Below are 57,671 nucleotides of genomic sequence, written 5' to 3' on the forward strand. Positions count from 1 at the left end.
GAGGTAGCGCGCGGCAAGAATCGCAACAAATCGAAGATCCGTGCTCGGGTTGAGCACGTGTTTGCTGTGGTCAAGCGCCTGTGGGGCTTCACGAAGGTGCGCTATCGCGGTCTGGCGAAGAACGCCAATCGCGCCTTCGTCGCGCTGGCGTTGACCAACGTCTATCTCTCGCGCAGACGATTGATGGCACAGGTCCGCCCGTAATGGGCGAAATGCGGGCCGAAGGCCCGTACGCAACGCCCTGGTGGGCAGGAAAAAACAAGCGGAAAGCTTCTCTCACGATCAATCTGCCTCTGTTTGCGCCCGAATGGATGAAAACAACGGCTTGTTCAGCGTTGCCTTAGCGGGCGTTCGCATGAAAGTGGACAACCAGCGTGATGTAGGCGAGCGCAACGAACACGCCCGCCGTCGTTCCGAGCACATCCCGGTATCCAGCCCCTCGCGTGAAGTGGACGGGTAGTCCCACGACGAAGTACGTCACTGCGAACACGATCACCACCATCAACGGCGGCGGTGTCGTGATCAGGAGGTCTGTCACTGCGCGCATCATTTCCCGATCCAACAGTTGATGAGCAGCCGTCCGTGTCGACGTGCGGCTGCTGTCGTGGACACAACCTTGCAACGCGAACCCCTTGCTTCGCCGCATGTCGGCCGTTGGGCTCGCCGTCTCTTATTGCAGTTGGGCGACGAGGGCTTCGGCACCTTTGTCGAGGCCGGTTCTGGCCGCCCCGAGCGATCCGAATGCAGCAGGCAGATTCATCGCGTTCGGATATTGCTTCGACACATACGCCCGCAAAAGGCGGTTGTTGGAACTGTCATACACCTCGACGGCGTATGTGACCGAGCCGCTGAACGCGCCTTTGCCTCCGCGGATTGCCTGGACGCTGTTGTAGAGGTTCCCCGCGATGTCGAAGTGCATCACCTGTCCGACGAGCGCAGTGGTCTTTTCCGCGCCTGTCAGCGTGAGCTTGACGCGCAAGGTCGCAGGCGAAGGCTGGCTGGCGATTTCGAAACGCTTCGAGAGCTTCGTCGCAAACGTCTTGCCCATGTAATCCGCGAGCGCGGCCTTGTCGTCCTCCGGCATATCCGCGAACTGGTTGTCATTGCCCCGATACACGACGACCGGGTCGATCATGACCTGCGTGTAACGCGACCAGACGACGGGAGCGGCATACCGGTAAGGCACCTTTGCCGCGTCATCCTCCCGGTTCTGCTTCAGTTGCGGCGATGACGAAATGCCCGAGTAGGCAACGGGCTGCACACTCGAACATGCCGTCAGGGCAAGCGTTAGCGCGCCGACGAAAAGCAGCAGGGCGGGTCTCATGTTGGGCATTTATCGTTCCTTGCGAGTGGATGTCAGATGTCGGCGGCGTTTCGATTCGTGTCAAAGCCGACGTAGCCGAAGCGTAGCATCGTCGGTTTCGAATGTAAACCGTCTATCCGGTTTGTTTCTGCATTCGAGACGCCGAGCGTACAATCTGGGTTTCCCGGTTCGGGCGATATGCTGCTTACAGCTTTTCAGTAGCTGGCGTGTCGGGCTTGCGCGGCCACGACTTCGGCAAACAGGTAGCTAACCGGCTCGAATGACGTCACTTTCAAGATCAATGGATAACCAGACACGTTCGGAAAATACTCGCAAGAAGGCCATTGAGGCCGCACTGACGATTCTCACGCGTGAAGGTGTGGGCGGCCTCACGTTCGATTCACTGTCGCGCGAGAGCGGAATCAGCAAAGGCGGGTTGCTGCATCAGTTTCGTACCAAGAATGGCGTGCTCAAGGCATTGCTCGAACATCAGCGGCAGCAGTTCGAGCAAATCGCGCATGCGCATATGGCGAAGGTGGGCACAACAAAGACGGAACCGTGTCTGTCATCGCAGATCGCCATCTATCGGGAATCCGTCAAGCAGCCGCATTCTGTCGCGCGCGCAGTACTTGCTGCACTGGTCGAGAGTCCGGAGCTTCTCGCTGAGTTCAAGGTAACCGATGCCGAAAGAATGAAAAAACTGCGGGAAGAGTCGAGCGACCTCGAACTTTCCTTGTTGCGCTACTTCGCCGCCAGCGGCCTCGCGTTCAATTCTCTGCTAGGGCTTTCGCCGTTGCCGGATGCGATGATGAACCGGCTCTTTGAACGCTTGCTTGACGAGTCGGCGTGGATAGATCAAATGCAGCCGGCAAAAGTGCGCAAGAAAGTCGCACGTTGACGTTTGGCACGACAACCATGGACGCAAAGAAGATTAAGTATTCCGGCACTAGAAGAGGTGCTCCGATTCGAGCCGCCGTCGATGTCCGCTTCGCCCGTCAGTTCGACCTGGCCGGTTTCGCCCGTGAACATGCCGCCCGTATCGGCGGCATAGATGGCTGCCCACGTGTTGCCGAACCACGCCTTCAGGTCGTTGCGCCGGTTGATGACCGTGTAGCCGGGCACGCCTTGCGCGAGCGTCTTCGGTGCATCGAGTTTCAGGTTGCCAATGGCGACAACGGTGCCGCCGGTATTGGTGATCTGCGTGCCCGCCTTCAGCGTGGTGTCCTTGCCTGCTTCAATCACGCCACCAAACGCCTGCACGGTGCTGGACGCACTGGCGCGGCAGAAGATGAAGCACGACTGGTGATACGACGCCTGTCCCGTGAACACGCCCTGCGTGAGCAGATTCTGCGCGGCGGCGATTGAGATGCTGCCGTTGTCCGACAGGATTGAGCCGCCGACGTTATTGACGTTGCGCGCGTTGATCGTGACGTTGCCACTGTCGGCCGTGATGTACGAGAGCTTGTCAGGATCGGCGAGCGCGCCGTAATCGACCGTGAATCCGTTCTCGTGGTGCTGCACGAAAATCAGCCGCCAGCTCTTGTTCGAATAGCCGACGGCATTGCCGCCATTCACGCCGCTCGAATGATCGATGATGTTGTCGACGTCACCAACTGCCGTGAGCGTGACATTGCCGTTCGACAGAATGCGCGCGTCTTCGTTGGTGATGTTGCCGCCCGCGCTGACGACAACGTCGCCGTTCACACCAAACAGCACGCCGAGCTTCGAGCTGGTGGTCGACTGATTCAGCACGTTGCCCGACGCGTTGAGCGTGACTGCGCCTTTCGAATCGGCATCGCCTGAGGTTTGCGTTTGTCCTTGAACCAGCGAGCCGACATTCACGATGTCCTGGCTGCTCTTGACAGTTCCTCAGCGATCTGAACGGAACGCGAACAGACTTCGATCACGCGACGGCCGTCGGCTACAACGTCACGGGCGGTCATATCCAGATCGAAGGCAATGCGGGTGCGAACGGTCCGGGCGCGGGTATCGAAGGCACGGTCGACACCATCGACCTGATTGCTGAAACCATCGGCGTCAATGCCCCGCTGTACGCGGGCACACGCATCAACGCCATTGCAAGGCGGCAGTTCGTGTTGCCCTCTGCCGTGTCGGATACGGGTACGACGTATGGCACGTCGTCGAATGGCAGCGTCAATACGGCGTCGGCAATCAATGCCGCAAACGGCAACGCGAACAACGGTCTTGCGATCGATGCGACCGCATTCGGCGCGATGGCGGCGGGACAGATTCAGGTCATCAGCACGGCAGCGGGCATGGGTGTGCGCACCGACGGGCAACTGGCCGCGAACGCGGGTGATCTGCTGCTGTCCGCGAATGGCGACGTATCGGTGGCCGGTACGGCCGCGCAGCAACAGGCAACGGTTCAATCGGCTGGCAACGTGTCGATGACGGGTGCGCATATCGGCGTTGGTGGTTACACGATCAGCGCGACGGTACTAGGTAGCAACTTGCGGGAGTTCTATTTGCCTGGAGTAACTGGTACGGGCTCCAAAATCCAGTTCGTTGAACTGAACGGAAAGGTACTTACCATTATCGCCAAATGACCATGACTAAATTCGACATGTTAACGTGGGTAACCTGCGATTCTCGCAGTGACATGGAAGCCCGTGCTTCCGGGCAAAAGATATTGGGAACGCTGCTGACGTCTGACCCAAATACATGGGGACACTTTCAAACGCCGGAAGGCTGGTGCCTGAACATTGGCTACGCGGATGTAGGTCTGGTGCCGCAGGCATTGCTTGTTGCGACGTCTGATTGTCGGCATCAACGAATGCTTGGTCGGCTATGATTTGCTCGCCGGTGCGGCATTCTTTTCCTACCGCATGCCCTTAGTGTTTCAAGAATTTGTTGAGGTTGGTAATCCACTTATCGTCCGAGACGTGGTCGAGCGCTTTTACGACAAGCTCGCTGACAGCTACCTCGTTTTCGCGTCACTTGCCTATGCGTTCGGGAACACAGCCTATTGCCTTGTCATGGGCAGATCAAACGCGAAGCGTAACCCTCGGTAGTTTTCCCGCTGATGTTGGACGAGGTAACCGTATAGCTTTCAACGCTTCCTTCGGTACAAAACTTCCAGAGCTCGATTCCATCCTGCGCAATTCCGACAAATCCCATCTCGCACACGAGATGTCGTGCGGCCTTCTCGCAATGGGCGTATTCGAGCGGATCAACATATCCAACTCATGTCCAAAAGTTGGTAGTGTGTACGCGCGCGTATCCCTATCTGTTTGCAGATAAGTTGGCATACAAACGAAAGGTGCGGGGCGAGAGGGAGGAAATGACGAGAACTGCGGCGTGACGCCGTGAAACCTCAGCCGCCATTGCGGCCTGGCTCGACTTCTACACTCTCCGCCGCCGTGGCCCGCGAAAAACGCATCTGATATTCACTCGGCGACAATCCGGTTTTGCGCTTGAACAATTGCCGAAACGTGCTGATATCGCCATAGCCGACACGCTGGCTAACCGATTCGAGCGCAATCGGACGCGTTTCCAGTAACCGTTTCGCAACCTCGATGCGCAGATTCTGCAGATACGTCAATGGTGCGAGCCCGACGGCTTCCTTGAAACGGCGATTGAGCGTGCGCTCGCTGACAGCAAGCGACGCCGCCAGATCGCTCAACCGGAATCCCTGCTGCAACGTAGCCTCCATCTGCTGCTGGGCGCGTGCGACAAGCGTGTCGGTGTGCCCATGTTCATCGAGAAGCGTTGCATAGGAAGCCTGCGAAGTCCGGTTCATGTCTATCAACAGCGCCTTCGCGGTCATCGTGGCGAGCGCGTCGCCGGCGAACGTTTCGACGAGCCGTATTGCGAGATTCAGATACGACGTCACGGAACCGCCCGAGATGATGCCGTCTTGCGCGATCAGCAGTTCCTGTGCGCGAACTTCGACACGCGGATAGCGGCGCGCGAAGTCCGCGGCTCTTGCCCAGTGCGTCGTCGCGGCGCGGCCATCCAGCAGGCCGGCTTCCGCGAGCAGGTAATTGGCCGTGCAATAAGCCGCCAGCACGGTGCCTGCCTTGCGTTGGCGCCTCAGCGCGGAAGACAGTTCGTTCAACTGCTCGCGTCGTCCGATGAACTCGTCGATGGTCGAGAAGAACGGTGCCGTCAGCAGAACGGCGTCGGCCCGTTTGCGCGGGTCGATCTTGCCGTCGACGTGAATGATCTGGCCTGACGCAGCCGTGACGGGCCGCCCGTCGAGCGATTCCACGCGCCACGCGAACACGGGCGCGGAGGCCGAGCGTGGCGCAGCAATGCGCGCATGGAACTGATTGGCCGCGCTGAATACGTCGACGGGACCCGCGACGCCGGACGCGAGAATTCCGTCATAGACCCAGATGCGGACGATGGCCATTGCGTGTCTGAATTTCCTTGAATAATGGCGATACTGCCACTTCCAGCCGCGCGAGTAAACCCCGATCATGGCCGCATCCGATGAACCGAAAGCAGGAGCAGCACCATGCCAATGATCGATGCACTGTGGCCCGAAGACGCCTTGACGCCCGAGGCCGAAGCGCGCCTCGTCAAGGAACTGACCGATACTCTCATCGAGGCGGAAGGCTACGATCCCGCCAATCCGATCGTACAACGCGTCACCGTATTCCATCTTCATCGGCCCGCTGCAATCTACATCGGCGGTGAGCGCACGAATACGATCCGTTACCGGATCATTCCGTCTGCCCCCGAAGGGCAATACACCGACGAATCGCGTCGCGCGCTTGTCAGAAACGTCACGGAAGCGGTGGCGCGCGCGGAGAACCGGCCGTTCGACGAAGTCGCGCCGCGCGTCTGGGTCTTCCCGACCGAGATTCCGGATGGCACCTGGGGGACGCGCGGCGCGATCTGGACGCTGCCCGATATTCATGCGCTGCTGGCGGGCGAGTCCGATCGCGGCGCGGGCGTTGAACGCCTCGCGCGACGCCGCCGCGAGAAGGCGCGCATCGCGCTCGAAGCAGCGCTCGATGCCGCTAGCGCAGACATCACGAGCAAAGCGTAACGGGAGCGCCCAGCATGAAATTCAACGATACAGCCCCCGTGATGACACCCGCTGGCGGTGTGCCGCTCTGGCTGGCGAGCCTCGCTGAAAACGCGACGCTCGAAGCCACGGTCCTGAAGCGGCCGATCGAAGGACGAGCCGATATTCTCGCCGTGATCAAACACGCTGTCTCGCTCTACGAATTCCAGCATCACAGTTACAAGGGCACGATTGGCGACGGTTTGTATATGGAATCCTATCGCTCGCAGATACAGGGCGTGCCGATCGAGACGGTGGTCGTCGCGCATCTGAACGAACAGGGCGAGACGGATTCCGTGGTCATCAATCACCGCCCGCTCGACGCAGCGCTGCTGTTCTCGAAACTGATGTGGGAACGCGTCGATGAGCGCTTCCGCGATTGCTATCTGACGGGACCCGAAGCCGCGGCCCTATGAAACGCCTTCTTCTTAATTTGACAACAGCGTCCGCGATGGTCGCTTCGACTGGAGTCTCCATGGCACACACTACTCCGATGCCAACCACGCCAACTACGAAAATACTGGCGATTGGCACCTTTCCCCAAGGCACGGACATGCAACTTGTCCAACGCATCCTTCCGACCGAAGTTCGCGAGACGGCGCAGCTCTACCTCGAGGGCAAGATTGATCAGTGGTATTCACTGCAAGACCGGGCCGGGGTGGCGTTCATCCTGAACGTTACGGATGTGGGTCAAGCACATGAAATGCTCGAAGCACTTCCCTTGGGGAAAGCACATTTGATGACGTTCTCGCTCCTCCCGATAGGCCCACTGAAGCCGTTGAGCAAGCTTTTGAATCCGCCTTCACCCCAGTAGAAAGCGCTGGAGCATACTGTCGAATAGTCAGCAGAGGTCCGGAATTCTGAAACATTGAAGTGCAATTTACTTGACGCACTTTCTCTTGAGCATATGGTGTATCTACACCACATCGCCTCACTGTATGCATCACGTGCACTAAACGAGAACCACGATCATGTTCAAACTCTTAACGAAGGCGACACCCTTCTCTGCAGTCGCTATGAGCCTTTCCGCATGCAGCAATCTGCCGGCGTCATCCACATCGGCAGCGAAGATTGAAGTCGGCGAGATGCAGGTCAATCCTGACATCAAGCTGCGTCATATGGTCTATCGACCCGCGCATCCTAAGGGCACGGTACTGTTCCTGCACGGCTTCCCGGAGACGATGTATGCGTGGAAACCGATTGTCGAATCCCTGTCCAGCGACTATGAGGTGCATGCGTTTGACTGGCCGGGCTACGGACAGTCCTCACGTCCAGGCGCCGATCGCTTCTCCTATGCGCCGATCGATTACGCGCATGTGCTGGAAGACTATATCCGCACGTCGGGCATCGACAGTTCCAAGCTGGTGATCTATGCCACCGATATCGGGGCGCTACCGGCGCTGCTGGCGGCATTGGAGCAACCGAATATCGCCAGGGAGATTATCGTTGGCGACTTTGCCCCATTCAACCGCCCACAGTACATGTACGAAAGCCTGCAGGGACTCAAGTCGAAGCCTTCGTCTGACGCCGTGCATGCCGCGATGAACGAGAACCGTGACGAAATTCTGGCAAACACATTCTTCCGCGGCATGCCGGCGGAGGAACGTTACACGTTGTCCCAGGAGTTCAGGGACGATATCGCAAAAGGTTGGGGCGGTGATATCACATCGGCGGACGCCTTCTACCACTATTACTCCTACTTCACCCGCGACCAGGACTACTTCGAAGCCAATATGGCAAAGCTGAAAGTCCCCGTGAAGGTAGTGTGGGGCGAGCAGGATATCTACATCAAGAAGGAAATGGGTGTTGAGTACGCGAACCGTAACGGTGTGGAGCTTACGATTTTCCCTAAACTCGGCCATTATCCGCATCTGCAAGCACCCAAACAGACGGTGGACGAAGTTCGGGCCGCGTTTGGCGCGGGTGGCAATCCTGAGAGTGACTGAGCGAGTGCGCCGTCGATGTAGCCAGCGGCACACATCGACATATGATGCATCTGCGGCATCTACACTTTAATGCCGGCGTATCACAACCAAATCACCGAACAAGCCGGGATTCGAGCCTGACCTTCTCGAAGAAGTAACCCGGCACTGTTTGCTCACGCGAAACGCGATCCATCTCGCGTGTCGTTACCGGCTTCTATGACCGGGCACTTCGTTCATACGACGTCAATTCTTCGCAATTTTCCATGCTGGTCCTGATCGCCAGAACGAACAGTGGCAGCCGCGCCGAATTGGGCCGTGCCAATCATCTGGAATGATCGACTTCAACGCGCAATCTTCAGCTGCTGCTGGACCAGGGAAGGGTTGAGTACCAGGCACACAAGAGACGATAACTTCGCGATCAAGTGGCGGCCATTGAACTGTTCGACAAAAAACTCGAGCTCCCGCATCGACGGCTGGCAGATCGCGAGTCAACGGTAGCCGACGCATTCCGCGTCTGACGAGGCTACCCGCACAATTAAAACCCTCAACATCCATTATCGCGAATCAAGATATCGCTTATTCGCGTCATTGTGTTGCCCGATAAAACGTTGGCCGGCACACTTTGATCCAAATCAAACACGCATTCAGGAGACACACACATGCGTACTCAAGTCGGCATCGTCGGTGCTGGTCCTGCTGGACTGCTTCTTTCCCATCTTCTCCATTTGCAGGGCATCGACTCGGTTGTGCTCGAATCGCGCAGCCGCGAGCAGATCGAATCGACGATACGTGCAGGCGTGCTCGAACAGGGCACGATGGATCTGCTCACGGAAACAGGCGTCGGCGAGCGCATGAAAGCTGAGGGCGCACTACATCATGGCTTCGAACTCGCTTTCGAAGGCAAGCGCCGCCGCGTCGATCTCACAGACCTGACGGGCAAGGCGATTACCGTCTACGCGCAGCACGAAGTCATCAAGGATCTGGTTGCGGCGCGCGTAGCCGCGCATGCCGCACTGCATTTCGAAGTATCGGACGTATCGCTGCACGATATCGAAAGCGGCACGCCTAGCATTCGTTATCGGCATCAAGGCGAAGCACGCGAACTGCAATGCGACTTCATCATCGGATGCGACGGCTCGCAGGGCATTTCGCGCAATGCCATTCCTGAAACGCTGCGCCGCGATTATCAGCGTGTGTATCCGTTCGGCTGGTTCGGCATTCTCGTCGAAGCGCCGCCATCGGCAGATGAATTGATCTATGCGCGCCATGAACGCGGCTTTGCACTGGTAAGCACGCGGTCGCCGAACGTGCAGCGCATGTACTTTCAATGCGATCCGAAAGACGCCGTCGACAACTGGTCCGACGATCGCATCTGGGCGGAAATGCACGCGCGTGTCGATTCGGACGATGGACACAAGGTGGTGGAAGGCAAGATCTTCCAGAAGAACATCGTCGGCATGCGCAGTTTCGTATCGACGACAATGCAGCACGGCCGCCTGTTCCTTGCCGGCGACGCCGCGCACATCGTGCCGCCGACGGGCGCGAAGGGCCTCAATCTCGCGGTCTCCGACGTGCGTGTTCTATCGGACGCACTGTGCGCGTTCTATCAGGAAAACCGCTCGGATCTGCTCGACAGCTATAGCGAAACGGCGCTCAAGCGTATCTGGCGCGCAGAGCATTTCTCCTACTGGATGACGCGCATGATGCACCGTCTCGACGATGCATCGCCATTCGAGCAGCAATTGCAAGTCGCAGAGCTCGAACATGTGACGACGTCACGCAGCGCGGCGATTTCGATGGCGGAGAACTACGTGGGCGCCGTCGCGGTATAGGCGGTAAGTGCGTTCAGCTCAATGACAGATCGGCGTGCGCCGCGGCCTGGAATTCCTTGGGCGTCGCGCCCGTCTGCTTGCGGAAATAGCGGCTGAAATACGCCGCATCTTCGAAGCCGAGCGCATGCGCGATCTGCTTGATCGTCAAACCTGAATAGACCAGATCGCGCTGTGCCTCGCGTATCAGATGTTCGTTGACGAGCGACATCGGCGAATGGCCGAGTTCGTCCCGGCAAATGCGGCTCAATTGTGCGGCCGTGATGCCAAGTTTCCCTGCATAGAACTCGACAGGCCGATGCTCGCGGAAATGCGCGGCGACCAGTTCGCGAAAACGCCTGACCTGGCCACTGCGACGATCGGCGACAGCGCTCGTCGCTGGCATTGCCGCCGCATCGCCCAACCTTGCTACTTGCACGAAAAGTGCAATCATCAGCGACATGCCCGCCGCAATATGACCGCGCGCGTTGCCGCGGTATTCCTGTTCGAGCAGCGCGAAGAGCGGCATCAGCGTGTCGTTGCCCGCTGACGTCTTCACGGGGATTACGGCGTGGCGCTGAATCACGGGCAGCAGCCCAGGCGATAGCGCTTTCGAAAGCGACTCCAGCGCGCGTTGCGCGGCCGTGATCACCAGCCCGTCGATTTTGGGCGAAAACTCAAAACCATGCACGGTTTGCGCGGGCAGTACCACGATGCACGGCGGCGAGAACGCATGCTTCTCGCTTTCGATCACGACATGCCCGCTGCCGCTGCGAATGTATAGAACCTGCAGCAGCGCGTCGTGCCGATGCGCGGCGATATGCCAGTCGTTCGGACGGCTGCGCTCAGGAATCCATTCGAAATTGAATGCGTCGTACCAGAGCGGCCGCGCGGATTCGCCGTATAAATCGTAGTTAGGGATTTTCCTCATGCGGTCTCCTGCTGACCTGTACGGATTGTCCTGCTATGCGTGCCGTTTGTCCAATGCCGTTGCGCACTGCGTGGCTATACTTTTTCCATGAATCGAGCGGTTCATTCCTCGGTTGATCGATAGACGTATAGAGATTCGGATGGCTAACGAAAACGGCTGATTCGATCCGCAATGAAACATCTGCATCGCGTGGCCGCAGTTAGAAACACATGCGCAGCAGCACACGAAAAAAGACACGGAGACATGGTAAGGAGACGCACAATGAATCACCCGAAACATACCGTCGATGTACAGCACTTCATCGACAGCCAACGCTTTTCGCCTTTTCAATGGACGATACTCGTCCTGTGCTTCCTGGTTGTCGCGGCCGATGGCTTCGATACTGCAGCAGTCGGTTTCATCGCGCCTTCACTGGTTCAGGACTGGGGCATTTCGCGCGCTGCGCTCGGACCTGTGATGAGCGCCGCGCTCGCCGGTCTCGGCATTGGCGCATTGGGCGCAGGGCCGATGGCCGATCGCGTGGGACGCAAGACGGTACTGGTCTTATCGGTGTTTTTCTTTGGGTTGTGGAGTTTCGCAGCGGCGCATGCGAGTTCGATTGAATCGCTCACGGTATTGCGCTTCATGACGGGGCTGGGTCTCGGTGCCGCGATGCCAAATGCGGTGACGTTGATGTCCGAATACGCTCCCGCGCGCATTCGTGCCGTTGCCGTGAATGCAATGTTCTGCGGTTTTTCGTGCGGCCTTGTGATTGGCGGAGTCGCATCGGCGTGGCTGATACCGCACTTCGGCTGGCAAAGCGTGCTTGTAGCAGGCGGCGTAGGACCGATCGGGTTGACACTGATGCTTATGCTGCTGTTGCCGGAGTCCGCGCAATTCATGGTGACGGGAAAGCGTGGCGACGCGCGCATCGCTCGCGTTCTTTCGCGCATCGCACGCGACGCAAGGCTCACCGAAGCGCGGTTCATCACGGCGGAAGCAGCGTCTGAAAACCGTTCGTCGGCATTGCGCGTGGTTCTGTCGTCGCGCTTGCGCTTCGGTACGTTGATGCTATGGCTCGCGTATTTCATGGGCCTGTTGATCTACTATCTGCTCACCAACTGGCTGCCGACGCTCTTCAAGGACACCGGCTTCTCTGGCGAGAGCGCCGCGCTAATGACGTCGCTGTTTCCGCTGGGCGGCGTGCTCGGCAATCTGAGTGTCGGCTGGCTGATGGATCGCTTCAAGGCCAATCGCGTAATCGCCTGCACGTATGTCGTATCGGCAGTATTGGTGATGCTCGTCGGTCAGGGCGTTGGCCACCGGTTGTGGCTTGGCACGCTGATCTTCCTGACGGGGACGATGGTGACCTCGGCTGTGACGTCGATGTCCGCCCTTGCCGCGAGCTTTTACCCGACTCAGGGACGCGCGACGGGTGTGGCCTGGATGCTGGGCGTTGGGCGCATCGGTGGCGTTGCGGGTGCGCTGGTCGGCGCGGCGTTGATGGAGTTGGGCTGGCAGTTCGGCTCGGTGTTCAGTTTGCTCGCCGTTCCCGCCTTGATTTCGGCGTTCGGTGTTTATGCCGTCGCGAAGCATCCGCGAAGATTGGAGGCAGAAGAGGCGAAATTGGCGCCTGCCATTGAATGATGGATTTTTCGGCTGCGACGGTTCTGCCCGCCGCAGACCGCCAGACCGGTTCGGCGAATCCGCCCTGGCTATGTTGTTGTGGCTCAGAGTTGCTTGCGTTATCTGCAAGGGTGCCGGAAACGGCATCTAGCTCCGTCCGGACGCTGAAGGTTCAACTTGCGTCCCATTTTCGAGCTTCGGCCGCCGCTCCTTCTTGACCGTGTCGTCCACCTCTGGTTCTTCGCTACGTAGCGCGCTCGCTACGTTGGCGTCGCCGCCATCGATCGGCGCACCTTCGAAATGCATCACGCTGTGATGCAGCCCGACTCGGCCACCAGGCACGCGCAGCGGCCAGAGCAGTGGCGATCAACCCGCCCCGAAGCGCGGCGGATTTAATGTGATCAACGTTTGTGCACGCGGAAGTCAGGCGAGGTCCAGATTGCTGCGATCGTCCGGCATTCATCACAATGCACGTTTTGTCCGGGTGAACGTCGCCTCTGTCCGTTGAGGGGAATGCGGCTCAGGCTCTAAATTGGTGTCATTAAACCCACCGGGCGCTTGCGAGAAACACGGTTACGTCGCACGCCGCCCCGCCCGAGCATACGGAGCGGTATGTTCGGGCGGCTTTAGAGGAGACACCGCCATGGCCCATCAGATAACCCTCCGTTTTGAGGACGGAGTGACCCGCTTCATCGAGTGCGAGGAGGGCGAGCGCGTCACCGATGCCGCCATTCGCGCCAAGCTCAATATTCCACTCGATTGCCGTGATGGTGTGTGTGGCACCTGCAAGGCGGTCTGCGAGTCCGGTGAGTACATTCTCGGCGACTGCGTGGAAGACGCGCTTAGCCCGGACGAGGCGAGCGCCCGAAAGGTTCTCACCTGCCAGATGAGCCCACGTTCCGACTGCGTGATCCAGATCGCCACGAACTCCGATGTCTCGGGTACCGGCCCATCCTCACACACGGGACGGATCGTCGCGTGCCACCGAGCGTCGGACAGCACGATCGCCTTCTCGGTCGAACTCGAGAATCGCGCAGATCTCAACTTCCTTCCTGGGCAGTATGTCAACGTCCGGGTTCCCGGCACAGATCAGACACGGTCCTACTCCTTCAGCTCGGGGCCGTCCGAGCCGCACGTGTCCTTTCTTGTGCGCAATGTGCGTCAAGGGATGATGTCGACGTGGCTCTGCGAAGCCGCCAAAGTAGGGGACACAATCGAGTTTCGCGGCCCAATGGGAAGCTTCTACCTGCGCCCCATCGAGCGCCCGGTGCTGTTTCTGGCGGGGGGCACGGGCCTCGCGCCGTTCCTCTCGATGCTGGACAAGATCGTCGAGGATGGCGGCAGTCCGTATCCGATCCACATGATCCTGGGTGTGAACAACGATGAGGATCTGGTTGGCATCGACCGGCTCGGAACCTATGCGCAGCGCCTGCCGAACTTCACCTATGCCTGCACCGTCTCCAGCCCCGACAGTGCTCATCCCAACAAGGGCTATGTCACCCATCACATCGTCGCCTCCCAACTCAACGACGGCGATGCGGATGTCTATCTCTGCGGCCCGCCGCCGATGGTCGATGCAGTGCGCGATTTTCTCTCGTCCGAAGGGCTGACGCCGCGCAACTTCTACTATGAGAAGTTCGCGGGCACCGGCCTTGTGGTCCAGACGGGCGAGGAGCACATCGCTCCCGTCGATGTCGACGAAGCCTTCGACCTGCGCATGGCTCTCGAACTGGGCGCGGCTCAGCTGACCATGGGCCGGCTGTCGAGCGAGCAATTGATCATCTTCCGCCAGCTCGCCGAGGCGACGGCGCAGTTCGTGTCCGGGCGGCGCTTTAGCGATGTTCCGCGCTACATCGAGGCAAATCACGCCTTCCACATGTTCCCGATCGAAGCCTCCGGTAACGCCCAACTGATCGCGCTCTACCGGCAACTGGCCGTGCAGGACTACATCGCTCGCGCGCTGACCGATCAGATCGAGATCGTCGGCGATATCGTCCAGCAGCACCGGGACATAGTCGCCGCCTTCGAACTGGGCGACCTGAACGCGGCGCGGGACGTGATTGCGCTGCATGCGGTCCATTCCAAGGCCACGATGAGCCGGGCGCTGGAGCGTATGGCGCTGGGCAAGACGGCGCCCATGGTCACAGCGCCCCCCTTGCCCCCGCCTGCTGTGCCGCAGAGCGTGCAGGAGGTTTGCCCATTCACGGCCAAGATCCTTCCGCCTTATTCGCACGAACTGGACTGGCCCGAGGGGCTGGAGCCCTTCAAGGTCGTCGATGACGGCTCGCAAGGCGACCCTTACGAGCACTACCGCTGGATGCGGGAGCACGCGCCCGTGCTGCGTTGCCAGTCGGCGACTTCGGACGTGTGGTTCCTCTCGCGCTATGACGACGTCTACCAGGCGATTCGCAATCCGAAGCTGTTTTCCTCCGAGGTCGTCAGCCCGCCGCCGCTGACGTTCCTGACGCTGTTCGATGCGCCCGATCATTCGCGCTTGCGCAAGGTTGTCCAGCCGTCCTTTTTGCCGCTGGCGCTCGATCCTTTTATCGACCAGATCGCGCAAAGGGCGGAGGACCTGCTCGACGCGATGATTGCCAAAGGCGGCGGCGATGTCGTCAACGATTTCGCCATCCCGCTCAGCATCTCGACCATCTCTACGATGATCGACGTGCCGAACGAGGATGAGGAGAAGATGAAGTTCTGGTCGGACGAGACCTTTAGCTACTTCGGGCGCCTCGCCCGCAATGCGCCGGGGACGGGCACCGACGAGCAGAGCGCGAAGGCTTTCTTCGCTTACCTGAAGCAGGCGCTGGAGCGGCTCGCTCCCACCGACAGCCAGTCGATCGGCGGACATATCGCGCGCATGTGGAAGGACGGGCTGCTTTCGGAAAAGGAAGCGAAGGAACTGTGCGCGTTCGTCTTCATCGCCGGGCACGACACGACGACTATCCTTGTCGCCAACGCTTTTCGCATGTTCGCCGAACAGCCGGATCTGCTGGGACGTATCCGCGCAAATCCCGCCGACGCTGACCGTTTCGTCGAGGAGGTGGCGCGCTATCGCGGTACCGTCCAGCGCGTGAGCCGCATCACCACCGAGGCGACCACTGTCGCGGGCGTCGATCTGCCCAAGGGCGCAGTGGTGCGATTGCTGCTGTCGGCTGCGAACCGCGACAGCCGCAAGTTTGCCGAGGGCGAGACGTTCGACATCGATCGCGATTCCAGCGGCCACCTCGGTTTCGGCAACGGCATGCACAAATGCCTTGGCGCGCCGCTCGCCAGGCTGGAGACGCTGATCGCGACGAAGGCCCTGGCCCGCAAGGTTGGCGACATCGCGCTCGATCCGGCACGGCCGATCCAGTACGTGCGGGGCAACAATCTGACCAACTCCGGGCCGGAGCATCTGTTCGTGAAGCTGGGTGGGGTATCGGCCTAAAGCGGATGAGCGGGCGACGTCGAGTCAGCCTGCTCTCCCGTTTTCAGGCAGCAAGGATCGATCGTGGGCCGCAGAGCGGTATTCGGTTGGCCGGAGTCCTGTCTGCTTGCGGAAGAAACGACCGAAATAAGCCTCGTCCTGAAAGCCCAGTTCACTGGCGATCTGCTTCACGCTGAGCGTCGAATAGCCGAGCAGCCGCTTGGCCTCATGGATCGAGCGTGCATCGATCGCCTCGATTGCCGGGACCCCGAAGGCGGCACGGCAGATGCGGGAGAGCTGGCCGGTCGTGACGCCCATCTCGTCGGCATAGCTGGCGACCGGCCGCCGCTCGCGGCAATGCCGGTCGAGCAGGGCGCGGAACCGCTCGATCCGAGCGGCCATTGTGCGCTGCTCGGAACTGGCGGAAAGCCGGGCGCTCTCGCTGAGGCGCCCGATCTTGACGAACAGGGCGATCGTCAGCGCTGCGCCTGCTGTGAACTGCCAGCGCTCGTGGCTCTCCGCCTCGTGCCCGATCGACTGAAAGAGGATATCCAGAGGTGTGCCGCGTTCGACGTCGGGATCGACCGACAGCACCATCGGCGTGCGGATGAATTCCAGCAGCTCGGGCGCGGCCGTCATCGCCAGCGATTCCAGCGCGGACTGCGCGGCCGTGATGACGTGTCCGTCGATGTCGCTCCGGAAGTGAAAGCCGTGGACCGAGCGCGCGGGCACGACGATCAGACATGGCGCTTCGACTGCCCAGCTCTTGCCGTCGATGAAAGTCTCGCCGCCCCCCGCGGTGACGTAGAGCACCTGGATCAGCGCATCGTGGACGTGCGGCTTGATGTCGAAGTCGAAACGGCCGGCACGCAGGGGAATGCGTTCGTAATGCACCATGTCGACCCACGATTGGTCGGCTTCCGCGCCATAGAGCGCGAAATGCAGCACGGTCCGGCGGCGCTGTTGGTCATTGGCCATGATGCACGTTATGTCCTGCTCTATGTGATCTCTGTCCATTGTTCCACAGGCGCTTGAGGCGTTCAATGGCGATACAAATTCAGGAAGCTAATCACATGAGCAATCTTAGGAGAGTTAACGACATGGGACAGGAACTTGAAAACCGTGCAGCTGCATCGACGCCATACGGGCTGAACCTGGACGGAAAGGTCTGCGTGGTCACGGGTGCGGGCAGTGGCATTGGTGCCGGCATCGCACGCGCCTTCGCCAATGTCGGAGCACATGTGGCCCTCGTGGATCGGAATCTTGCCGGCGCTGAAGCTGTCGCCGCCGAACTTCGGAAGGCCGGCGCGGTGGCGCAGGCGATGGGCTGCGACGTGTCGGACGAAGCCTCGGTTGCCGCCGCTGCCGGCGAGGTTCGCGCAGCACTCGGGCCGGCCAGCGTGCTCGTCAACAATGCAGGGCTTCTGCGCGCCGGATCTCTCGAGACGGTCTCGATCGACGACTGGAACCAGGCCATCGCCGTGAACCTGACCGGCTATCTTCTGTGTGCGCGCGCTTTCGGGCGCGACATGCTGGCGGCGGGCAAGGGCAGTATCGTCCACGTTGCCTCGATTGCGGCGCTCAGTCCGCAGACCAATAGCGGTTCCTATAGCCCGAGCAAGGCGGGCGTGCTGCTGCTCTCGCGGCAGTTGGCGGCGGAGTGGGGCCCGCGGGGAGTGCGCAGCAACTGCGTGCTGCCCGGCATGATCCGCACTGCGCTGTCCGCGAAGTTCTACGAGGAGCCCGGCTTCGAGGCTCGCCGCGCCGCCGCCACCGCGAGCCGCCGCATCGGCGAGCCCGAGGACCTCGCCGGTCCGGCCCTGTTCCTCGCCTCTGACCTGGCTGCCTACGTCAATGGCGCGGAAGTGCTTGTCGACGGCGGGCTCGATTGCATGCTGATGGACATGGTTCCGCGCCCCGGTTTCAACGCCACGCGGGCCGCGTGAACGCCATCACACCATAACGACAAGGAGACTTGGATATGGCCAATGAGATCACTTGTGATCTGGTCGTGGTCGGATCGGGTGCTGCGGGTCTCGCCACCGCGATCACTGCACGCAAGCGCGGCCTCGATGTCATCGTGCTCGAAAAGGAGCCCGTGTTCGGTGGTACCACCGCGCTGTCGGGCGGGGTCTTGTGGATTCCGCTGAGCAAGTATGGCCGACAGCAGAACCCGGCTGACACCGTCGAGCGCGTGCGCGAATACATGATGAGCGAGACGGGCAACAACTACGATGCCGCCGCGGTCCAATGCTTTATCGAGAACGGGCCGAAAATGGTCGAGTTCTTCGAGCGTGAGACCGAGATGAAGTTCGTGCCCACGCTTTATCCGGACTATCACCCGGATGCGCCCGGCGGCGTCGACATCGGCCGCTCGATCCTCGCGGCGCCCTATGACATTCGCGGGCTCGGCAAGGACATGCAACGTCTCAAGCCGCCGCTCGAGACGATTACCTTCATGGGAATGATGTTCAATTCCTCGAACGCGGACCTCAAGCACTTCTTCCGCGCGACCAGGTCCATTGTTTCGTTTCTCTATGTGGTCCGGCGTCTGGCGACGCACATCAAGGAGTTGGCGCTTTACAGGCGGGGGATCAACGTTACGAGCGGCAACGCGCTCGCCGCGAGGCTCGCGAAGTCGGCGCTGGCGATCGACATTCCGATCGTCACCTCGACGCCCGTGAAGGAGCTGCTGTGCGAGCACGGCAAGGTGGTCGGTGTGCGCGCGACCGCAGCGGACGGTGACCTTCGGATCACCGCCAGGCACGGCGTCGTGCTGGCTTGCGGCGGCTTCCCGCATGATCTCAAGCGCATCGCACAGGTCTATCCGCATGTGAAGCGTGGGGGTGAGCATCTCTCGCCCACGCCCGTTGGCAATACGGGCGACGGGCTGACCATGGCGGAGAAGGTGGGGGGTGCCGTGAAGCTCGGCTTCCCCGATGCGTCGGCCTGGATGCCTGTCTCGAAGGTGCCCTTCGGCAAGGGCCGCACAGGCGTATTCCCGCATCTGCTTGACCGGTATAAGCCCGGCGTGATCGGCGTGGTGCGGAGCGGTCGGCGCTTCACCAATGAATCGAACTCCTACCACGATGTTGGCGCGGCGCTGATCCGTGCCTGCGAGGGTGAGCGGGAGACGGCGATGTGGCTGATCTGCGACAAGGTCGCGCTGGGCAAGTATGGACTGGGCTATGCCAAGCCCGCGCCGATGCCGGTGGGTCCGTTGCTACGTAAAGGCTACCTCATCAAGGGCGAGACGATCCGCGAGCTGGCGCGCAATTGCGGGATTGCTCCTGATGCGCTCGAGATGACGGTCTGTGCGTACAACCTGGATGCCGAGCGCGGAGAAGATCCGGCGTTCCATCGCGGTCGCACATCGTTCAACCGTTATCTCGGCGATCCGGACAACAAGCCCAATCCTTGCGTTGCGCCGATCGCGACGGGCCCCTTCTATGCGGTGAAGGTGGTGATGGGCGATCTGGGCACGTTCGACGGCCTCAGGACTGGCGTCACCGGCGAGGTGCTGCGCGCCGACGGCAGCCAGATCGAGGGTCTTTATGCGGTCGGCAATGACCGGCGCAGCGTGATGGGCGGCAACTATCCGGGCGCTGGTATCACCCATGGGCCCAACATGACTTTCGGCTATGTCACCGGTAACGCCATCGCCACCAAGGCGATGACCTGCAAGGAGAAGGTAGAAGCATGAGGACACACCCAATGTATCTGGCAAAGCCCCTCGTGGATTTCCGGGTCTACACGATCGCGCTGCGCAAGATGCCCGAGTTTATCGAGGTGTTTGACAGGCTCGCGATGCCGATCCTGCTCGAGACGCTTGGACATCCGCTCGGCTTTTGGACAAGTCTGGTCGGCGCGCAGAACCAGTTCACCCACCTATGGGGATATGACGATCTGGCAGACTATGAACGACGGTGCCTTGCACGCGATACGCATCCGGATTTCCCGGCTTATCTCAAGGCATCGGGCCATCTGATCACGGCACAGGAGACGCGGCTCATTCGTGCCGCCGCGCTGGCTAGTGTCGCAGAGTAAGCCGATGCTCGAGAGTTTTGCTATTAGTCGACAGGCGTCGTCGGATCGCGTCGGTCCAGTGCTGATGGGAACTCCCGTGTCTCTGCCGAAAAAAGGCCGGCCCCACATGGTGCCATGAGGGCCGGCCCGAAGGGATTCTGGCCATTCCGAGGGCCATTGCCAGAACCCGAGAGAATCGCCATTGTCCCGCGCGGCTCCTGAAGGCCTGCTTAACCGCGACGCGATTCGTTCAGCACCTGGCGACAGCATCACGTTCAAGACGTGCGCCGTCATCGACATGCGGAACTGCGCGCACAATAAAAGAACCGTATGCCCTGGTCGCAACTCTGACATTCTTCATCTCAGAGTGCACGGTCGATTTCGCCGCATCAGCGTCTCTTAAGTTTTGCGCGCTAAAATTGCTCGGCAAATTGTGCGTTTCATCTGGTAAGCATGTTACTTTTCGACTCGACCGATTCGGAATTACCGACCCTAACTGCACATCGCGCGCCACCTCCAGTACTTTTCTCGCTACCCGACAATCGAATGAGGAAGAACTTCCTCGCCCCATACACGGCCTTCTGAGGCTGTGTCCCGCCCGCCACAGTCAATCGTGTCTTAATGTAAAGGATCGTTACTGGAGGTCGGCTAACGCCTCCGCGCGATCCTTGCCGTGAAACTTTTTTCTTCTTTGGAAACGTGCGTTTGCGCGCGGACCGCGCGCGTAGGGCGCTCAAAATCGCCAACGTGTAGTCGCGATTCGACGTTTTCAAACAGTAACAACCGTTGATGCATAACGGGTCGCGATTCCGTTAGTTTTTGAGTAACCGATCGCGAACGAATTCCCGGAGACGTAATGCTGTCGGTGCATGTCGATCAATCGAGGCGGGAAAACCGATTACATCATGGACCTCAAGCTAAAGCGGCTCTATCACGTGTGCAACCCTGAACTGGCGTGCCTCGACGGCAATCTGCCGTCGGAGTTATGGCGTATCCGCTGCATCGATGTTCGCGAGAGGCAAGGCGCTGCGTTGCTTGCCGATGATCGGGCTGCCGGTTTGATCGAGTTCTCGTCGCTGACCATTCCCGATGATCTGAACGAAGTCGACGTACTGACAAAAGCGAGTGCTGAAATCAGCTGGGTGGCCGTCGTGACCAAGGCGCACCTGAACGATCCGGAAATACGCCGGATCGTGCGCACACGCTGCGTGAGCTACATCACGCTGCCCGCTGCCGCCGAACTGATCGCACAGACCATCGATCGCGTGTATGAAACGTCGACGGGCCACGGCGACGAGCGCAAGAGCACGGACGACGACTCGCCCGCGATGATCGGCGCGTGTGCTGCGATGACGGATGTGCGTGCAGCGATCCGGCGCGCGTGCGAGCACGAGCGGCCCGTGATGATCGTTGGCGAATCGGGGAGCGGCAAGACGATGACGGCAACGGCGATCCATTCGGGTTCCGTGCGCCGCGATAGACCGTGGGTATCGATCCATTGCGCGGCCTACGCGCCCGAGCGGCTCGCGGCAGAACTATTTGGCGACGGGGAGAGCAAAGTCGAAGGGGGCAATCGGCGATCCCGCCTGGAAATGGCGGAGGGCGGCTCACTGTATATCGACGGCATCTGCGAACTGCCGCTTGCGGCGCAACAACGTCTCGTAGATCTGCTCGACAGTGGGCCGCGCAATGTGCGCATCATCTGCTCGACACATTTCGACTTGCAACGCGCGACGGAAGAACATCGTCTGCATCCGCGCCTTGTCGCGTTGTTCGCTGGGAATACGATCACGCTTCCGGCGCTGCGCGATCGCGGCGCCGATATTCGCCTGCTCGCATCCTGGCTGCTGATAAGCTTTCGCTCCGATTCGCGTCATGGCGTGCAAGGTTTTTCCGTCTGCGCATGGGAAGCGCTCGACACGCACACATGGCCCGGCAACGTGCAGGAGCTGATCAACCGCGTCCGGCGCGCGATCGTCGTCGGCAGAGGCAAGTTGATATCGGCTGCGGATCTGGGTTTCGACAAGGTCGCGCAGGGCCCGTTGCTGAGGCCAGGCGACGAGACCGACGAGGTTCCCGAATGGGCCGCCGTCGAACTCGCAGTGGCGCGCAACCAGGGCCGGCTCGATGCGGCCGCGACAGAGCTGCACATTTCGAAAGTCCTGCTCTCGCGGATGCTCGCGTCAGACTACAAGCGGGTCGCGCCGACGGACGCCGTGCTACGGGCGGATTCCGCGTAAGCCGAAGCGAAACCGCTTGTGCGCAGTTGAACTGCGCTTCACCAACAGTTACACAATCCATTTTTGTGTAGCACCTGGCGACATTTCCACGCGCTATGCTTGTTGTTATCGATGCCGCTCGCGCGTAGCGGCGCTCTTTGCCGTCACTTTCAAAAGGAATTCTTTGCTGATTTTGATGCCGCTTTTTTGCGGAATTCACCATTGTAGTTTGTCGTTATTTCGTTCACTGTGAGCCATGAAAGAGCCCTATCGCGCCGTTATCCGTTATCCGCGTAATGACTCAGGTCGTGACTTCGTCGTGGGCGACATTCACGGCTGCTTCGGGCAATTGCGCGCCGAACTCGAAGCTCGCCATTTCGATCCGCGGCGAGACCGGTTGTTCGCCGTCGGCGATCTCGTCGACCGGGGGCCGGAATCCGATTGCGTGCTGGAAGCCGTCGAGCGCTATCGCATCAAGTCCGTCAAGGGCAATCACGAAGATGTCATCGTGCGCTGGCATCACGGCGAAGAGCAGGCGCTCTCGCTGCTGGGCAACGGCGCGAACTGGCTGCTCGATCGCGCCGAGGATATGGACTGGGTCGATCACATCGCCGGCTATATGGCGTCGCTGCCCTACGTGATCGAGATCGAAACGGAACACGGACTCATTGGCATCGTGCACGCGGATTCGCCCGCGTCGGACTGGGCGACGTTCGTGCGTGAAATCGAACGCGAGTCGCCCAACGGCACGATGCGCCGCAAGGCCATCTGGGCGCGCACACGCTGGAAGACGTATCAGCCGCATTCCGAGCCTTCGCGCAACACATTGCGAGGGCTGCTCGACAGGGCGAAGCGCAGCGTGCGCTCGCATGTGCATGCAACGGGCCACGTCGACAACGTGACGGCCGTGATCGTCGGCCATACGCCTGTGTCCGGCGTCACCGCGAAAGACAACGTGATCAATATCGACACGGGCGCCGTATATGGCGGCAAGCTCACGATCCTGGATCTCGCGGATGTGCCGCAGTGGGTCGAAGTGTTCGACCGTTCGTCCGTTGGTGCATCAGAGCCTGTCCGACGACAGCCCGTGCATCGGCAACCGGCTCGTGAGGAGCCTGCTCATGAGGAACCAACGCTTCATGAGTCGGAGATGTCGGAGCGTTTGATTCGACGCAATCCTGGTTTCGCACCCGAGCCGGTGGCCGAAAAAACTGTGGCTGAAGCAGCACCTGTGGTGGATGAGCCGCCCGTGATGACAGAGCGCGCCGCTGCCACGCACAGTCCCGCGACGACGGCCGCTGCAAGTCCTGTCATCGAGCAGGAGATTGCGGACGACGCGCCGCAACTCGCGCCCGAATCTCAGCCCAAACAGGAGCCGTTGACGTCGTTTGCATCGCAAGGCATGCACATCACCGTGCGCATGAGCCTGCACAGCTTCGTGAACGACGGGCATTCAACTGCCGATACCTCCAACCCCCATCGGCGGTAGCCCGATGCCGTGACACCAGACCGCGTGCCGCCGTGCGAGTGTGACGTCGGCCGCGGTCGACGGCATTCAGCGCGCCGCATCCATCCCGAGACGCTTGAGCAGATCGCGGCCGCGTGCGCTGATCTGCAATGCTGCCGCGCCGCCGCGATCACGCACTTCGACGAGTTCGTAATGACGCAAAGCGAGCACGTCGGGGTCGAGCGATTCGAGACGGTGTTCATTGCTGTTCACCAGCATGAGCGTCGCGATTTCGTGAGGGCTCAACATCGGGACACCTCCATAGTCGGGTGAGCGATCAGTCCCGCACATGCTAACCGGACGCCGCTACAGTTTGACTACGGATGTCTTTCGTGACGTTACGCTGTTACAGGTTTGACGATCGTGAATGGACGCGGCTTGCCCGTGCACGCGCGATCATGCGCGGAATGCGGCTCGGCAGATGGCGCACGGCTGTAACAGGCTTACGCGCGGGTAAGCCCGATACAGCAAACGGAAAGCACGCCGACGATCGACGATACGTGAGCGTTACGGCGCGGCGATGCGGCGCGGCGATGCGGCGATGCGTGGCTTGCGATCAGCGGGCGTCGTCGACGGCGACGCGGTACTCTGCTGCGTCGTCATCGACTTTCGACACGAGCGTTTCAAGCGACAGGCCCTTGGTCTCGATGCCCATCGCCCAAACCGCGAGCGCCGCGACACCGAACGACAGCGCGCCGAGCGTAAACACGCCGCCTTGTCCGAAAATGGGCAGCACGACGCCGACCGCATAGGGGCCGATCAGCGAGCCGACACGGCCGATCGCCGACGCGAAGCCCGAACCCGTGGCCCGCGCGCCTGTGCCGTACAACTCGGGCGTGTAGGTGTAGAGCGCGGCCCACATGCCGAACAGGAAGAACTGCATCGCGAGGCCCGTGCAGATCAGCAGCGTCACGCTATCCGCGTGCAGCGCTGTCTGTCCGTACAGATAGGCCATGATGCCGCCGCCCGCCAGCGACGCGATACAGGTCGGCTTGCGGCCCCAGCGTTCGACGAGCCATGCGGCGCACAGAAAGCCCGGCACGCCGCCGAGCGAAATGAGCACCGTATAGAGCACCGATTTCGTCACGGCGAAACCCGCCTGCTGCATCAATGCGCCGAGCCACGACGTGAGGCCGTAGAAGCCGAGCAACGCGAAGAACCATAGCGCCCACACCATGATCGTGCGCTGACGGTACGCGGCGCTCCAGATCTCGCGAAACGCGCCGTGTTTCGAACGCGGGGTGGGATCGGCGAGCATCGATGGCGCGGGCAGCGAGCGGATGCCTTTCGACTTCATCACCTTTGCTTCGATCTGTTCGAGCACGGCATCGGCTTGCGCGTCGCGTCCGCGATGTTCGAGCCAGCGCGGCGACTCGGGCACGATGCGGCGCACGATCAGCACGAAGACAGCGGGAATCGCGAGCAACGCAAACACCGTGCGCCAGCCGAATTGCGGCAGCACCAGAAACGACACGCAGCCAGCCGTGATGAAGCCCAACGGCCAGAAGCCGTCCATCAACGCGACGAGACGTCCGCGCGACGCTGTCGGCACGAACTCGGAGAGGAGCGTTTGCGCGATCGGAAACTCCATCCCCATGCCGATACCGAGCAGCACGCGATACACGATCAACGCGTCGACGCTTTGCGCCGTCGAGCACAGATACGACGCGACGCCCCACAGCACCATGCTCCATTGAAAAACGGGCCGGCGCCCGAAGCGATCGGCGAACAGGCCCGCGACGGCGGCGCCCAGCACCATGCCGAAGAAGCTCGCGCTGGCGACGAGGCCGGCCGTCGCGCTCGACAGGCCGAACTCGGTCTTGATCGAGCCGAGCACGAAGGTCATCGTGCCCAGATCGACCGAGTCGAAAAAGAACGCGATAGCGATGATGATGAAGATGGTGCGGTGATAGCCCGAGAAAGGCAGGCGTTCGAGACGCGCGGCGGCGCTGGCCCGTTTCCTGGACGAAGCAGTGGACGAAGAGACGGATGAAGAAGCGTTGGTCGGCATGGCATCCTCGAATGGATGAAGGAATAGGCCGGTTGTTCTGTTGCTCCGGTCCGTTCCAGTAGACGCCGCCATTAATCCGTCATATAGAACAGATTCGGCATTGCAGTGGAACGTGTGCGTCATCGGCGGATGACGCACACGGCCAGTGAATGCCTGTCAAATCGAATGCGTCGCCGTGCTCCGTGCGTGTGCATGTGCAACGATATTCGCGCCACGCGCTGGTGCGCCGTTCGCCACATAGTAGGGCGCAGTCGAGCGCGCGAGCGGCTTGCGTCCGCGAATGCGATCGGCGATTTTTTCGGCGAGCATGATGGTGGGCGCATTCAGGTTGCCCGTCGTGATGCGCGGCATGATCGATGCATCGACGACGCGCAGCCCTTCGAGACCATGCACGCGTCCTTCGCTATCGACGACGGCCATGTCGTCGTAGCCCATCGCGCACGAACACGACGGATGGTACGCAGTTTCCGCGCGTGCGCGCACAAACGCGTCGATCTGCGCATCGGTTTGCAGCTCCGCGCCGGGGCTCAGCTCGCGGCCGCGAAAGCGGTCGAGCGCGGGTTGCGCGATGATCTCGCGCGTGATGCGGATCGCGTCGCGGAACTCGCGCCAATCGAGCGCTTCCGCCATGTAGTTGAAGAGAATCGACGGATGCTCGCGCGGATCGCGCGAGCGCAGCTTCACGCGGCCACGGCTCGGCGAACGCATCGAGCCGACGTGCGCCTGGAAGCCGTGCATCTTGATCGCGTTCGTGCCGTTGTAGTTGATCGCGACGGGCAGGAAGTGATACTGGATATTCGGCCACGGATCGTCGTCGCGCGTGCGAATGAAGCCGCCCGCTTCGAAATGATTGCTCGCGCCGATGCCTGTGCCCTTCAGCATCCATTCGATGCCGATAGCGGGCTGATTGCGCAGCAGCAGCGCGGGATAGAGCGACACGGGCTCTTTGCACTCGTACTGCATGTACATCTCGAGGTGATCCTGCAAGTTCTGGCCCACGCCGGGCAAATCGAGCACGACGGGAATGTCGAATTCGCGCAGCCACGCGCCGGGGCCGATGCCCGAGCGTTGCAGGATCTGCGGCGACGCAATCGCGCCGCTACAGAGCAGCACTTCGCGGCGCGCATGCACGGTGATCTGCGCCTGGCCGTCCAGATACACGGCACCTTGCGCGCGCTTGCCGCTGAACAGAATGCGATCGGTGGTTGCGTGCGTGACGATCGTGAGATTCGCGCGCTGCTTCGCCTGATCCAGGTAGCCGCGCGCAGTGCTGGCGCGGCGGCCGTTGGCCGTCACCGTGCGGTCCATCGGGCCAAAGCCTTCCTGCCGGTAGCCGTTAAGATCGTCGGTGCGCGGATAGCCGGCCTGCACGCCCGCTTCGACCATCGCTTCGAAGAGGGGATTCACGCCGGGCTTGCTGGTCGTCACATGCACGGGGCCGTCGCCGCCGTGGTAGTCGTTCGCGCCGATATCGCGCGTCTCGGCCTTGCGGAAATACGGCAGACAATCCAGATAGGTCCAGTTTTCAAGGCCTTTTCGTTCGGCCCAGCCGTCGTAGTCGAGCGCATTGCCGCGGATATAGCACATGCCGTTGATCAGCGACGAGCCGCCCAGCCCTTTGCCGCGTCCGCATTCCATGCGTCGATTGTTCATGAACGGCTCGGGGTCCGTTTCATAGGCCCAGTTATAGCGGCGCCCCTGCAACGGATACGCGAGCGCGGCAGGCATCTGCGTGCGAAAGTCGAAGCGATAGTCGGGGCCGCCCGCTTCGAGCAGCAGCACGGTCACGTCGCGGTCTTCCGTCAGCCGCGTCGCGAGCACGTTGCCCGCCGATCCCGCGCCGATGATGATGTAGTCGTACTCTTTCGCTGCCATGCTGCGCTCCCTCAAAACACGGGCTGATAAGGGCCCAGTTCGACCTGGATGGACTTGATGCGCGTGTAGTGCTCGAGTGTGGTGATGCCGTTCTCGCGGCCCACGCCCGATTGCTTGTAGCCGCCCACGGGCATTTCGGCGGGCGACTCGCCCCACGTGTTGATCCAGCAGATGCCTGCTTCGAGCCGATGAATCACGCGATGCGCACGCGACAGGCTCTCGGTGACGACGCCCGCTGCGAGACCGTAGATCGTGTCGTTCGCGCGCGCGATCACATCGTCCTCGTCGGCGAAACTCAGAATGCTCATCACAGGGCCGAAGATTTCTTCGCGCACGATCTTCATGTCGTCGCGGCAGTCCGAGAACACGGTCGGCTGCACATACTGGCCGCGCGGGTAATCGCCGTCCATGATGCGCGCGCCGCCCAGCACGAGCCGCGCGCCTTCGTTCTTGCCGCTCTCGATGTAGCCGAGCACCTTGTCCAGTTGCGCGGCGCTCGCGAGCGGCCCGAAATTGGTCGACGGGTCCGACGGCTTGCCGATGCGAATACGCTTCACGCGTTCGATCACGCGCTCTTCGAACACCTGCTGCACCGAACGATGCACGAACACGCGCGTGCCGTTCGTGCACACCTGTCCCGCGCTGAAGAAGTTGGCCGTCACGGCGATATCGGCGGCGCGGTCGAGATCGGCATCGTCGAAGACGATCAGCGGCGACTTGCCGCCGAGTTCCATCGTCACTTCCTTCAGCGACGAAGCGCCTGCCATCGACATCACTTTCTTGCCTGTCTCGACGCCGCCCGTAAATGAAATCTTTGCGATGCCCGGATGCGCGGCCAGCATCGCGCCGACGCGTCCGTCGCCCTGCACGACGTTGAACACGCCGGCCGGCACGCCCGCTTCCAGATAGATTTCCGCGAGCTTCGACGCGGACAGCGGCGTGACCTCGCTCGGCTTGAAGATCATCGCGTTGCCGGCCGCGAGCGCCGGCGCGGACTTCCAGCACGCGATCTGGATCGGATAGTTCCATGCGCCGATGCCCGCCGTGACGCCGAGCGGTTCGCGCCGCGTATAGACGAACGATTCGGCGCGCAGCGGAATCTGCTGACCTTCGATGGCTGTGGCGAGGCCCGCGTAGTACTCGATCACGTCCGCGCCCGTGACGATGTCGACCGCGCGTGTTTCCGCGATCGGCTTGCCCGTATCGCGCATTTCGAGTTCGGCGAGTTCGTCGTTGCGCTCACGCAGCAGTTCGACCGCGCGGCGCAGGATGCGTGAGCGCTGCATCGCCGTCATCGTGGCCCACGCGCGCTGGCCTTCGCGCGCGGATTGTACGGCGCGCTCGATGTCGGCGTCACTTGCTTGCTGGACGGTCGCGAGTGTTTCGCTCGTGGCGGGATCGAACGTGTCGAAGGTGACGCCGCTCGTGGCGTCGACATATTCGCCGCCGATGTAGAGACGTTGCAGGCCGTAGACGGGCATCGGGTTTCTCCTTGAAATGCGGGTATGCGTGGCGCAGCGGTGTGTGCGCCTTATGAGCCGTTGCGCGCGAGCAGCAGGTCGATGTAGTCGTTGGCGAGACGCAGCGCGGCTTTCGTGTCGAACGGATCGCCCGACAACGCGCCGCGCAGCCACAGCCCGTCGATCATCGCCGCGAGGCCGCTGGCGGCGCGCCGCGCGGACGCGCGCGGCAACTCCTTCGCGAACTCCGCGCACAGGTTCGAATAGAGGCGGCGCGTGTTCACGCGCTGCAAGCGGCGCAGCGCGGGCTCGTGCATGCTCTCGGTCCAGAACGCGAGCCACGTCTTCATCACGGGCCCGCTCACTTGCGATACGTCGAAATTCGCCGCGACGATTGCGCGCAAACGCGCGCGCGGCTGCGCCTTCGCGGCGATACGGCGGCGCGTCGTGGCGGCCCACAGGTCGCGCAGGATATGACGCATCGTGGCTTCGAGCAGGCCGTCCTTGTCGCCGAAATAGTGGCTCACGATGCCCGTCGAGATATTCGCGCGCTGCGCGACGGACGCGAGCGTCGTGCCCGACAGACCGGCGTGGTCGATCGTGAGCAGCGTGGCGTCGATCAGCTGCGCGCGACGCACTTCGCGCATTCCGACTTTGGGCATGGTGTCTCGCGAGGCTTGCCGAAAGTCGTCACTCTAGTCTTTTTTTATTGAACGTTCAATCAACAAAAACGGGGCAATCCGGCTTTGTCGGTTTGAGGAAAACACGTGTCGCGTTTTGAACATTGGTGGACGGGGCAAAGGGACTAACCTCGAATCAGCGCCATTTGCGCATTCAGACCAACATGGAGACGAGACGATGAGCAGCAATCGCGGTGTCGTGTATCTGGGGCAGGGCAAGGTAGAAGTACGACCGATCGATTACCCGAAAATGGTCGATCCGCGCGGACGCGCGATCGGTCACGGCGTGATCCTCAAGGTGGTATCGACGAATATTTGCGGCTCCGACCAGCACATGGTGCGCGGCCGCACGACGGCCGAAATAGGCCTTGTTTTAGGGCATGAAATCACGGGCGAAGTGATCGAAGTAGGCCGCGATGTCGAGACGCTGAAGATCGGCGATCTCGTCTCCGTGCCCTTCAACGTCGCGTGCGGCCGTTGTCAGACCTGCAAGGAGCAGCATACGGGCGTGTGCCTGAACGTGAACCCGTCGCGCGCAGGCGGCGCATACGGTTACGTCGATATGGGCGGCTGGATCGGCGGGCAGGCCGAATACGTGATGGTGCCGTATGCGGACTTCAATCTGCTGAAGTTTCCCGATCGCGATCGCGCGATGGAAAAGATCCGCGACCTCACGTGTCTGTCGGATATTCTGCCGACGGGCTATCACGGCGCCGTGATGGCGGGCGTGAAGCCGGGCTCGACGGTGTATATCGCGGGCGCGGGCCCTGTCGGCATGGCGGCGGCTGCATCGGCGCGCATCCTGGGCGCGGCGTGCACGATTGTCGGCGACATGAACGAAGAGCGGCTCGCGCACGCGCGCGCCGTCGGCTTCGAAACGGTGAATCTGTCGAAGGACGCAACGCTCGGCGAGCAGATCGCGCAGATTCTCGGCAAGCCCGAAGTGGATTGTGCCGTGGACTGCGTGGGCTTCGAGGCGCACGGCCACGGCACCAGCGGCTCGCGTGAAGAGGCGCCCGCAACGGTGCTCAACTCGCTGATGGATATCACGAAGCCGGCGGGCGCGATCGGCATTCCGGGTCTGTACGTCACGGACGATCCGGGCGCCGTCGATGCCGCCGCGCGCAAGGGCAGCCTGAGCATCCGCTTCGGCCTCGGCTGGGCGAAGTCGCATTCGTTCCACACGGGACAGACGCCCGTGATGAAGTACAACCGCAACCTGATGCAGGCGATTCTGTTTGACCGCCTGCCCATCGCGGACATCGTCAACGTGACGGTGGTGTCGCTGGACGAGGCCCCCGAGGGTTATCGCAAGTTCGATGGCGGCGCGCCGCGCAAGTTCGTCATCGATCCGCATGGTTTGCTGAAGGCCGCTTAATGTAGGCGCGTTCGTGCAGGCGTGTGCGCCTGCAACGAGCGGGTATCAGATCGAAGTCTCCTCTGTCCCGTTTTGGACGATGCTGCGTTTTCCTTTTACAGGGAACGCAGCTTTTTTTTGCCTTGTGCGCGCCGACTTCAATTGCCTTCGATTGAAGTCAAAAGTCATGTCGAATGGAAAATGTCGCGCCTCTCTCGTGTGAGTGATTGAGGTTCAAAAGCGGATTGGCCCTGAAGCTCCATTCGTCGCTGGCTGTCGATGAACCTGATGAGCCGTTTTGAGGATCGGGAGTGAGTCCATAGACAGGCGAACCCGGCGCCTCGCCCGCCTGTAGGCCGTCGAGCTTTGACAGGCCCTGTCCAAAGCGCAAGCGCCCGTAATCCGGCGCGATGCTGTACCGGTTATAGAGCCCGTAAGCCGCAGTGCCCATATGCAACGGACTTGTGACGACGTATCGATGCAAACGCCGTTGCGGCGCATAAGCCGTCGCCGGAATCTGCGGATACGAATAAAAAAGAATCGATGTGGGTTCTCTTTCGGGCAATAAACGGGCGTGATCAGCGGCGACGGCTTTGGCGAATAACGCGCCGCTGACCAGAAGAAGCGACGCGCCCGCAATCCAGTTGCGGGCATTGCGGCGCGTCGCGGAGGGGACCCAACAAACAACGGAAATGATCACACTGCGGATCATCCTGGCTCGGCAGAAGCCTTGCCTGTCAAAACATTGATACTACATTTTAGTTCTTTCGATGCCTTTTCGGTTCGCCCCTTCTTTTCGGCTAGCCGCACGCGCCGATTTCACCGCACGCCGTGCAGAAGTCGCAACCGTCCTTGCGGATCACCGCGTTTGCGCCGCAATTGCCGCATTTGCGGCCGTGCATCGTATGGAGTGCCTGAACGCTGCGCTCTTCCGCCGATCCCTCTTCGATGGACGACAGCGTGTTGTCGGCACTCGACGCATTCGGGTTCGACTGGCCGCGCGGCAAGCGTGAGAGCAGACGCGACGGCACCTGATTGCCCTCGGCATCGAGAAAGCCGCGCCGGTGCAGGATCTGCTGGAGCGCATACGCGAGCGCCGCGACTTCCGAATCGTGCCAGCGCGGCGAGTGATGGCCGTCGAGTCGCTGTACTTCGCCGAGCCGCACCTGGCCGCGATCCCATGAAACCTTGCGCAGGTCCTGCAGATTGCGCGCGACAAAGCCCCCACGGGCCGCGAGCGACAGCGAACGCATCGTCGCCGTGATCCATTGCTGCGATTCGTCGCGTTGGCCGGCGGGAATGAAGAACTCGATGGGCCGCTCGATCGTCACTTCCTCGCCGCCCACGCGCCCCGTCACTTCGATGAACGACACGGCCAGATACAGCGACTTCTTGCCCGCCGCCGTCAGGTATTCGACCTTCTCGATGATCGCGGGCAGCTCGCCCTTGGGGCGATGGTCGATGGCAATGCGCAGCGGGTCCAGATCGATTTCGGCGAGTGCGTCGGCGGGCGTGGCCGCGGGTTCCGCCGTCACGCTCAGCACGGCGCCCAGCGTCTCGTTCGGGCGATACGTCGCGAGGCCCTTGAGCCCGCTCTTCCATGCGTCGAAATAGAGGGTTTCGAACGCATCGAACGGGTAGTCGGCGGGCACGTTGACCGTCTTCGAAATCGACGTGTCGATGAACGGCTGCACGGCGGCCATCATGTCCAGATGGTCGCGCGCCGACATCTCCAGCGCGCTCACGAAGTACTCGGGCAGATTGCCGACATCGCCGCCCAGCTCGCGATAAAGACGGTACGCGTGATCTTCGACGGCGAACTGCTCGCGGCTGCCGTCCGCCATCACCTTCATGCGCGTGTACGTCCACGAAAACGCGGGCTCGATGCCGTTCGATGCGTTGTCCGCGAACGCGAGACTGACGGTGCCCGTCGGCGCAATGGAGAGCAGGTGGCTGTTGCGGATACCGTGCTTGCGGATCGAGTCCTTGACGTCGTCGGGCAGGCGCGATGCGAAAGTGCCTTCTTCCAGATAGTGCTTCGCGTTGAAGAGCGGAAACGCGCCGCGCTCGCGCGCGAGTTCGACGGATGCGCGATACGCTTCGTCGCGCATCAGGCGCGCGATGCGCACTGCGAAGTCGCGCCCTTCCTGCGAGTTGTAGCGCAAGCCCATCATCACGAGCGTATCGCCCAGGCCCGTAAAGCCCACACCGATACGCCGCTTCGCACGCGACTCGTCGTATTGCTGCGTGAGCGGCCACAGCGTCACGTCGAGCACGTCGTCGAGAAAGCGCACATGGGTGCGCGTGCGTTCGGCGAGCGCGTCCCAGTCGAACGATGGCTTGCCGCCGTGCCGCTGCGCGAACGGATCGATCACGAAGCGCGTGAGATTGAGCGGCCCGAGGTTGCAGCAGCCATAAGGCGGCAGCGGCTGCTCGCCGCAAGGATTGGTCGCGCGGATCGTTTCGACGGCGCGCAGATTGTTGTCCTCGTTCATCCGCGAGATGAAGACGATGCCGGGCTCCGCGATGTCGTAAGTCGAGCGCATGATGCGATCGAAGATCTCCTTCGCGCGCCGCTCGCTGTAGACCCACATGCCGTCTTCACGCTGATGCACGTCGTTGGCCGCGCGCATCGCAGGCGACGGTTCGGCGCGATGCACGAGCTGCCACATCTCGTCGTTTTCGACGGCGCGCATGAACTCGTCGCTGACGGCGACGGACACGTTGAAGTTGTTCCAGCGGCCCTTCGAATGCTTCGCTTCGATGAACTCGAGCAGATCGGGATGCGTGCAGTCGAGCACGGCCATTTGCGCGCCGCGCCGCGAGCCCGCGCTTTCGACGGTGCGGCACGACGCGTCGAACACGTCGATGTAGCTGCACGGACCCGATGCCGACGAACTCGTCGTCTTCACGCGTGCGCCGTGCGGCCGGATCGCCGAGAAGTTATAGCCGACGCCGCCGCCGCGCCGCATCGTCTCGGCTGCCTGGAGCAACGCGACGTAAATGCCCGGCAAACCCTGTTCGTCGACGCCCTGGATGCTGTCGCCCACGGGCTGCACGAAGCAGTTGATCAGCGTCGCCGCGATGCCCGTGCCGGCCGCGCTCATGATGCGGCCCGCGCCGAGTGCGCCGTTCTTCAGGTTCTCGGCGAAGCGGGCCTCGATGACGGGACGCAACGCCTCGGGCTCGGCCATCGCGACGCCGCGCGCGACGCGCTCGTACACATCGTCGGCCGTGCGTTCGTCGCCCTTTGCGTACTTTTCGAGCAGCACGTCGAGCGAGAATTGCTGCGGCGCGATGGAGGTGGAATCGAGCGGAGTGAGTTCGTTGTCGGTGTCAGCCATGAGCAGCCTCAAAGGGCGGCGCTCCAGCGATGCGCGCGAACTGCGCGACGCCGCGCCGCGTTGAGCCTCACCATAGCGCAGCGAACGGGATGCTGCAAACGGCACGAAGCGTGAGCAGGCGCTATGCCTGCCCGAGAGCAAAGACCCGCTGGATTGATTGCGGCGAAAGTACGCGCTCAGGCGTGCGCGGGAAGCGTCGCGAGGCCGTTCATCACGGGATGAGCGAGCGGTGCAACCTGCTTGCGGCGCTCGCGCGTGGGCGCGGTGCCGAACGCGTCGCGATAGCTCTTGCTGAAATGGCATGCGGACTGGAAGCCACATGCCATCGTGATGTGCATGATCGACATGTCGGTCTGCAGCAGCAGTTCGCGCGCGCGGCGCAGACGCAAGGTCAGATAGTAATGTGTCGGCGTCATGCCGAGATGCTCGCGGAAGAGCCGTTGCAATTGCCTTTGCGACATGTTCGCGAGCCGCGCGAGTTCTTCGCGCGACAACGGCTCTTCAATGTTGTTCTCCATCAGCGCGATGACTTCGAACAGTGACTTGTTCGCCGAGCCGAGCCGCGCGACGAGCGGCATGCGTTGTTGAGCACTGTTGTCGCGCACGTGCTCGACGATGAACTGCTCGGCGATCTGCGTGACGCGCGGCGTGCCGACACGCGCGGCGATCAGGTTCAGCATCATGTCGAGCGGCGCGACACCGCCCGTGCACGTGACGCGGTCGCGGTCGATCACGAAGAGTTCTTTCAGGAAGCGCGTGTCCGGGAACTCTTCCTTGAGCGCCGACATGTTCTCCCAGTGAATCGCGCACGCATAGCCCGCGAGCAGTCCCGACTTCGCGAGCGCATACGTGCCCGTGCACAGGCTGCCCAATGCGACGCCCGCACGCGCGAAGCGGCGCAGCGTCGACAGATGTTCGGGCGTGGTCTCGCGCTGCACGTCGATGCCGCCGCAGACGAACACGATGTCGGGCGTGCCGACGCATTCGGCGGGGCCTGTATCGACCGAAAGGCCGTTGCTTGCCGTGACCGGGCCGCCGTTCGGGCTGATGATCGACCACCGGTAGAGCGACTGTCCGCTCAGATAGTTGGCCATGCGGAGTACTTCGATCGCATTCGTGAAGGCGATCATCGTGAAGTTGGGCAGTGGCATGAACGCGAAGTGCGATAACGACGCGGTTCTATCGGGCGACATGATTCGGGCGTTCCTTCAGCTCGATGTTCTATTGCAGCCGGGTGGGGAACTCGGCCTTCCTATTCTGAGATCGAGGGCAACAAGCATGCCATACGGCTAAACCCTGGCTATAACCCGGTTTTTGCGCAGTGCATTCGCCCGGCCGCACTGCCGCTGTGCAAGCTCCGCACTGCTGGCGGGCCTGTCGCGCTCGCACGCGGTGCCATTCGCACGCTTTGCCGACGATAAAACGCTGCATTGCACCATTTAATAGACACGTTTAAAGCAGCTTCAACACGGCTTTATCGCCAGTTCATTCGACGAATTGCCCAGACCAATTAGCACGATCGATCACTTGTCCAAAACGGACCTGTATGGCGGAAAAGGTAAAGAACGCGTCTGAAATCGTAAATTGACGAATCGGGCGAAAGACAAGAATAGAGCCGTCGGTGGAGGTGGTGCAAAGCCAGTCCAGTCAAGGGATAGCGCGGAATTGGACAGTCGGCCTCGCACAACTCTTTTCGCTTTCCAGTCATCAACGGACTTCTAACGGACGCCATGTCGAACGCCAACCCTTTCTTCTCGCAGACCCTCGCCGAACGCGACGCAGCCGTGCGCAAGTCGGTGCTCAAGGAACTCGAACGCCAGCAGTCGCAGGTCGAGCTGATCGCGTCGGAAAACATCGTGTCGCGCGCGGTGCTCGAAGCACAGGGCTCGGTGCTGACGAACAAGTACGCAGAAGGTTATCCCGGCAAGCGCTACTACGGCGGTTGCGAATTCGTGGATGAAGTGGAAGCGCTCGCGATCGAGAGGATCAAGAAGCTCTTCAACGCAGGCTTCGCCAACGTGCAGCCGCATTCGGGCGCACAGGCGAACGGCTCGGTGATGCTCGCGCTCGCCAAGCCCGGCGATACGATCCTCGGCATGTCGCTCGACGCGGGCGGCCACCTCACGCACGGCGCGAAGCCTGCGCTGTCGGGCAAGTGGTTCAACGCGGTTCAGTACGGCGTGAATCGCGAGACGATGCGCATCGACTACGACCAGATCGAAAAGCTTGCGCACGAGCACAAGCCGTCGCTGATCATCGCGGGCTTCTCCGCTTATCCGCGCGTGCTGGACTTCGCCCGCTTCCGTGCGATCGCCGATAGCGTCGGCGCGAAGCTGATGGTCGACATGGCGCACATCGCGGGCGTGATCGCGGCGGGCCGTCATCCGAATCCTGTCGAGCACGCGCACGTCGTCACGTCGACCACGCACAAGACGCTGCGCGGTCCGCGCGGCGGCTTCGTCCTCACCAACGACGAAGAGATCGCGAAGAAGATCAACTCGGCTGTGTTCCCGGGCCTGCAGGGCGGTCCGCTGATGCACGTGATCGCGGGCAAAGCGGTCGCATTCGGCGAAGCGCTCGAAGACAGCTTCAAGACGTATATCGACAACGTGCTGGCGAACGCGCAGGCGCTGGGCGAAGTGCTCAAGGAAGGCGGCGTCGATCTCGTGACGGGCGGCACCGATAACCATCTGCTGCTCGTCGATCTGCGGCCGAAGGGCTTGAAGGGCACGCAGGTCGAGCAGGCGCTGGAACGCGCGGGCATCACCTGCAACAAGAACGGCATTCCGTTCGATACGGAAAAGCCGACGGTTACGTCGGGCATTCGCCTCGGCACGCCGGCGGGCACGACGCGCGGCTTCGGCGTCGCCGAGTTCCGCGATATCGGCCGCCTGATTCTCGAAGTGTTCGACGCGCTGCGCTCGCATCCCGATGGCGATGCCGCAACGGAGCAGCGCGTGCGCAAGGAAATCTTCGCGCTGTGCGAGCGCTTCCCGATCTACTGAGCGGTCGCAAACGCGCCGTCCCCAAACCCCACAGCTACGGAGTCAAGCGTGAGCAACCTGCACGAGAGCAGCATCATCATCGACGGCCTGAACATTTCGAAGTTCGAGCGCTCGGTGTTCGAGGACATGAGAAAGGGCGGCGTCACGGCCGTCAACTGCACGGTCTCCGTGTGGGAAGACTTTCAGAAGACCGTCGACAACATCGCGGAAATGAAGCAGCAGATCCGCGAGTACAGCGAGATCCTGACGCTGGTCCGCACGACCGACGACATCCTGCGCGCGAAGAAAGAGAACAAGACGGGCATCATTTTCGGCTTCCAGAACTCGTATGCGTTCGAGGACAACCTCGGCTATATCGAAGTGTTCAAGGAACTCGGCGTGAACGTGGTGCAGCTTTGCTACAACACGCAGAACCTCGTCGGCACCGGCTGCTATGAAGCGGACGGCGGCCTCTCGGGCTATGGCCGCGAAGTGATCCAGGAGATGAACCGCGTCGGGATTCTGGTCGATCTCTCGCACGTCGGCGCAAAGACCTCGTCGGATGCGATCGCCTGCTCGAAGAAGCCCGTCACGTATTCGCACTGCTGCCCGTCGGGTCTCAAGGATCACCCGCGCAACAAGACGGATGAACAGTTGAGAGAGATCGCCGATGCAAACGGCTTCGTCGGCGTAACGATGTTCTCGCCGTTCCTGAAGAAAGGCCCGGATGCGACCGTCGACGACTATCTCGAAGCGATCGAATATGTGATCGATGTGATCGGCGAAGACAAGGTTGGTATCGGCACGGACTTCACGCAAGGCTATAGCACCGAATTCTTCGACTGGATCACGCATGACAAGGGCCGCTATCGTCGTCTGACGAACTTCGGCAAGGTCGTGAATCCGGAAGGCATCCGCACGATCGGCGAATTCCCGAATCTGACGGCTGCGATGGAACGTGCGGGCTGGAGCGAGTCCCGCATCAAGAAAGTGATGGGCGAGAACTGGATGCGCTTCTTCGGCGAAGTCTGGAACGTCTAAATCAATCGAGAGAACAAGGAAACCCGCGATGCAACCGCAACTGCCCATCGATGTCGATCCGAACACCGGCGTCTGGACCACCGACGCGCTGCCGATGCTGTACGTGCCGCGCCATTTCTTCACGAACAATCACACGGCCGTCGAAGAAGCACTGGGCCGCGACGTCTACGCCGAGATTCTCTACAAGGCCGGCTACAAGTCCGCTTATCACTGGTGCGACAAGGAAGCGAAGCAGCATGGCATCACCGGCATGGCTGTTTTCGAGCACTACCTGAAGCGCCTGTCGCAACGCGGCTGGGGCCTCTTCAAGGTCGTCGAAGCCGATCCGTCGACGGCGCGCGCGAAGATCGAACTGCATCACTCGTCGTTCGTGCTCGCGCAGCCGGGCAAGGAAGGCAAGCTTTGCTACATGTTCGCCGGCTGGTTCGCTGGCGCGATGGACTGGGTCAATGACACGACTGAAGGCGGCAAGAACGCGCCGCGCGCGCAGTCGAAAGAAGTGCAGTGCGCAGCCGAGCATCACGATCGCTGCGTATTTGAAGTGTCGCCGATTGCACATTAACACTGCACGGCATATCAGAGCCTGAACCGAACACCGCCCGAGGTCGCTTGCGATGCGTTACCCCAATCTGTTCAAACCCTTGACGCTCAATCAGCTGACACTGCGCAATCGCATCGTCAGTACCGCGCATGCTGAGGTCTATGCCGAACCGGGCGGTCTGCCCGGCGACCGCTATATCCGCTATTACGAGGAAAAGGCCAAGGGCGGTGTCGGCCTCGCCGTGTGCGGCGGGTCGAGCCCGGTGTCGATCGATAGTCCGCAGGGCTGGTGGAAGTCCGTCAATCTGTCGACGGACAAGATCATCGATCCGCTGTCGCGTCTCGCAGAGGCGATGCATCGGCACGGCGCGAAGATCATGATCCAGGCGACGCATATGGGCCGCCGCTCCGCATTTCATGGCGAGCACTGGCCGCATCTGATGACGCCTTCCGGCGTGCGCGAACCCGTGCATCGCGGCAACGCGAAGATCATCGAAGTGGAAGAGATCCGCCGCATCATCGGCGACTTCGCGGCGGCTGCGAAGCGCGTGAAGGACGCGGGCATGGACGGCATCGAGATTTCGGCCGCGCACCAGCATCTGATCGATCAGTTCTGGAGCCCGCGCACGAACTTCCGCACGGACGAATGGGGCGGCTCGCTCGAAAACCGTCTGCGCTTCGGCGTCGAAGTGCTGAGTGCCGTGCGCGAAGCGGTCGGCAAGGACTTCTGCGTGGGCCTGCGCATGTGCGGCGACGAGTTCCATGAAGACGGCCTCGATCACGAGCAACTGAAGGAAATCGCCCAGGCGATGGCGGAGACGGGCCTGATCGACTACATCGGCGTGATCGGCTCGGGCGCGGACACGCACAACACGCTCGCAAACTGCATGCCGCCGATGGCGCTGCCGCCCGAGCCGTTCGTGCATCTCGCGGCGGGCATCAAGTCGGTCGTGAAGCTGCCCATCATGCACGCGCAAAGCATTCGCGACGCCGGGCAAGCGGAGCGTCTGCTCGCGAACGGCATGGTCGATCTCGTCGGCATGACGCGCGCGCAGATCGCCGATCCGCATATGGTCATCAAGATTCGCGATGGCCGCGAGGACGAAATCAAGCAGTGTGTCGGCGCGAACTATTGCATCGACCGCCAGTACAACGGCCTCGACGTGCTGTGCGTGCAGAACGCGGCGACTTCGCGCGAAGCGACGATGCCTCACGTGATCGAAAAGACGCGTGGGCCGCGCCGCAAGGTCGTAGTGGTCGGCGCGGGCCCGGCGGGACTCGAAGCGGCGCGCGTCGCGCGCTCGCGCGGTCACGATGTCGTGCTGTTCGAGAAGAGCGATGCCGTCGGCGGCCAGATCATGCTGGCCGCGAAGGCGCCGCAACGTGAGCAGATGGCGGGCATCGTGCGCTGGTTCGATATGGAAACGAAGCGCCTCGGCGTCGACCGGCGTCTGGGCGTCGAAGCCGACGAGAAGATGATTCTCGCCGAGAAGCCCGACATCATCGTGCTCGCAACAGGCGGCTCCAGCTTCACGCACCAGGTGCCCGCATGGGGCGTCGACGAAGGTCTGGCCGTCAGTTCGTGGGACATCCTGTCGGGCAAGGTCGAGCCGAAGCAGAACGTGCTGGTGTACGACGGCGTGAGCACGCATGCAGGCGCAGGTGTCGCCGATTTCATCTCGAGCCGCGGCTCGAAGGTCGAGATCGTGACACCGGACGTGAAAGTGGCCGACGACGTCGGCGGCACCACGTTCCCGATTTTCTACCGGCGCCTCTACGCGCAGGGTGTGATTCACACGCCGAACTACTGGCTCGATCGCGTGTATGAGGAGGACGGCAAGAAGATCGCTGTGATCCGCAACGAGTACACGGAAGAACAGGAAGAGCGCGCCGTCGATCAGGTCGTGATCGAAAACGGCAGCACGCCGAACGACGCGCTTTACTGGAAGCTGAAAAACGAGTCGGTGAATCGCGGTCAGGTCGACGTGCACAAGCTCTTTGCCGCCGAGCCGCAGCCGTCGCTCTCCGAAGAACTCGGCAACGGACGCTTCCTGCTGTTCCGTGTCGGCGATTGCATTTCGATGCACAACATCCACGGCGCGATCTATGACGCGCTGCGTCTTTGCAAGGACTTTTGACGATGAGCCCGGCGTTTCTCATTACCGCGCTGTTGTGGGTATCGGTCGCCGGCCTTGCGTTCGCGGTCGCAAAACGGGCGGCTTACTGGCGTCTCGGACGGGCAACGGCAGCCGGTGCATTCGGCTGGACCAATCTGCTGACCATCCCGAAGCGCTACTTCGTCGATCTGCATCACGTGGTGGCGCGCGATCCGTATATCGCGAAGACGCACATCGCCACGGCAGGCGGCGCGATTGCGGCATTCGCGCTCGTCTTCGTCAACTACGGGCTCGCGCTCTATTCGCCGTGGCTCGACCGGCTGATCTTTCTGGCCGCGCTGATCATGCTGGTGGGCGCCGTGTTCGTATGGCGGCGCCGTCATGCGAAGGATGTGCCCGCGCGTCTGTCGCGTGGTCCGTGGAATACGCTGCCGTGGCTGCTCGGTTCGTTCGCGCTCGGTCTGCTGCTGTACACGCTGCTGCCGGCATCGGCGATGTCGGGCGGGCTCGCGATCGTCTTCGCGCTGCTGATCGCGGCGGGCGCATTCGCGATGACGTTCGGCGCGGCACGCGGCGGTCCGATGAAGCATGCGCTCGCGGGTCTCCTGCACCTCGCGTTTCATCCGCGTCAGGAACGTTTTGCTGCCGAAGGCCAGGTGCGTAAAGAGCAGATCGTTCCGCCGACGGCACTGAAAGCGCCTGTGCTCGAACAGAACGAGTATGGCGTCGGCAAGCCCGTCGAGTTTCGCTGGAACCAGTTGCTGAGCTTCGATGCGTGCGTGCAGTGCGGCAAGTGCGAAGCGGCATGTCCGGCATTCGCGGCAGGCCAGCCGCTGAATCCGAAGAAGCTGATCCAGGATCTCGTGACGGGCATGGTCGGTGGCACGGATGCGGCTTACGCAGGCAGCCCGACGCCCGGCATCAAGGTCGGCCAGCACGGCGGCGAGCCGCAGCGTCCGATCATCTCAAGCCTGATCGAAGCGGATACCGTGTGGTCGTGCACGACGTGCCGTGCTTGCGTACACGAATGCCCGATGCTGATCGAGCACGTCGATGCCATCGTCGACATGCGCCGCAACCAGACGCTCGTGCACGGCACGGTGCCGGGCAAGGGCCCCGAAGTGCTCGCGAATCTGCGCGAGACGGGCACGGCAGGCGGCTACGACAAGGCGGCGCGCTACGACTGGTCGGTCGATCTGAGCTCGCCTGTCGCGCAGCCGGGCAAGCCTGTCGATGTGCTGCTCGTTGCCGGCGAAGGTGCGTTCGACATGCGCTATCAGCGCACGCTGCGCTCGCTCGTCAAGGTGCTGAACAAGGCGGGCGTCGATTACGCAGTGCTGGGCGCGCAGGAAACGGATACGGGCGACGTCGCGCGGCGTCTGGGCGATGAAGCCACGTTCCAGCGCATGGCGAAGCAGATGATGGGCACGCTGTCCACACTCAACTTCAAACGCATCGTCACTGCCGATCCACACGTGATGCACAGCCTGCGCAACGAGTACCGCGCGCTCGGCGGTCGCTACGACGTGCTGCATCACACGACGTTCCTCGCGGAGCTGGTCGCGAGCGGCAAGCTGTCGACGAAAGCGGTCGATGCGTTCAACGACAGGAAGATCACGTATCACGATCCGTGCTATCTGGGCCGCTACAACGGCGAGACGGAAGCGCCGCGCCAGTTGCTGAAGACGATCGGCATCAAGGTCGTCGAGATGGAGCGGCACGGCAAGCGTGGACGTTGCTGTGGCGGTGGCGGCGGTGCGCCGCTGACGGATATCCCTGGCAAGCAGCGCATTCCCGATATCCGCATCGCCGACGCGCGTGCGATCGGCGCGGAAGTGGTCGCGGTGGGCTGCCCGAACTGCACGGCGATGCTCGAAGGCGTGGTCGGTCCGCGTCCCGAAGTGCTCGATGTGGCCGAACTCGTTGCGGCAGCGCTGGAGTGAACGATGAATACAACCATCAAACGTATCGATCCGCGCCGGCCGTTCGTCATCACGGCGGCAGGACTGAAGCGCATCACGCTCGGCGCGGAGCATGTGGCGGGCGCATCGTATGACGATGCATTGCAGACGGGCGCGCATGGTCACACGGCCGCCAAGGCGCTGCGCACGACGCAGGCGCCGCAGCACACGTTGCTCGTCGTCGCGCACAGCGATCGCGGCGGTCTCGACGATCACACGCGACAAGCGCTGGCCGCTGCCGCATTGATCGCGGACGCAGCGACGCAAGTCGCGCTGCTGGTGCTCGGCGAACTGAAGGACGACGCAGCCGCGCTCGGCGCGGACAAGGTGATCGAACTGCCGTCGTTCGACCGCCGCGCGTTTGCGCCGGAGCGCGAAGTGCAGGCCGTCGCCGCCTGCGTCGCGCAGCTCACGCCCGCTCATATCCTGATGCCCGACAACGCGACAGGCGACGGCGATCTCGGCCGCCGTTACGCAGCGCTCGCGGGCGCGAGCATCGCGACGCATGTCGTGCAGATCGACGCGAAGTCCGTGTCGACCTATGCGCAAGCGAAGAAGGCCTACGCGACGCGTGCGTTGCCCGACGTGATCCTGCTCGCAGCGGGCGCAGTCGATACGCGCCTGCCGTTCGTCGGCGCGGGCGAGCGCATCGATATCCCGGCGCTCGCGCAAATGGATAACGCATCGAATAGCGTGTACCGCGATCTCGGCATCGAGGAAATCGACGCAGCGCAGGTCGCGCTCGAAGAAGCGGACTTCATCGTATCGGCGGGCAACGGCGTCAACGACGTCGCCGCGTTCGAAAAGCTCGCGAGCACGTTCGGCGCGGCGATCGGCGCGAGCCGCGTCGCTGTCGACAACGGCATGTTCACGCGCGACAAGCAGATCGGCGCGACGGGCAAGACGGTCGAGGCGAGCATCTATATCGCGTTCGGCATTTCGGGCGCGGTGCAGCACCTGCAGGGCATCAAGGATTGCCGCCATGTGATCGCGGTGAACCTGGACGGCAGCGCGCCCATCGTCAAGCGCGCGAACCTCACGATCATCGGCGATACGCAAGCGACCATCGCGTCGCTGATCGACGAGATCGATCGCGCACGGGCCGCGCGTTCCGGTACCGCTGCGCCCGCTATGAAGCCCATCGTCGAAGGAGTCGCGGCATGAACGGCAAGCTCGAAAGAATCGCGGTGCTCGTGTCGGTCGGCAAGCATCCTGTGAGCGGCGTCGCGCGCTATAGCCGCAACGATGCCGCCGCGCTCGAAATCGGCCGTCAACTGTCTAGCCAGCACGCTGCGCATCTGGACGTGCTGCACGCGGGCGATCCGGGTAATCCCGCACTCGAAGAGTATCTGGCGCTGGGCGCCGAGCGCGTCGAAGTGCTGACGTGCGGCGGCAACGACGATGCCGTGAGCGCGCTCGCCGCCCGCCTGAAGGGCTACGACCTCGTGCTGACGGGCACGTGCGCGGAGGGCGCTTTCGATAGCGGCATGCTGCCTTACCGGCTCGCGGACGCGCTCGCGTATCCGCTCGTCGGCACGGCCGTCGACGTGACGGTGGCAGGCGGTCGCGCGACCGTGCGGCAATTCTTGCCGAAAGGCGTGCGCCGCCGCGTGGAAGTCGCGTTGCCCGCTGTCGTCGCCGTGCATCCGCTCGCGACCGTCACGCCGCGCTACGCCTACGCGCGGCTGCGCGCGGGCACGGTCCAGCCGCAGCGCACGCAAGCGGGCGCCAACGCGGAAGCCGCGCAATGGACGCTTGCGCCCGTCACGCGCAAACCGGTGCGCCTCGCCGCCGCCGAGAAGCGCTCGGGCCATGCCCGCATGATGTCCGCGACGACGACGGAAAGTCGTGGCGGAAGCGTCGTAATTGAAGGGACTTCGGTCGAAAAAGCACAAGTGATACTCGGCTATTTGCGCGAGCATCAACTCATCGATTACTGATTTGCGCCGCACCACACGGCCTCGCACCCCGGAGCACACATGAAAGTATCGGCAGACATTCGCGCGCTGGTCGATCGGCGCAAGAAGGGTTACAGCCTCGAAGCACCGTTCTATCTGAGCGACGAAATCTTCTCGCTCGATATGGACGCGATTTTCCGCCAGCACTGGATTCAGGTCGCCGTCGAGCCGGATGTGCCGGAGCCGGGCGACTACGTCACCGTCGAGCTCGGCCACGACTCGATCCTGATCGTGCGCGACGACGACATGCAGGTGCGCGCGTTCCATAACGTATGCCGCCATCGCGGCGCGCGCCTGTGCAATGAGGACAAGGGTTCTGTCGGCAATATCGTTTGCCCGTACCACAGCTGGACGTACAGCCTGACGGGCGACCTGATGTTCGCGGAGCACATGGGCGAGCAGTTCGACCGCTGCAAGCACAGCCTGAAGAGCGTGCATGTCGAGAACCTCGCGGGTCTGATCTTCGTGTGCCTCGCCGAGAAGCCGCCCGTCGATTTCGCCGTGATGCGCGCGGCGATGGAGCCGTATCTGCTGCCGCACGATCTGCCGAACTGCAAGATCGCCGCGCAGATCGACATCATCGAAAAGGGCAACTGGAAGCTCACGATGGAGAACAACCGCGAGTGCTACCACTGCGTCGCGAACCATCCCGAACTGACCATTTCGCTGTACGAGTACGGCTTCGGCTATCAGCGCTCGCCCGCCAACGCGGAGGGCATGGATGCGTTCGAGCGCACCTGCATCGAGCGTGCGAAGCAGTGGGAAGAATTGAATCTGCCTTCGCTGGAGATCGACCGTCTGCTGGACGTGACGGGTTTCCGCACGCAGCGCTTGCCGCTCGATCGCAGCGGCGAATCGCAGACGCTCGATGCGAAGGTCGCGTCGAAGATGCTGCTCGGCGAATTCGAGCAGGCGGACCTGGGCGGCCTGTCGTTCTGGACGCAGCCGAATTCATGGCATCACTTCATGAGCGATCACATCGTGACGTTCTCGGTGATTCCGCTGTCGGCGGGCGAGACGCTCGTGCGCACGAAGTGGCTCGTGCACAAGGACGCGCAAGAGGGCGTCGATTACGACGTGAAGAACCTCACGGCCGTGTGGAACGCGACCAACGACCAGGACCGGGCGCTCGTCGAGTTCTCGCAGCGCGGCGCGTCGAGCAGCGCTTACGAGCCGGGCCCGTATTCGCCGTACACGGAAGGGCTCGTCGAGAAGTTCAGCGACTGGTATGTGCAGCGCCTCGCCGCGCACATCGACGATTCCGCTTCGGAACAGCGCACGATCAACATCAAGGCCGTCTAAGGCGTTGACCTTCGCCTTGAAGAAAACCAACGGGATGCCTGGCGGCAAGTGGAGCAAGCAATGATGCGCGATGCAGCAACCTTCGAACCGGCCGAAAGCCGTGTGACGAAGCCCGAATTCTGGAGCGCGTTGCCGGCGCGCTGGACGAGCGATGTCGAGGAAACGCTCGTCTGCTGCCAGGTTCGCCAGGAAACGCACGACGTGAAGAGCTTTTTCTTCCGTTCGCCGGAGGGCCGTGCGTTTGTGTTCGAGCCGGGACAGTTCATCACGCTCGAACTGGATATCGAAGGCGAGACGATCAACCGCTGCTACACGATCTCGTCTTCGCCGACGCGTCCGCACACGATTTCGATCACCGTGAAGCGTGTGCCGGGCGGCAAGGTGTCGAACTGGCTGCACGACAACCTGCGGGCGGGCGCGCGCGTGCGCGTGCTCGGTCCGGCGGGCGAATTCACGTGCGCGCGGCATCCGGCGCGCAAGTATCTGTTCCTGTCGGCGGGCTCTGGCATCACGCCGCTGATGTCGATGAGCCGTGCGCATCATGAACTGAGCGAAGACCGCGACATCGTGTTCGTGCATAGCGCACGTACGCCCGACGACATCATCTTCTCGCGCGAACTCGATCTGATCGCGGCGAACCAGGGCAATTTCAGAACGTCGTTCGTTTGCGAGCGCATCGGCAATCGCACGAACTGGCCGGGCATCACCGGCTTTCTGACGCTGCCGCTGCTCAAGCTGATCGCACCGGACTTCATGGAGCGCGAGATTTTCACGTGCGGCCCTGCGCCGTACATGAAGGCCGTGCGCGATCTGCTCGACGAAGCGGGCTTCGATCGCAAGCAGTATCACGAAGAGAGCTTCTCATTCGAGACGCTGATCGAAAGCGAACCGGACGTCGCGGCGGAAGTACTCGAAGCGGAAGGGAAAGCGGGCGCGAATGGACACAATGGTACGGCTGACGGCGCGCAGACCTTTGCGGTTAGCTTTTCGCGCAGCAACCGTACGATCGAGTGTGCATCGTCACAGCATGTTCTCGATGCCGCGCGCCAGTCGGGCGTGCGTTTGCCGGCATCGTGCACGCAGGGCATGTGCGGCACGTGCAAGGTGAAACTCGTGTCGGGTCAGGTGGACATGAAGCACAACGGCGGCATCCGTCAGCGCGAAATCGATCAGGGGATGGTGTTGTTGTGTTGCAGCAAGCCGTTGAGTGATCTCGTAGTCGATAAGTAGTTTTTTGTCTGCGACGCTGTTTTTGTTTTGGTTTTTTCGCGGGCATCCGCGATGCGCCTCGCGGCGCGAGCGTTGCCCCTGTGCGGGGCGGCACCTACTTTTCTTTGCAGCGGCAAAGAAAAGTAGGCAAAAGAAAGCCGCTCACACCGCCAATGCTTGACCTCTACCCACGGGCTCTCAACGTCCCCGTGTTTGTGCGGCAATGTTCTCGCTGATGCTCGTTGCCAACGTTCCAGCTAAACGACTCACCCGCTTCATGCACGCGCGGCACGGTTAAAGGGCGTTGAAACTTTGGCGCCGCATGTCGGTAGTGAACGAGGTTGCTGTGTCGTACAGGGCATCGCTCGCACACGTGACCGCATTCGTTGCGAGGGTGTCCTGTGTGGTGCGAATGCCTACACACAGTTTGCCGCAAAGGGGCGGGGGAATAGTTGATGTCGCGGGCTGCAACGCGGGTGCATGAAGTAGGTGAGGCGTTCCTGTAGTGCGCTGGCAACGAGTATGTGCAGGCTTGCTGCCGAGTGAAGGATGGGGACGTTGGGGGCCCGTGGGTAGAGGTCAAGCATTAGCGGGGTGAGCGGCTTTCTTTTGCCTACTTTTCTTTGCCGCTGCAAAGAAAAGTAGGTGCCGCCCCGCACAGGGGCAACGCCCGCGCCGCGAGGCGCATCGCGGATGCCGACGAAAGGCAAAGAAAACCAAAGCATTCGCGGATGCCGACGAAAGGCAAAGAAAACCAAAGCATTCGCGGATGCCGACGAAGGGCAAAGAAAACCAAAGCATTCGCGGATGCCGGCGAAGGGCAAAGAAAACCAAAGCATTCACGGATGCCAGCGATAAGGGCAAAACAAAAACAGCGTCGCAGACAAAAAAACAAAAACAACACGTCGCATACAGACAAGTAAACGTCGCAAAGCCGACCACCTCATGCATTCTGGTTGGCGATTCTAAAAGCTATACCGCGCGTGCGGGCACAAGGAGATCGACCATGAAGCACCTGAAAAAACTGATGTTGTGCGGAGCGCTGATCGCAACGATGAGCGCAATCGGAACGGCAGCCGCGGACACGAAGCCGACGATCAAGATCGGCTACGTCGAGGGCTGGGACGACAGCGTCGCGACGTCGAACGTTGCAGCGCAGATCATCGAGAAGCGCCTGGGTTATCCCGTACAGCTCGTGCCCGTCGCAGCGGGCATCATGTGGCAGGGCGTCGCGCGCGGCGACCTCGACGCGACGCTGTCCGCGTGGCTGCCCATCACGCACGGCGCGTACTGGGATCAGTTCAAGGGCAAAGTGCAGGACCTGGGCGCCAACTATACGGATGCGAAGATCGGCCTGATCGTGCCCGCCGACGTGCCGGAGAAGAGCATCTCCGATCTCGGAGCGCACAAGGCGGACTTCGGCGGACGCATCGTCGGGATCGACGCGGGCGCGGGCGTGATGAAGAAAACATCGGATGCGATCAAGGCCTACAACCTCGATTATCAGCTGATGCCAAGCTCGGGCAGTGCAATGACCGCGGAACTCGCGCGCTCGATGAATGCCAATAAGCCAGTCATCGTCACAGGGTGGATCCCGCACTGGATGTTTGCAAAGTGGAAGCTGAAGTTCCTCGAAGACCCGAAGAAGGTGTATGGCGAAGCCGAGCATGTCGACAGCGTCGTCAATCCGGGTCTCGATACGAAGGCTCCCCAAGTGGTCGCGTTTCTGAAGAAATTTCAATGGAAGCCGGGCGAAATCGACAGCGTGATGCTGGCGACGGAGAACGGCGCCAAGCCTGCCGATGCAGCCGGATCGTGGATCGCCGCACACGGCGACCGCGTGAACAGCTGGCTGGGCGGAGCACAATAACCGTCCTTCTCTAACGCGTTCTGACGAGCGTTTTACGGTGATGCGGATGCGCTGCGCGCGCATTCGCATCGCCGATGTTGTATCCGGTTGTTTGTGTTCCAGCCAGCGCGCAGGTTCCTCTTACAGGGAGACTCTGGATGGATCAGACAGGACTGCGCACGCGCAGTATCGAAGGCACAGCAGACGTTGCCGCGCATGAAGGCCACTCGCTGCAACGCGGCCTCACGTGGAAAGACGCGTTCTGGGTGACGAGTGGCGTCCCGGGAGGCGTGCTGTTCACGATCGGCGGCGTATCGGCGACGATAGGTCAGCCGGCATGGGCCGTCTGGGTCGCGGCGATCCTGATGGGCCTCATCCAAAGCGCCACTTACGCTGAAATTTCCGGGCTTTTTCCGCACAAGTCGGGCGGCGCGTCCGTGTATGGCGCGATGGCCTGGGTGCGCTACAGCAAGACCATCGCGCCCGTTTCCGTGTGGTGCAACTGGCTCGCGTGGTCGCCGATGCTGGCACTGGGCACCGGACTCGCCGCGAATTACGCGCTCTCGAGTCTCTACGCGCCCGATGCCGCGATCAACACGTGGCGTCTGACGCTGCTCGATCTCGGCTTCATCAAGCAGGGGCTTTCGCTGCGCATCAACTCGACGTTCATCGTCGCGGCGATCTTTCTGCTCATCACGTTCAAGCTTCAGCATAGCGGTGCATCGAAGGCCGCGAAGACGCAGCGCATTCTGGGCATCGCTTCGCTGGCGCCGCTGCTGATCGTCGGTATCGTGCCGTTCGTCACGAGCGATGTGCCCGTTGCGCATCTGTGGCCGTTGATGCCGCTCGGCCATGACGCACAGGGCAATCTCACGGCATCGGTGTTCGGTTCGTGGAACGGCTCGGGCATCACGATGGCGTTCGGCGCGATGTTCATGGCGGGCTGGGCCGCGTACGGCTTCGAAACGGCTGTCTGCTATACGCGTGAGTTCCGCAATCCGCGCACCGATACCGTGAAGGCGATCTTCTGGTCCGGCATGGCGTGCCTGCTCGTGATGACACTCGTGCCGCTCGCGTTCCAGGGCGTGCTGGGCACGAAGGGCATGCTCGATCCGAAGATCGCGGACGGCACGGGCGTCGCCGCGGCGATGGCGCATATGGTCGGCGGCGGTGCGATCGTGTTCGACGTGGTCGTGATCATGCTGATGCTGACGATCCTGCTGATCGTGATGACATCGATGATGGGCTCGTCGCGCACGCTGTATCAGGCATCCGTCGACGGCTGGCTGCCGAAGTACCTGTCGCACGTCAACGAGCACGGCGCGCCGACGCGCGCAATGTGGACCGACCTCGGCTTCAATCTGGTTCTGCTGCTGATGTCGGACTACATGACGGTGCTGTCGATCTCGAACGTGTGCTACATGATCTTCGTGTTCCTGAACCTGCAATCGGGCTGGATTCACCGGCTCGATCGCGCGGACGCGGACCGTCCGTTCCGCTGCCCGACGTGGCTACTCGCGGCGGGTGCGCTGTGCGGCTATCTGGATCTCGCGTTCATCGGCGCAGGCGCGGATCTGCAAGGCGTGGGTACGATGCGCAATGGCCTGATCGCGATGCTGCTGATCGTGCCCGTGTTCATGTTCCGCCATTACTGGCAGGACCGCGGGCGCTTTCCGGCGCGCATGGCGCAGGATATGGAGTGGCGGGGCGGCGTGCGGCCCGCTGGTCTGCGCGGCTTGCTGCCGTATGGCGCGCTGTTGCTCGCCGTCTTCGTCGTGTGGTTCTCGCACTACCTCGCGAAACCGTTCTTCTGATTTTTTAGCGTTAATAGGCCGCCGCGTTTGCCGTTGCAACGCGGCGGCTTTCGTTTTTTAGCGCGCTCTTTTCGAAAGCGTTTTAAAGACCTTTAAAGCACGACGGTTCTATCGCCATTGATGAACACGCGCCGCTCGACGAACGCCTTCACGGCGCGCGCAAGCGTGATGCACTCGACGTCGCGACCCACCGCGAGCATGCGCTCCGGTCCGTACGAGTGATCGACGCGCTGCACTTCCTGTTCGATGATGGGGCCTTCATCAAGATCGTCGGTGACGAAGTGCGCCGTCGCGCCGATCAGCTTGACGCCGCGCGCATGCGCCTGGTGATACGGCCGCGCGCCCTTGAAGCCGGGCAGGAACGAGTGATGGATATTGATCGCGCGGCCGGCGAGCTTGCGGCTCGTTTCATCGGACAGAATCTGCATGTAGCGCGCGAGAATCATCAATTCGGCGCCCGACGATTCGAACAGATCGAGAATCTGCGCTTCCTGTTGCGCACGCGTATCGGCCGTCACGGGGAAATGATGGAACGGCAGGCCGTGTTGCGCGGCAAGCGGCTCGAAGTCGGGATGATTCGACGCAATGCCGACGATGTCCATCTTCAGCTCGCCCATGCGCCAGCGGAACAGCAGATCGGCGAGACAGTGCTCCAGTTTCGACACCATGATCAGCACCTTCGGCCGCGTATCGAGGTCGTGCATCGACCACGTCATGTCGAAGTCGGCGGCGATCGGATGAAACTCGCGGCGCAACGTGTCGATCTGCAACGCAGACACCGGCGTGCTCTCGCTCGCCACGCCATGAAACACGCAGCGCACGAAAAAGCGCGAGCTGATGTCGTCGTCGAACACGGTCAGCTCGTCGATATAGCAATGGTGCCGATCGAGAAAGCCGACGACGGCGGCGACCTGGCCGGCGGCGCTCGGGCACGAAAGGGTCAGCGCGAACTGTTTGGGGCGATCGGTGGCGGGCATGCGAGTCCTCTGTATTTCGATTTGGGATTCCCGCATGGCCGTGCCGAACGTCGTGCAGCGCATCCTGGCGCGGCAAGCGGGATGATCAAGTAAATCAGCCCAATTTGCGCGCGCATAGAACCGATGCGCCGTGCTCGTAGTATCGGAGCGTCAGGCGTGCGCGTGCTCGATCACGTGGATCAGCTCATCGAACAGCCAGCGCCGGAAAAGCGGCACGGCGGCGGGCGCGGGTCGGCTGGGCGGGCAGACGAGGTAGTAGCCGCGCTCCGTGGTGACGGGCGTCTCCAGCAGGCGGACGAGCTGACCCGACGCGACAAGCTCGTCGGTGAGGGGCGTCCAGCCGAGTGCGACGCCCTGGCCCATCAGCGCGGCCTGCACGACGAGCGAGTAGCTGTTGAACATCATGCCCTGGCTTTGTTCCGGCGCGGGCAACCCGTATGCGGCGAACCACGTGTGCCACGCGAGCCAGCGTTCTGGTTCGGTCGGTTGCACGTGCAGCAGCGGCAGATGCGCGAGATCTTGGGCGCTCATGACGGGCTGGTGTGCGTCGCGAAACGCGGGCGAGCAGACGGGCGTGACCGCTTCGGGGAAAAGGCGGGTCGACGTGCAGGGCGGCCAATGGCCGTCGCCGAACGCGATCGCGATGTCGGCGTGATCGCGGTGCGGATCGTAGCCGAGTTGCGACGTAACGATCTTCACGTTGACGCCGGGCATCGACGTGTTGAGCCGCGAGAGACGCGGCATCAGCCAGTAGGTCGCGAAACCCGCATCGGTGAGGATCGTCAGCGAGCCCGTGGCGCGGCGCGCGCGGATATCGGCTGTCGCTTCGCGGATCGTGTCGAGGCCGCTGCGCACGGCCTGATAGAGCAGCGTGCCTTCCGGCGTGAGCGTCACGCCGCGATGGCCGCGCTCGAAGAGCGGCGTGCCGAGTTCTTCTTCGAGTTGCACGATGCGCTGGCTGACGGCGGGCTGCGTCGAGCCGAGTTCGCGCGCGGCGGCCGTGAAGCTCGCGAGGCGCGCGGCCGATTCGAAGGCCGTGAGCGTCTGCATCGGTGGAAGGCGGTCTGGTCCCGGCATAACATTCCCTTATGGGCCGATAAGCGTGCGCCGCCTTCACAACGTTTTAATGAGCGGCAATAGTGATGTGCATGCGTGACGTGCATGCGGCGAGTCATTACGTCGATGCGTCGCCGTGCAACTAAGCGCAATCCTCCGATTCTAATCCGCCCCGCCCATGAGCCTTAATACAAAGCAGAATATCCTTATCCTGATGGCCGATCAGATGACGCCGTTTGCACTGCGCGCTTATGGCAATCAGGTTTCGCTGACGCCGCGCATCGATGCACTCGCGAATCAAGGCGTCGTGTTCGACTCGGCCTATTGCGCGAGCCCGTTGTGCGCGCCCGCGCGTTTTTCAATGATGGCGGGCAAGCTGCCCGCTGCAATCGGTGCTTACGATAATGCCGCCGAATTGCCCGCGCAAACGCTGACGTTCGCACACTATCTGCGTGCAGCGGGCTACCGGACGATTCTCTCCGGCAAGATGCATTTCTGCGGCCCCGATCAGTTGCATGGCTTCGAAGAGCGGCTGACGACGGACATCTATCCCGCCGATTTCGGCTGGGTGCCTGATTGGGAACATCCGGACGTGCGGCCGAGCTGGTATCACAACATGAGCTCGGTGCTCGATGCGGGGCCGTGCGTGCGCACGAACCAGCTCGATTTCGACGACGAAGTGACGTACACCGCGCGCCAGAAGCTGTATGACATCGTGCGCGAGCGCGAGGGGGGCGGCGACGCGCGGCCCTTCTGCATGGTCGCGTCGCTTACGCATCCACACGATCCCTATGCGATCCCGCGGCAGTACTGGGACTTGTATCGCGACGAACAGATCGACATGCCGCGCGTGACGCTGACGCGCGAAGAGAGCGATCCGCATTCGAAACGCCTGCGCGATGTCTACGAGGCCGACCTGACGCCGCCGACGGAGCAGCAGATTCGCAATGCGCGGCACGCGTATTACGGCGCGCTGTCGTATGTCGATGCGCAGTTCGGCGCGATTCTCGATACGCTCAACGCAACCGGGCTCGCCGACGACACGATCGTCATCGTCACGTCGGATCACGGCGAAATGCTCGGCGAGCGCGGGCTCTGGTACAAGATGACATGCTTCGAAGGCGGCGTGCGCGTACCGCTCATCGTGCATGCGCCGAAGCAGTACCGCGCGCATCGCGTGGCCGCGTCGGTTTCGCATGTCGATCTGCTGCCGACGCTCGTCGAAATGGCGACGGGCGCGCGCAAGACCGAATGGCCCGATCCCGTCGACGGACGTAGCCTGGTGCCGCATCTGCAAGACGACGGCGGGCGCGACGAAGCGATCGTCGAGTACTTCGCGGAAGGCGCGATTGCACCGCTGCTGATGATCCGTCGCGGCAAGTACAAGTTCATTCATACGCCCGTCGATCCCGATCAACTCTATGACCTCGCCAACGATCCGCACGAGCGCGTGAATCTTGCGCAAGAGCCAGCGGCGGCCGCACTGGTCGACGCATTTCGCAAGGAAATCGCGCAGCGCTGGGACGTGCCCGCGTTGCATCGATCGGTGCTCGCGAGCCAGCGGCGCAGGCGCTTTCATTTCGAAGCGACTACGCAAGGCGCGATCCGCTCGTGGGACTGGCAGCCATTCACCGACGCGAGCCAGCGCTATATGCGCAACCACATCGAACTCGACACGCTCGAGGCGATGGCGCGTTATCCGCGTGTCGTCGCGCGGTGACGGGACTCAGGACAACGGAATACGACACACTCACTACGGGAGCCCACGATGAACAGACGCTGGAGAAGTTCGCTTGTAAAGGTCACGCTGACGCTCGCAGCGTTCGGCGCGGCCTTGACGGGACCATCGCATGCCGCAGAGCCGCAAACCTGCACGCAGGTCCGCATGGCCGATCCCGGCTGGACCGACATCGACGCGACGAATGCCGTGGCAGGCGTACTGCTCAAGGCGCTGGGCTATCAGCAGAACGTGTCGAACCTATCCGTGCCGATCACGTATCAGGGCTTGAAGAAAGGGCAGATCGACGTGTTTCTCGGCAACTGGATGCCCGCGCAAGGTCCCCTCGTCAAGCCGTTCATCGACGACCATTCGATCGATGTGCTGCATGCCAACCTGGTCAACGCGAAGTTTACGCTGGCCGTGCCGGATTATGTCGCGGCAGCGGGCGTGCATTCGTTCGCCGATCTCGTCAAGCATGCCGACCAGTTCAACGGAAAGATCTATGGCATCGAGCCCGGCGCGCCCGCCAATCAGAACATCAAGAAGATGATCGCCGACAAGGCATTCGGACTCGGCGACTGGAAGATCGTCGAATCGAGTGAAACGGGCATGCTTACGCAGGTCGAGCGCGCGGTACGCGACAAGCAGTGGATCGTATTCCTCGCTTGGGAGCCGCATGTGATGAACACCAAGTTCCATTTGACCTATCTGTCAGGCGGCGATGCGTATTTCGGTCCCAACTACGGCGGCGCAACGGTGAATACGGTTACGCGCGCGGGCTTTGCGGGGCAGTGCACGAATCTCGCGAAGCTCTTCCAGCAGATGACGTTCAATGTAGACATCGAAAACCAGATCATTGCGAATGTGCTGCAAAACAAGGTCGATGTGAACACGGCGGCGATGAACGCGCTGAAGGGTAATCCCGCATTGCTAAGTGCATGGCTCAAAGGCGTGACGACGACAAGCGGCGCCGACGGATTGCAGGCCGTGCAGGCACAACTCGGCATTCACTAAAGCGGCATTGTCGGCACTCGAATAGAGGCGCGCGGTTCTGCAATGGGACGCGCGCTTTTGTTTTGCAAGGCATGTCGCAGCCAGACCAAAGTGTGTCGTGTTTGGTCGAGTTGCTCGAAATATGGATTTGTACTGTGCGTTGATCGTCGTGCAATTGGCACACGACGCGGAGCTCGCTTCGCATTCCTATACCCCTGTTTCCTCATAGCCAGGCAAGAGAGAACGACACAATGAAAAAGCTGAATGCCGCAGCACTGACAGGCGTCGCGTTCGCGCTCGCCGGAATTTCGAATGCGAGTCACGCACAAAGCAGCGTCACGTTGTATGGGATCATCGACGCGGGCATCACGTACGTGAACAACACAGGCGGCTCGCACGTCGTCAAGTTCGACGACGGCATCTCGTATGGCAACCGCTTCGGCATCAAGGGAACAGAGGATCTGGGTGGCGGTCTGCAAGCGGTATTCGTGCTCGAGAATGGTTTTCACCTCGGCAATGGTCAATTGGGCTTCGGCAGCACGATGTTCGGGCGCCAGGCTTATGTCGGTCTGAAGAACCAGTGGGGCACGCTGTCGTTCGGCAATCAGCTGGATATGACGAACGAGATACTGACCACATACAACATTTCCGGGTGGGCGAGCGGTTATGCGATTCACCAGGGCGACTTCGATCGCATCAACGGCGACCGGCTGCCTAATTCGGTGAAGTTCCTGTCGAATGAATTCGCGGGCTTCATGTTCGGCGGCATGTACTCGTTCGGCAATGTCGCGGGCAATTTCCATCAGGACAGCGCGTGGAGCGTAGGCGCACACTATGCGAACGGCTCCTTTACGGTCGGCACTGCTTATACGCAGCTGAACAATCCGCACGGCATCTATGCGTTCGACCCGTATGCAATGATTGGCGTGCATACGTTTCTCGGCCAGCCGGTGGTCACTGTCGATCCGGCGACGGGCGCGCGAACGGATCTCTTTTCAAGCAATCCGTTTCCCGTGGACAAGCAGGGCACTTTCGGCGTTGGCTCTAGCTACGCGATCGGCAACGTGACGCTGATGGGCAACTTCACGTACACGACGATCAAGGGACTCGGCGTCACGTCGCATATGAAGGTGGCGGAAGGCGGCGCGGACTGGCAGATCACGCCGGCGTTCAGCGTGATCGGCGGCTATCAGTACACGAACTTCGAAGGCCATCACTGGAATCAGGGCTCGCTCGGCGCGCACTATCTGCTGTCCAAGCGGACGGACGTGTATATCTCGGGTGACTACCTGAAGGCTTCGAATGGCGTCGACGCGGTGATCGGCTATAGCTTCACGCCATCGACGACTACGACGCAAGCCGATGTGCGGATCGGCATGAGGCATTCGTTCTAAATCTGTTTATCTGCGACGGCCTTTTTACGGTTCCTTTTCGGCTCCTTTAGGCCGTCGCGAATATAACCCCCTCTTCAAGGCAGAGCATCCTCCCGCGTCGTACTCGCCATGCCACCCGCACTCGGACGTATCGGCCTGCGGTCATCGCGAGGACTTGCTCCGAACCTCGCGCGATAAGTGCGCGAGAAATGCGATGGCGATTCGAAGCCACACGCGACGCAGATCGCCGTAATCGACATATCCGTTTGCCGTAAAAGC

Annotated in this window: 46 protein-coding genes and 2 pseudogenes (1 of these 48 running past the window's edge); 31 read left to right on the plus strand and 17 right to left on the minus strand. The window is 61.7% G+C overall.

The features are described 5' to 3' along the window. Positions 1-204: transposase (locus BMW76_RS31645; RefSeq protein WP_143062370.1), on the plus strand; the 204-nt coding region annotated here is incomplete at its 5' end. A 136-nt stretch (positions 205-340) separates the two neighbouring features. Here BMW76_RS31645 and BMW76_RS31650 read toward each other — a convergent pair. Together BMW76_RS31650 and BMW76_RS31655 are read right to left on the minus strand one after the other, a co-directional pair. After that, a complete protein-coding gene (locus tag BMW76_RS31650; protein ID WP_245763459.1) occupies positions 341-547 on the minus strand; it encodes a hypothetical protein in 207 nt (68 codons plus the stop codon). Between the two features lie 123 nt (positions 548-670). Continuing rightward, positions 671-1,333, minus strand: coding sequence for a DUF3313 domain-containing protein (locus BMW76_RS31655; protein ID WP_090872402.1), 663 nt, complete (start codon positions 1,331-1,333; stop codon positions 671-673). A gap of 271 nt (positions 1,334-1,604) precedes the next feature. Here BMW76_RS31655 and BMW76_RS31660 point away from each other — a divergent pair, with 271 nt between their 5' ends. Next, entirely contained in the window at positions 1,605-2,201 is a 597-nt protein-coding gene (locus BMW76_RS31660) for a TetR/AcrR family transcriptional regulator (protein ID WP_090872404.1), read from the plus strand. A 68-nt stretch (positions 2,202-2,269) separates the two neighbouring features. Here BMW76_RS31660 and BMW76_RS31665 read toward each other — a convergent pair. Then, positions 2,270-3,166 (minus strand): annotated as a pseudogene (locus tag BMW76_RS31665) (filamentous hemagglutinin); the annotation flags it as partial. Between BMW76_RS31665 and BMW76_RS42095 the strand changes: the two are divergent. Both BMW76_RS42095 and BMW76_RS31675 read left to right on the plus strand, forming a co-directional pair. Next, positions 3,166-3,756: pseudogene (locus BMW76_RS42095) on the plus strand (hypothetical protein); the annotation flags it as partial. The pseudogenes BMW76_RS31665 and BMW76_RS42095 sit on opposite strands and share 1 nt — an antisense overlap. A 312-nt stretch (positions 3,757-4,068) precedes the next feature. Then, entirely contained in the window at positions 4,069-4,335 is a 267-nt protein-coding gene (locus BMW76_RS31675) for a hypothetical protein (RefSeq protein WP_090872407.1), read from the plus strand. A gap of 302 nt (positions 4,336-4,637) precedes the next feature. On the opposite strand, the gene BMW76_RS31680 is transcribed toward BMW76_RS31675, so the two are convergent. Then, the gene (locus BMW76_RS31680) at positions 4,638-5,678 is read right to left on the minus strand and encodes a GlxA family transcriptional regulator (protein WP_090872409.1); all 1,041 of its coding nucleotides are present in this window, start codon (positions 5,676-5,678) and stop codon (positions 4,638-4,640) included. Positions 5,679-5,783: 105 nt separating this feature from the next. Here BMW76_RS31680 and BMW76_RS31685 point away from each other — a divergent pair, with 105 nt between their 5' ends. The 5 genes from BMW76_RS31685 (at position 5,784) to BMW76_RS31705 (ending at position 10,095) form a co-directional block, all read left to right on the plus strand. After that, positions 5,784-6,320 (plus strand): tautomerase family protein, encoded by a 537-nt coding sequence (locus BMW76_RS31685; protein ID WP_090872411.1) that lies wholly within the window; start codon positions 5,784-5,786, stop codon positions 6,318-6,320. Between the two features lie 14 nt (positions 6,321-6,334). Then, positions 6,335-6,754, plus strand: coding sequence for a hypothetical protein (locus BMW76_RS31690; protein ID WP_090872413.1), 420 nt, complete (start codon positions 6,335-6,337; stop codon positions 6,752-6,754). Positions 6,755-6,813: 59 nt separating this feature from the next. Next, on the plus strand, positions 6,814-7,152 hold the full coding sequence (locus tag BMW76_RS31695) for a hypothetical protein (RefSeq protein ID WP_090872521.1): 339 nt from the start codon (positions 6,814-6,816) through the stop codon (positions 7,150-7,152). A 157-nt stretch (positions 7,153-7,309) separates the two neighbouring features. Then, entirely contained in the window at positions 7,310-8,284 is a 975-nt protein-coding gene (locus BMW76_RS31700; protein WP_090872415.1) for an alpha/beta fold hydrolase, read from the plus strand. Between the two features lie 638 nt (positions 8,285-8,922). After that, the gene (locus BMW76_RS31705; RefSeq protein ID WP_090872417.1) at positions 8,923-10,095 is read left to right on the plus strand and encodes a 4-hydroxybenzoate 3-monooxygenase; all 1,173 of its coding nucleotides are present in this window, start codon (positions 8,923-8,925) and stop codon (positions 10,093-10,095) included. A gap of 13 nt (positions 10,096-10,108) precedes the next feature. Here BMW76_RS31705 and BMW76_RS31710 read toward each other — a convergent pair whose 3' ends face one another. Next, positions 10,109-11,002: a helix-turn-helix domain-containing protein gene (locus BMW76_RS31710; RefSeq protein ID WP_090872419.1), complete on the minus strand. Its 894-nt coding sequence runs from the start codon at positions 11,000-11,002 to the stop codon at positions 10,109-10,111. Positions 11,003-11,263: 261 nt separating this feature from the next. Between BMW76_RS31710 and BMW76_RS31715 the strand changes: the two genes are divergently transcribed. Then, entirely contained in the window at positions 11,264-12,628 is a 1,365-nt protein-coding gene (locus tag BMW76_RS31715; RefSeq protein WP_090872421.1) for an MFS transporter, read from the plus strand. A 622-nt stretch (positions 12,629-13,250) separates the two neighbouring features. Continuing rightward, positions 13,251-16,040, plus strand: coding sequence for a benzoate 1,2-dioxygenase electron transfer component BenC (gene benC, locus BMW76_RS31720; RefSeq protein WP_090872423.1), 2,790 nt, complete (start codon positions 13,251-13,253; stop codon positions 16,038-16,040). Between the two features lie 24 nt (positions 16,041-16,064). Here the strand turns inward: benC and BMW76_RS31725 are convergent, their stop codons facing one another. Then, positions 16,065-16,997 carry a helix-turn-helix domain-containing protein gene (locus tag BMW76_RS31725; RefSeq protein WP_090872425.1) on the minus strand — a complete coding sequence of 311 codons (933 nt, stop codon included), beginning with the start codon at positions 16,995-16,997 and terminating at the stop codon, positions 16,065-16,067. A 122-nt stretch (positions 16,998-17,119) separates the two neighbouring features. On the opposite strand from BMW76_RS31725, the gene BMW76_RS31730 reads away from it, so the two are divergent. The 5 genes from BMW76_RS31730 to BMW76_RS31750 all read left to right on the plus strand — a co-directional run bounded on the left by BMW76_RS31730 (position 17,120) and on the right by BMW76_RS31750 (position 23,753). Continuing rightward, positions 17,120-17,965, plus strand: coding sequence for an SDR family NAD(P)-dependent oxidoreductase (locus BMW76_RS31730; protein ID WP_090872427.1), 846 nt, complete (start codon positions 17,120-17,122; stop codon positions 17,963-17,965). Positions 17,966-18,000: 35 nt separating this feature from the next. Then, entirely contained in the window at positions 18,001-19,722 is a 1,722-nt protein-coding gene (locus BMW76_RS31735) for an FAD-dependent oxidoreductase (RefSeq protein WP_090872429.1), read from the plus strand. Further along, positions 19,719-20,066 (plus strand): NIPSNAP family protein, encoded by a 348-nt coding sequence (locus tag BMW76_RS31740; protein WP_090872431.1) that lies wholly within the window; start codon positions 19,719-19,721, stop codon positions 20,064-20,066. The genes BMW76_RS31735 and BMW76_RS31740 overlap by 4 nt, the downstream gene beginning before the upstream one ends. An 884-nt stretch (positions 20,067-20,950) precedes the next feature. Next, positions 20,951-22,285, plus strand: coding sequence for a sigma-54-dependent transcriptional regulator (locus BMW76_RS31745; RefSeq protein ID WP_090872527.1), 1,335 nt, complete (start codon positions 20,951-20,953; stop codon positions 22,283-22,285). 235 nt (positions 22,286-22,520) lie between these two features. Continuing rightward, positions 22,521-23,753, plus strand: a complete 1,233-nt coding sequence (locus tag BMW76_RS31750) for a metallophosphoesterase (protein WP_090872434.1) — start codon at positions 22,521-22,523, stop codon at positions 23,751-23,753. Between the two features lie 66 nt (positions 23,754-23,819). Here the strand turns inward: BMW76_RS31750 and BMW76_RS31755 are convergent, their stop codons facing one another. From BMW76_RS31755 to betI, 5 genes are all read right to left on the minus strand, one after another. Next, a complete protein-coding gene (locus tag BMW76_RS31755; protein ID WP_090872436.1) occupies positions 23,820-24,020 on the minus strand; it encodes a hypothetical protein in 201 nt (66 codons plus the stop codon). A 307-nt stretch (positions 24,021-24,327) separates the two neighbouring features. After that, positions 24,328-25,782 (minus strand): MFS transporter, encoded by a 1,455-nt coding sequence (locus BMW76_RS31760; RefSeq protein WP_090872438.1) that lies wholly within the window; start codon positions 25,780-25,782, stop codon positions 24,328-24,330. Between the two features lie 156 nt (positions 25,783-25,938). Beyond that, positions 25,939-27,657, minus strand: coding sequence for a choline dehydrogenase (betA, locus tag BMW76_RS31765; protein WP_090872439.1), 1,719 nt, complete (start codon positions 27,655-27,657; stop codon positions 25,939-25,941). A gap of 11 nt (positions 27,658-27,668) precedes the next feature. Next, positions 27,669-29,138 (minus strand): betaine-aldehyde dehydrogenase, encoded by a 1,470-nt coding sequence (betB, locus tag BMW76_RS31770; protein ID WP_090872442.1) that lies wholly within the window; start codon positions 29,136-29,138, stop codon positions 27,669-27,671. Between the two features lie 50 nt (positions 29,139-29,188). Next, positions 29,189-29,779 (minus strand): transcriptional regulator BetI, encoded by a 591-nt coding sequence (gene betI, locus BMW76_RS31775; RefSeq protein WP_090872444.1) that lies wholly within the window; start codon positions 29,777-29,779, stop codon positions 29,189-29,191. 196 nt (positions 29,780-29,975) lie between these two features. On the opposite strand from betI, the gene fdhA reads away from it, so the two are divergent. Beyond that, positions 29,976-31,175, plus strand: a complete 1,200-nt coding sequence (fdhA, locus tag BMW76_RS31780) for a formaldehyde dehydrogenase, glutathione-independent (RefSeq protein WP_090872446.1) — start codon at positions 29,976-29,978, stop codon at positions 31,173-31,175. Positions 31,176-31,332: 157 nt separating this feature from the next. Here fdhA and BMW76_RS31785 read toward each other — a convergent pair whose 3' ends face one another. The 3 genes from BMW76_RS31785 to BMW76_RS31795 all read right to left on the minus strand — a co-directional run bounded on the left by BMW76_RS31785 (position 31,333) and on the right by BMW76_RS31795 (position 35,691). Beyond that, positions 31,333-31,866: a hypothetical protein gene (locus BMW76_RS31785; RefSeq protein ID WP_090872448.1), complete on the minus strand. Its 534-nt coding sequence runs from the start codon at positions 31,864-31,866 to the stop codon at positions 31,333-31,335. Positions 31,867-31,954: 88 nt separating this feature from the next. Further along, a complete protein-coding gene (locus BMW76_RS31790) occupies positions 31,955-34,498 on the minus strand; it encodes an adenosylcobalamin-dependent ribonucleoside-diphosphate reductase (protein WP_090872450.1) in 2,544 nt (847 codons plus the stop codon). A gap of 176 nt (positions 34,499-34,674) precedes the next feature. Then, positions 34,675-35,691, minus strand: coding sequence for a GlxA family transcriptional regulator (locus tag BMW76_RS31795; RefSeq protein ID WP_090872452.1), 1,017 nt, complete (start codon positions 35,689-35,691; stop codon positions 34,675-34,677). Between the two features lie 537 nt (positions 35,692-36,228). Between BMW76_RS31795 and BMW76_RS31800 the strand changes: the two genes are divergently transcribed. The 11 genes from BMW76_RS31800 (at position 36,229) to BMW76_RS31850 (ending at position 51,273) form a co-directional block, all read left to right on the plus strand. After that, positions 36,229-37,503, plus strand: a complete 1,275-nt coding sequence (locus BMW76_RS31800) for a serine hydroxymethyltransferase (protein ID WP_090872454.1) — start codon at positions 36,229-36,231, stop codon at positions 37,501-37,503. A gap of 48 nt (positions 37,504-37,551) precedes the next feature. Beyond that, positions 37,552-38,523, plus strand: coding sequence for a dipeptidase (locus BMW76_RS31805; RefSeq protein ID WP_090872456.1), 972 nt, complete (start codon positions 37,552-37,554; stop codon positions 38,521-38,523). 28 nt (positions 38,524-38,551) lie between these two features. After that, positions 38,552-39,085 carry a DUF5943 domain-containing protein gene (locus BMW76_RS31810; protein WP_090872458.1) on the plus strand — a complete coding sequence of 178 codons (534 nt, stop codon included), beginning with the start codon at positions 38,552-38,554 and terminating at the stop codon, positions 39,083-39,085. A 52-nt stretch (positions 39,086-39,137) separates the two neighbouring features. Next, positions 39,138-41,201, plus strand: a complete 2,064-nt coding sequence (locus BMW76_RS31815; protein WP_090872460.1) for an NADH:flavin oxidoreductase — start codon at positions 39,138-39,140, stop codon at positions 41,199-41,201. Between the two features lie 2 nt (positions 41,202-41,203). After that, the gene (locus BMW76_RS31820) at positions 41,204-43,123 is read left to right on the plus strand and encodes a (Fe-S)-binding protein (protein ID WP_090872462.1); all 1,920 of its coding nucleotides are present in this window, start codon (positions 41,204-41,206) and stop codon (positions 43,121-43,123) included. A gap of 3 nt (positions 43,124-43,126) precedes the next feature. Beyond that, positions 43,127-44,305: an electron transfer flavoprotein subunit alpha/FixB family protein gene (locus BMW76_RS31825; protein ID WP_090872464.1), complete on the plus strand. Its 1,179-nt coding sequence runs from the start codon at positions 43,127-43,129 to the stop codon at positions 44,303-44,305. Further along, positions 44,302-45,081 (plus strand): drug:proton antiporter, encoded by a 780-nt coding sequence (locus BMW76_RS31830; protein ID WP_090872466.1) that lies wholly within the window; start codon positions 44,302-44,304, stop codon positions 45,079-45,081. The genes BMW76_RS31825 and BMW76_RS31830 overlap by 4 nt, the downstream gene beginning before the upstream one ends. Before the next feature lie 39 nt (positions 45,082-45,120). Next, positions 45,121-46,401 carry an aromatic ring-hydroxylating oxygenase subunit alpha gene (locus tag BMW76_RS31835; RefSeq protein ID WP_090872469.1) on the plus strand — a complete coding sequence of 427 codons (1,281 nt, stop codon included), beginning with the start codon at positions 45,121-45,123 and terminating at the stop codon, positions 46,399-46,401. Positions 46,402-46,461: 60 nt separating this feature from the next. After that, positions 46,462-47,631: a hybrid-cluster NAD(P)-dependent oxidoreductase gene (locus BMW76_RS31840; RefSeq protein WP_090872471.1), complete on the plus strand. Its 1,170-nt coding sequence runs from the start codon at positions 46,462-46,464 to the stop codon at positions 47,629-47,631. A gap of 985 nt (positions 47,632-48,616) precedes the next feature. Further along, positions 48,617-49,480: a glycine betaine ABC transporter substrate-binding protein gene (locus BMW76_RS31845; protein ID WP_090872473.1), complete on the plus strand. Its 864-nt coding sequence runs from the start codon at positions 48,617-48,619 to the stop codon at positions 49,478-49,480. Between the two features lie 137 nt (positions 49,481-49,617). Continuing rightward, positions 49,618-51,273, plus strand: a complete 1,656-nt coding sequence (locus BMW76_RS31850; RefSeq protein ID WP_090872475.1) for an APC family permease — start codon at positions 49,618-49,620, stop codon at positions 51,271-51,273. A gap of 92 nt (positions 51,274-51,365) precedes the next feature. Here BMW76_RS31850 and purU read toward each other — a convergent pair whose 3' ends face one another. Beyond that, positions 51,366-52,250: a formyltetrahydrofolate deformylase gene (purU, locus tag BMW76_RS31855; RefSeq protein WP_090872477.1), complete on the minus strand. Its 885-nt coding sequence runs from the start codon at positions 52,248-52,250 to the stop codon at positions 51,366-51,368. Positions 52,251-52,400: 150 nt separating this feature from the next. Further along, positions 52,401-53,327: a choline sulfate utilization transcriptional regulator gene (locus tag BMW76_RS31860; protein WP_090872479.1), complete on the minus strand. Its 927-nt coding sequence runs from the start codon at positions 53,325-53,327 to the stop codon at positions 52,401-52,403. A gap of 157 nt (positions 53,328-53,484) precedes the next feature. Here BMW76_RS31860 and betC point away from each other — a divergent pair, with 157 nt between their 5' ends. From betC to BMW76_RS31875, 3 genes are all read left to right on the plus strand, one after another. Beyond that, positions 53,485-55,026, plus strand: coding sequence for a choline-sulfatase (betC, locus tag BMW76_RS31865; RefSeq protein WP_090872481.1), 1,542 nt, complete (start codon positions 53,485-53,487; stop codon positions 55,024-55,026). Positions 55,027-55,074: 48 nt separating this feature from the next. Then, positions 55,075-56,040 (plus strand): choline ABC transporter substrate-binding protein, encoded by a 966-nt coding sequence (locus tag BMW76_RS31870; RefSeq protein WP_090872483.1) that lies wholly within the window; start codon positions 55,075-55,077, stop codon positions 56,038-56,040. Positions 56,041-56,270: 230 nt separating this feature from the next. After that, positions 56,271-57,413 carry a porin gene (locus tag BMW76_RS31875; RefSeq protein ID WP_090872485.1) on the plus strand — a complete coding sequence of 381 codons (1,143 nt, stop codon included), beginning with the start codon at positions 56,271-56,273 and terminating at the stop codon, positions 57,411-57,413. A gap of 74 nt (positions 57,414-57,487) precedes the next feature. Here the strand turns inward: BMW76_RS31875 and BMW76_RS31880 are convergent, their stop codons facing one another. Further along, positions 57,488-57,671: the end of a GlxA family transcriptional regulator gene (locus BMW76_RS31880; RefSeq protein ID WP_090872487.1), read on the minus strand. Its footprint extends 809 nt past the window's final position; the window shows 184 of its 993 coding nt (coding positions 810-993); its start codon lies beyond the right edge, outside the window; its stop codon occupies positions 57,488-57,490.

This window comes from Paraburkholderia diazotrophica, from assembly GCF_900108945.1.
Lineage (GTDB): Bacteria > Pseudomonadota > Gammaproteobacteria > Burkholderiales > Burkholderiaceae > Paraburkholderia > Paraburkholderia diazotrophica.

Excerpts from the sequence above, each read along its gene's own strand:
- BMW76_RS31835 (WP_090872469.1), top strand. The coding sequence starts at position 45,121 with ATGAAAGTATCGGCAGACATTCGCGCGCTGGTCGATCGGCGCAAGAAG.
- betA (WP_090872439.1), bottom strand. The coding sequence starts at position 27,657 with ATGGCAGCGAAAGAGTACGACTACATCATCATCGGCGCGGGATCGGCG.
- BMW76_RS31685 (WP_090872411.1), top strand. The coding sequence starts at position 5,784 with ATGCCAATGATCGATGCACTGTGGCCCGAAGACGCCTTGACGCCCGAG.
- BMW76_RS31815 (WP_090872460.1), top strand. The coding sequence starts at position 39,138 with ATGCGTTACCCCAATCTGTTCAAACCCTTGACGCTCAATCAGCTGACA.
- BMW76_RS31650 (WP_245763459.1), bottom strand. The coding sequence starts at position 547 with ATGCGCGCAGTGACAGACCTCCTGATCACGACACCGCCGCCGTTGATG.
- BMW76_RS31730 (WP_090872427.1), top strand. The coding sequence starts at position 17,120 with ATGGGACAGGAACTTGAAAACCGTGCAGCTGCATCGACGCCATACGGG.
- BMW76_RS31850 (WP_090872475.1), top strand. The coding sequence starts at position 49,618 with ATGGATCAGACAGGACTGCGCACGCGCAGTATCGAAGGCACAGCAGAC.
- BMW76_RS31800 (WP_090872454.1), top strand. The coding sequence starts at position 36,229 with ATGTCGAACGCCAACCCTTTCTTCTCGCAGACCCTCGCCGAACGCGAC.
- betB (WP_090872442.1), bottom strand. The coding sequence starts at position 29,138 with ATGCCCGTCTACGGCCTGCAACGTCTCTACATCGGCGGCGAATATGTC.
- BMW76_RS31840 (WP_090872471.1), top strand. The coding sequence starts at position 46,462 with ATGATGCGCGATGCAGCAACCTTCGAACCGGCCGAAAGCCGTGTGACG.
- betC (WP_090872481.1), top strand. The coding sequence starts at position 53,485 with ATGAGCCTTAATACAAAGCAGAATATCCTTATCCTGATGGCCGATCAG.
- BMW76_RS31790 (WP_090872450.1), bottom strand. The coding sequence starts at position 34,498 with ATGGCTGACACCGACAACGAACTCACTCCGCTCGATTCCACCTCCATC.
- purU (WP_090872477.1), bottom strand. The coding sequence starts at position 52,250 with ATGCCCGCCACCGATCGCCCCAAACAGTTCGCGCTGACCCTTTCGTGC.
- BMW76_RS31725 (WP_090872425.1), bottom strand. The coding sequence starts at position 16,997 with ATGGCCAATGACCAACAGCGCCGCCGGACCGTGCTGCATTTCGCGCTC.
- BMW76_RS31660 (WP_090872404.1), top strand. The coding sequence starts at position 1,605 with ATGGATAACCAGACACGTTCGGAAAATACTCGCAAGAAGGCCATTGAG.
- BMW76_RS31690 (WP_090872413.1), top strand. The coding sequence starts at position 6,335 with ATGAAATTCAACGATACAGCCCCCGTGATGACACCCGCTGGCGGTGTG.
- BMW76_RS31750 (WP_090872434.1), top strand. The coding sequence starts at position 22,521 with ATGAAAGAGCCCTATCGCGCCGTTATCCGTTATCCGCGTAATGACTCA.
- BMW76_RS31760 (WP_090872438.1), bottom strand. The coding sequence starts at position 25,782 with ATGCCGACCAACGCTTCTTCATCCGTCTCTTCGTCCACTGCTTCGTCC.
- BMW76_RS31785 (WP_090872448.1), bottom strand. The coding sequence starts at position 31,866 with ATGATCCGCAGTGTGATCATTTCCGTTGTTTGTTGGGTCCCCTCCGCG.
- BMW76_RS31810 (WP_090872458.1), top strand. The coding sequence starts at position 38,552 with ATGCAACCGCAACTGCCCATCGATGTCGATCCGAACACCGGCGTCTGG.
- BMW76_RS31875 (WP_090872485.1), top strand. The coding sequence starts at position 56,271 with ATGAAAAAGCTGAATGCCGCAGCACTGACAGGCGTCGCGTTCGCGCTC.
- BMW76_RS31860 (WP_090872479.1), bottom strand. The coding sequence starts at position 53,327 with ATGCCGGGACCAGACCGCCTTCCACCGATGCAGACGCTCACGGCCTTC.
- BMW76_RS31745 (WP_090872527.1), top strand. The coding sequence starts at position 20,951 with ATGGACCTCAAGCTAAAGCGGCTCTATCACGTGTGCAACCCTGAACTG.
- BMW76_RS31680 (WP_090872409.1), bottom strand. The coding sequence starts at position 5,678 with ATGGCCATCGTCCGCATCTGGGTCTATGACGGAATTCTCGCGTCCGGC.
- fdhA (WP_090872446.1), top strand. The coding sequence starts at position 29,976 with ATGAGCAGCAATCGCGGTGTCGTGTATCTGGGGCAGGGCAAGGTAGAA.
- BMW76_RS31740 (WP_090872431.1), top strand. The coding sequence starts at position 19,719 with ATGAGGACACACCCAATGTATCTGGCAAAGCCCCTCGTGGATTTCCGG.
- BMW76_RS31845 (WP_090872473.1), top strand. The coding sequence starts at position 48,617 with ATGAAGCACCTGAAAAAACTGATGTTGTGCGGAGCGCTGATCGCAACG.
- BMW76_RS31870 (WP_090872483.1), top strand. The coding sequence starts at position 55,075 with ATGAACAGACGCTGGAGAAGTTCGCTTGTAAAGGTCACGCTGACGCTC.
- BMW76_RS31825 (WP_090872464.1), top strand. The coding sequence starts at position 43,127 with ATGAATACAACCATCAAACGTATCGATCCGCGCCGGCCGTTCGTCATC.
- BMW76_RS31820 (WP_090872462.1), top strand. The coding sequence starts at position 41,204 with ATGAGCCCGGCGTTTCTCATTACCGCGCTGTTGTGGGTATCGGTCGCC.
- BMW76_RS31695 (WP_090872521.1), top strand. The coding sequence starts at position 6,814 with ATGGCACACACTACTCCGATGCCAACCACGCCAACTACGAAAATACTG.
- BMW76_RS31705 (WP_090872417.1), top strand. The coding sequence starts at position 8,923 with ATGCGTACTCAAGTCGGCATCGTCGGTGCTGGTCCTGCTGGACTGCTT.
- BMW76_RS31700 (WP_090872415.1), top strand. The coding sequence starts at position 7,310 with ATGTTCAAACTCTTAACGAAGGCGACACCCTTCTCTGCAGTCGCTATG.
- BMW76_RS31715 (WP_090872421.1), top strand. The coding sequence starts at position 11,264 with ATGAATCACCCGAAACATACCGTCGATGTACAGCACTTCATCGACAGC.
- BMW76_RS31710 (WP_090872419.1), bottom strand. The coding sequence starts at position 11,002 with ATGAGGAAAATCCCTAACTACGATTTATACGGCGAATCCGCGCGGCCG.
- BMW76_RS31655 (WP_090872402.1), bottom strand. The coding sequence starts at position 1,333 with ATGCCCAACATGAGACCCGCCCTGCTGCTTTTCGTCGGCGCGCTAACG.
- betI (WP_090872444.1), bottom strand. The coding sequence starts at position 29,779 with ATGCCCAAAGTCGGAATGCGCGAAGTGCGTCGCGCGCAGCTGATCGAC.
- BMW76_RS31795 (WP_090872452.1), bottom strand. The coding sequence starts at position 35,691 with ATGTCGCCCGATAGAACCGCGTCGTTATCGCACTTCGCGTTCATGCCA.
- BMW76_RS31735 (WP_090872429.1), top strand. The coding sequence starts at position 18,001 with ATGGCCAATGAGATCACTTGTGATCTGGTCGTGGTCGGATCGGGTGCT.
- benC (WP_090872423.1), top strand. The coding sequence starts at position 13,251 with ATGGCCCATCAGATAACCCTCCGTTTTGAGGACGGAGTGACCCGCTTC.
- BMW76_RS31830 (WP_090872466.1), top strand. The coding sequence starts at position 44,302 with ATGAACGGCAAGCTCGAAAGAATCGCGGTGCTCGTGTCGGTCGGCAAG.
- BMW76_RS31755 (WP_090872436.1), bottom strand. The coding sequence starts at position 24,020 with ATGTTGAGCCCTCACGAAATCGCGACGCTCATGCTGGTGAACAGCAAT.